Origin of the sequence: Flammeovirga agarivorans (assembly GCF_012641475.1) — a bacterium.
In the GTDB taxonomy this organism is placed as follows: domain Bacteria; phylum Bacteroidota; class Bacteroidia; order Cytophagales; family Flammeovirgaceae; genus Flammeovirga; species Flammeovirga agarivorans.
Genome location: NZ_JABAIL010000005.1, coordinates 115,344 through 173,014 on the forward strand (window position 1 = coordinate 115,344; position 57,671 = coordinate 173,014).

A 57,671-nucleotide genomic window follows, 5' to 3' on the forward strand; every position below is an offset into this window, starting at 1 on the left:
CGTTTTTCTTACGCATGATATTTTGTCAAACATATGATCGCAATAAAGGAATTCATTTCTTTGTAGTGAGATTATCAATCATAAATACTTATTTCTAAATATGAACTTAAAAGACATTGCTGCAATTGCAGGTAAGCCAGGGTTATACAAAGTATTAAAACCGTCTCGTACAGGTGTTATTGTTGAATCTTTAGAGGCAAAGCCAAAGAAGACAATTGTAAACGCAAGCCAAAGAATCTCAATCTTAAAAGAGATTTCTATGTATGTTACAGGTCAAGCTGAGGAGTCAGTGCCATTAGAAGAAGTATTTACTTCTGTAAAAGAAAAATTTGGTTCGACTAAGTTAGATGTTGATACAAAAAGTGAAGAAGCTTTAGAAGACTTCATCTTCCAAGTATTACCAAACTGGGATTCTGATCGTATCTATACTTCAGATATTAAAAAATTAGTGACTTGGTTTAGCAAGTTAGCTGAGTTCTACCCTGAAGCTTTAGAAGATAATAAAGAAGAAGCAGAAGAATCTGCTGAATAATTACTAAGTACTTGATAACAAGTATATAGCAATTAAAAATTTAAAAGGAGATGCAATAGTTTTTTAGGCTATTGCATCTCCTTTTTATATAAAAATGTTTTTTGAAATTCTGAAAGCTAATTTTTATATACTCAGAGTCAAAATAAGTATAACCAACTTAGAATCATACCGTTGTTATCTATGAGTTCAACAATAAAAATATGATTTTATCAATACTTTTAGTTGCAGTAGGCTTTACTGCATTAATCTTTGGGGCTAATTGGCTAGTAGATGGGGCATCATCACTAGCAAAAAAGCATAATATATCTGATTTAGCAATCGGATTAACTGTTGTGGCTTTTGGCACTTCAATGCCTGAATTATTAGTGAATGTCATTTCAGTTGTAAATGGACATTCTGATATCCTTTTGGGTAATATTGTAGGTAGTAATAACTTCAATATTTTTTTTATTCTAGGTGTTGCAGGTATTATTATGCCAATTGCTGTAAAATCAAGTACCGCTTGGAAAGAGATACCTATTTCTTTATTCCTTACTGTATTGCTATTATTACAGGTCAATGATTACTTTGTCAATACAGATTCAACAACTCACTTTTTATCAAGGTTAGATGGTGCCTTACTGTTTATCCTCTTTGTATTATTCCTCTATTACATCTTTACTAGTATGAAAGAGGAAGGTGAAATATCACAAGAACAAGAGGTAAAAGTAGCTAAAAATGTAGTGCTTAAAATTGTAGGAGGTTTAATTCTACTGATTGCAGGAGGGCAATTTGTCGTAAATAATAGTATTGAAATAGCTCAAAAATTGGGCGTAAGTGAAAAAATTATAGGTCTGACTATCGTTGCGATAGGTACATCATTACCAGAATTGACAACATCAGTGATTGCAGCATTAAAGAAAAATAGTGATATAGCTATCGGTAATGTTATTGGTTCGAATATCTTTAATATCCTATTTATACTTTCAGTAAGTAGTATGATTCAGCCGGTAGAATATAATACAAAGTTTAATCTTGATCTCTATGTATTAATTGGAGGCACACTTTTACTTTTCGGGATGATGTTTACTGGAAAGAAGATAAAGGTGGTTGATCGATGGGAAGCAATAATATTATTATTAATATATATCGTTTATACTGGATATCTTGTGATGCTTGAATCCTAAAAAAAGACCATATTCTTCTATAATAGAATATGGTCTTTTTTTAGATTATATATCGCTTATTTCTTTTTTCTGGATGTGAAATAATCTTCTATTTCAGCTAGTGACATAGCATTTAGAGTCATTTCTTTTGTGAGCCCAGCTTTTCTTCCTACGAGTAAGCCATAATGCATATCTGCATATCCTTCTACCGCATGAGCATCTGGGTTTAATGAAAGTTTTACACCTTGATCTAATGCATATTTTGCCCATCTCCAATCTAGGTCTAAGCGCCAAGGGCTTGAATTAATTTCTATTACAACACCATGTTTAGCACATGCATCAATTACTGCTTTATGATCGATAGGGTATCCTTCTCTTCTAAGTAGTAAACGCCCTGTAGGGTGTCCTAAAATAGTTGTAGCAGGATGTTCAATAGCTTTGATTAAACGAGCAGTAGCGACTTCTTTAGTCATAGTAAGAGGAGAATGTATTGAAGCCACTATAAAATCAAATGATGCTAAAACATCTTCGTCATAGTCTAAACTACCATCATTTAAGATATCAGACTCTATCCCTTTAAATATTTTGAATGGAGCTAGCTCTTTGTTTAGTTCATCAATTTCTTTGTGTTGCTGTTCAATCCTTTCAACAGACAAACCGTTTGCATAAAATGCCGTTTTTGAGTGATCCGAAATACCAAGATATTCATACCCTTGATCTTTCAGATAAGTAGCCATTTCTCTCAAAGTATTTTGACCATCTGAATAATCGGAGTGATTATGAAGACTACCTTTTAAATCTTGATCTTCAACTAATGTCGGAATACCTTTTGTAGCAAAACTACCTACATACTCCTCTCCTTCTCTTAATTCTGGAGGAAAGAATGGTAGACCTGCTTTTTGATAAATATCCTCTTCAGAAGTTATTTCCTCTTTATTTAATACTTCTCTAATACTTGGATGATCTGCCCCTTTTAATGATAGATGTTCAGGAGCACAGCTCTTTTGGAAGGCTAGTTTAGTAAATTCTTTCTCAGAGGCGACAAAAACAACGACTTCACTTTTTGTATCAGTAAGATATCCTCTAACCGTTAATGGTGAAGAAGTCTTTGGATCTATTTCAATTGCTGAATACTCTTCAATAATGCCTTTTACAGCAGCAGTACTTTCACATAGAGCAGTGAAGCTTAATGTATCAATCACTTCTCTGTTTAAAGATAACTCTCCAGACATAACAGTTTTAATACCTCTGTCATCCATAATCTTTAAGAAATCTTTAGCATAAACTTCTGCTTTTGAATAGTGCAGACGCTTTTTATTTTCTTTTAAAAACAGTACTTGTTGAAGAATTTTAGCTTCAGTTTTTGCTGCAAAACCTTTTAAAGATTGAACTTTATTTTCTTCACAAGCGGTTTGAAGTTTATCTAATGAATCAATATCAAGTTCTTTCCATAAAGCTGCTATTTTTTTAGGACCAACACCACTTAATCCCATCATATCAATAACACCTGCAGGAGTTTTTTCTTCTAATTCTTCTAAATCTGCTAGTGTACCGGTTTGAAACCATGTCGTTAGTTTTTCAGACATAGTTTTGGAAAGCCCTTTTTCAATCAATCCATCATTATCAAGGTCGATTAATGGAGTTCCGGCGTTTTCCATACTTTGAATCGCTGAAGAATATGCTCTCGTTTTAAATTGATTTGCTCCGTGAAGTTCCATCAAGGAAGTCAATAAACGGAACGTTTTAATTATATCTTTATTTGTCATGATTTGTCGATGTGTCTGAATCCTAAAGTTAGAAGATTAGGATTTTTTTCTTACTAATTTTTCAAAGAAAGATGGAAAGAATCTTTTGATTAAAACTGCAGCTTTTTCTCTTGGTCTTCCGATGACTGCTTCACTTTTTCCAACAGATGTAAAGTGAAGTATATCTTTACTGGCTTGCTCTGTAGAAATCCCTCCTTTTCCATCTTCTAAATGCCCTTGTTGAGAACCATCACCCAATAGTGCATTTTTGGCTAAATCGGTTTTTACGTATCCAGGTAGAATTGAAGTAATCTGTATTTTTTGATTGCCTAGCTCTGCTCTTAAAGAATCAAAGAACCCTAATAAAGCATGTTTTGATGATGCATAAGCAGACCTATTAGGAATACCAAATTTTCCTTGAACACTATTTATGACTACGATAATAGGATCATTTGCTTTTAGTAAGTGTGGTAATATTGATTTAGTAATATGAACGGCTCCCCAAAAATTCACCTTCATAATTTGTTCGAAAGTGGATGTTGCTGTTTCCAGAAAACTTGATCGTTGACTAATGCCTCCAACAAAAAAAACAATATCTATTTGAGAATATATGGCTTCAGCTTGTTTTACTTTACTTGCAAGTGCTTCTTCTTGATCACTTAAGTCTAGAGGTAAAACGCTAGAATCTACTTTTAAAGACCGTGATAAAGTAGTTAGTTTTTGTTCATTTCTTCCTGAAAGAATAAGCTTAGTATTCATCAAGCTCAAATCAGAAGCAAGTTGATAACCAATTCCTGAGGATGCTCCAATAACCCAGCAAACCTTATTTTCGAACCGTGTTTTTTTCATAATGCACCGAAATTACGAACTATTGACAAAACTTTAGTAAAGAACGGGCTGTATTCGGCTTACTATCATTCATTAAGTTATTAACAACCCGTCCAATATTGTATATTTGCGCTACTATAAATAGGGTGAAACAATTAAACATCAGTAGATAAAATGTCAATCCATAAATCAGATATCAAAAAAGTTACGACACATCAGTTAGCAGCGATGAAATCTAGAGGTGAAAAAATCTCTATGCTTACAGCTTATGATTATTCAATGGCTAAAATTTTAGATAGCGCTGGTATTGATGTTTTATTAGTTGGTGATTCGGCATCTAACGTAATGGCAGGTAATGAAACTACTTTACCTATTACATTAGATCATATGATTTACCATGCTACTTCTGTTGTTAGAGCAGTTGATAGAGCTTTAGTTGTTGTTGATATTCCATTTGGTAGCTACCAAGGAAGCTCTTCAGAGGCATTACGTTCAGCTATTCGCATTATGAAAGAAACTGGCGGACATGCTGTAAAAGTTGAAGGTGGAGCTGAGATTAAAGAATCTGTTCAAAAGATTTTATCTGCAGGTGTACCGGTAATGGGACATTTAGGGTTAACACCTCAATCTATTTATAAATTCGGTACATATACTGTTAGAGCAAAAGAAGAAGAAGAAGCTCAAAAGCTTATTGATGATGCTAAGCTTTTAGAAGAACTTGGCTGTTTTGCTCTTGTCTTAGAAAAAATACCTTCTGCTTTGGCTGAGAGAGTTGCTAAGGAGCTTACTATACCTGTAATCGGTATTGGTGCAGGTGCAGGAGTGGACGGACAAGTACTTGTTGTACATGATATGTTAGGAATCACTCAAGACTTTAAACCTCGTTTCTTAAGAAGATATGCAAATATCGGAGGAATGATGAAAGAAGCTGTTCAAGGGTATATCTCTGATGTAAAATCACAAGATTTCCCTAATGAGAAAGAGTGTTACTAATGCTTTTCAATTAATAAATAGTATTTGGTTCTGATGACTGTTTATTAATTATAATTGTGAATAATTGGAACTTTATATTGATCACTTACGTGATGTAAGCGAGGAAAAAAGAATATTATGAATTTAGATCAGTCACAGATCATCTATGAAGACAATCACTTAGTGGTTGTAAATAAGGCACCCGGTATTTTGGTACAAGGTGATAATACTGGAGACGAAACCCTTACGGATATCGTTAAAGAGTATATCAAAGAAAAATACAATAAGCCAGGAGCAGTATTTTTAGCTCCAGTACATAGATTAGACCGTCCTGTAAGTGGTGTAGTTGTTTTTGCAAGAACTTCTAAAGCTGCTGAAAGAATGGCTAAGATCTTTCAAGGTCATAAGATTACGAAAACCTATTTAGCATTGGTTGAAAAACGCCCTCAACAAGAAGAGGATACTTTAATTAACTGGCTAAAGAAGGACGAAAAGAAAAATAGAACACACGTTTATTTATCAGATAGACGAGGTGGGAAATATTGTGAAACGTATTATAAAACATTAGGTCGTGTAGGTGAAAATTACTGCTTACATGTTGAACCTAAAACTGGACGTTCACATCAAATCCGTGCACAATTAGGTAATATTGGATCTCCAATTAAAGGAGACATGAAATATGGTGCAAAACGTAGAGTGATGAATGGTAAATTAATTTTCCTTCATGCAAAAGAACTTGCGTTTGAACACCCCGTGAAGAAAGAACCTATGCGTTTTACGGCTCGTGTTCCTGAACACGATGTATGGAAGAACTTCGCCAAGATGTAATTTAGTTACATCACCAATTCAAGTTATATTAATAGAATCCCTGGTCTCTTTTGAGATTGGGGATTTTTTGATTGTGAATAACTTTTGTTGATAAACTATCTTCTAACAAAGATTTAAATTCTATATCAACATTATTTTACTCACAGTGATATCTAGTTAAAAATCATAGAATTAGGTAGTTATCAACATGGTTTTTCTAAGATTGAATAACCTTTTTTGCGCATACACTTATCAACAAAAATGTGAATAAGTAATCAAATCACTGAAATTAACTATAAAAACAAAGAAAATTATTCACATTAGTACTGTTCACAGTATATAAATTATGTGGATAACTATTGTACATTACTCATAGTAATAATTTTATTCACATTCGTTGCTAAATGATTGAAATTAAGTACATAACGATAATTATCTGTTGATAAATAAAAAGATCTCAACATAAAATGCAGAGATCTAACAGGTAACAAATAAGGTATTTTGGTTGATCAGATAAAAAAATTATGTCAGCTGATTGGTGATTTTTTTAGGAATGTTATCCACATTGACTAGGATTAGCCCATCGATACAGTGGTTAAATTTTGGATCGATGTTGAAACCAATCAACCTGCCATTTAATTTTATATATTGACGTATAAGAACTGGAACTCTATATTTTTTGGGTTCAATATCCATGATGAGTTTATCCAATTCATCTATAGTTATTTTCTCCCCGCTAATTAAATTATCAATGTATTTCTTCATATGATCCTTGATTTTATAGCGCTTTCTAGCTTTTACAAATTGAGCCACTTCTTCGTCGAATAAATATTTATAAGAATAATAGATGATAGCATCTTTAGCAGCGTCAGAATAGTCGTTACTGATACTGACAGGACCAAACATATATTTATACTGTTGATTTCTTTTTAATAATAAGTTGATTCCCTTCCAGAGTATAAATAGAGGAAATGCATCTTTTTGCTTTTCTTTTATGATAAAAGAGCGACCAAGTTCAATACCATTAGCCAATACATGTGTAAACTCATCTTTAAACTTAAATAGGGTATGGGTATAAAAGCCTTTTTTACCTAGATGTTTGATGATCTCATCTCCCATTCCTATGCGGTATGCTCCAATAATTTTTTGAGTATACTTTTCCCATATAAATAAATGATGGTAGTATTCATCAAACTTATCTAAATCAATTTCTCTATTGGTCCCCTCTCCTACATCTCGGTATGTGATTTCTCTTAGTCTACCAATTTCTAACAGTGTATAAGGTATTTTATCAGCAGGAGCAATACGTACTTCATAATGACCATGTTCACAAAGAACTGATGACGATGGAAGTTGGTCAATTTCATCTTGAATGATACTGTTTGGTATTTGAGGTATTATAGGTTCGACGTTATCCTTAATACTCTTATTCGGCTTAAGAAATCTTTGCTGTTTCATTCCTTCTCCTAACAAATAGGTCTTATTTCTTAGGTATTGTCGTAAATCATTTATCTGATCAAATTGCTGTAATTTTGAAACAGGTATTTCTTGACCAATTCTTACTTTGATTGTTTGATTTCTTTTCTTTAAAAATTCATTAGGTAGTTGAAATGTCCGTAACAAAGGATGGATCTTACCTAATAAATGGAATGACCAGCTGTTAGCACCATGAAAGTAAATGGGTATTACAGGAACATTTGCCGATTGAATAAGCTTAATTGAAGATTTACTCCAAGGTTTGTCTGTGATGGTTTTGTGGGTATTATGATAGGTCGAAACTTCTGCAGCGGGAAAAAGACCAATACAATGCCCTTCTTCCAATCTTGATAATACTTTTTGAAAACCATTTAAACTTTTCTTTTTAAAAGGATCAACAGAAATAAATAATTTTCTGAAAGGCTCCATTTTCTCTAAAAGAACATTTGCTGTTACTTGAAAATCAGGTCTTATTTTCTGAAGTACTTTGATTAAAATAATCCCATCAAGTAATCCATATGGATGATTTGACACAGTAATAAATGGGCCATTTTTAGGTATATTTTTTAGTTCATTTTCGTTGATATCAACCTCAATATTTAGTAGTTTTAGGGTCTCTTCTATTAACTCAATTCCTTCATAATCAGAAAGAACTGTATATATATCATTGAAAACAGATAAGCCGGTAGCCTTCATCATTAACTGAGCAGTCCACTGACTTAAATTGAGTTCATTCATTATTTCTCTTGTAGGAATAATTTCAGTTTTCATATTGCTTTGTTGTATTTATACAAAGCTACAACTCACACATTATCTGATTTTTATGTATATGAAAATCCTATATTGTTTTATAATGAATTCAATGTTACCTGTTCACATTAGATTAAAAGTAGTTTACATGCTTATTAGTTTAATGTCAAATTAAATTAGTTGATTATTTAGGTATTACATAAAGGCATTTACTCTTCATTATCAATGATTTAATTAAAGTTGTTGATGTTTATTTATAGTTTTTCTTTAAAAAGTATATTTTATCTCTTGTTCTTACATTAGTAAATAATAAATATTTGTATAAACGTGTATATAAATATGAAATAAATATGCGATCGTAACTTTATTAACTATGGGTAGTCGATAAATTGAATAATTTTAGATCTTCATTCATTTAATATAATCTGAATTGATTATGTAAATCGTTATCAAGGGATAGTATCTTGATTTTAATATCATATAGATCAAATATTGAATATGCTTTAGTACGAATACATATATATTTGTTTTTTAAACTATGTATTAATTTAACTCATAATTCCTCTCTTTTCTGTTACTTAAAAAAGTTAATTTTATAGATAATAATTACATGATTGTTATTCAATAGCTATTTCTTTACATTTAGCAGAGAATTATTACCGATAAACACATATGAAAACATACACACCATCAGAATTATCAACAGCACAAATGCATAACTATCTTCTAAGTGCTGTAGCACCTAGGCCTATTGCCTTTGTAAGTACTGTTGATGGAAATGGAAATGTGAATTTAAGTCCATACAGTTGTTTCAATTTTTTTGGTGCAAAACCACCAATTCTTGTTTTCTCTCCCACAAGAAGAGTAAGGGACAATACGATAAAACACACACTTGAAAATATACTTGAGACAAAAGAATGTGTAGTTAACATTGTTCCTTTTACTATTGTGGAACAAATGTCACTATCAAGTACAGAATATGATAAGGGAGTAAATGAGTTTACAAAAGCAGGGTTAACAGAGGTTCCTTCTAAAGAAGTAAAAGCCCCTAGAGTGATGGAGTCACCTGTTCAATTCGAATGTAAACTGCAACAGGTCATCGAAATGGGGCAAGAAGGAGGAGCAGGAAATCTAGTAATATGTGAGGTGGTAAGAATACACCTTGATGAAGATATTCTAGATACAAAAGGAATGATAGATAATACAGCAATGGATCTTATGGGAAGAATGGGTGGTCATTATTATGTGAGAGCTTCAGGAGATGCTTTAATGACGATTCAGAAACCTATTCGACAAAAAGGTATTGGTATTGATAAATTACCATTACATATTGTAGAAAGTGATGTTTTAACAGGAAATCAGTTGGCTAAATTGGCCAATGTTGAAGCAATTCCATCTGAAGAAGTACTTAATTCTATAGAAGTACCACAGATGAGTTCAAGAGAGAACAATCATATGTTAGCATCCAAGTTATTAAATAAAGGAAGGATCATAGAAGCATGGAAGGTCTTGCTGTCATAAAAACATCGTAAAGAAAAAAGCGTCTCCTTTCTTAAAAAAGTGACGCTTTTTATTTTATATCATTGATATGATACTATTTCCAACCTTCGTTTAAGAAATCATGGAAAGTATCACCTCTTAAACCTAAACGAATAGTTTCTAAAGGAATAACTTCTTTAGGTGCAATGTTTCCTAAGTTTACGTTAGTACCGATCAATTTGATGAACCATACTTGTTGAGCTTTTTGTGGCGCCTCCCAGATGATATCTTCGTAAGGAATTTGAGTAAGAATTTCTTCTACTAAACCTGATCTTACTTCACCAGAAGAACGGAAAAGACCAACGTTTCCACCTTCACGAGCTTCACCAATAACTTTCCAAGCACCAGCATCTAATTCGTTTCTCATCAATTCGATCCATTTGTATGGAGGAATGATTTTTTCAGCATCCTTAGATCCTACTTCAGAAAGTACAGTTGCTCTTTGTGATAATTTGTTGATATACTCACACTTTACATCATGAGCCATGTCCATAGAACCATCTGATACCTCAGCGAACTCTAAACCAAATTTATCTAAAACTCTTAAGTAATCCTCGAATTGGTTTCTGATAACAAATGCTTCGAACAATGTACCACCAAGGTAAACATTGATACCAGCCTCATGATAAAGATTAATTTTCTCTTGTAATTTAGGATATACGTATGAAGTAGCCCATCCTAATTTCACAATATCAATGTAATCTCCTGAAGTTTCTAGAACGTCTTCTACTTCGCGTAGTGATAAACCTTTATCCATAGCCATAGTAAGGCCTTTGTTTCTAGGTTTTACTGATCTTTCAGGTAGATTATTTAATACGTAATTCATCATCTGACGATTTGAAATAAAAAAAATCGACCTACAAGTTTTTTGGGAGTCGATACATTTTTTAACCTTAAATTTCTGAATTTGACAGAAATATAAGCTGCAGCGCAATTTCGTAAATGCTCTGCTCTTTAAGGTTATAATTCTGTTAAAAAATCAAAATATTTAATCAAATTATGATTTAATGTCATTTAAACTTAGAGATAGCTACCTTAAGAATTTTCTTGATTGTCTCATTTGGTACATAATCTATCATTTCTTGATGTGCATCATAATTAAGTTTCAATGCAACTTCAATGGTTTTGTATGCTTCCTGTAGTTTTCCCCCAATTAATTGATAAGCTGCCAATCTGTAATGTAAAGAGTGATTTTCAGGTAGGTGATTGATTGCTTTTTTTAAAACTTCACAAGCTTCATTCAACTCTCCAGATTTGTTATATACCTCCGACCAGTCAATCCATATTCCTTCATTATTAGGATTAATACTGCTGGCTTGCTCAAAAGCTTCTAAACCTGAAACAAGATTACCTAGTTCACATTCTGCTTTTGCTAGAGAATACCAATATTCATCATAAAACTTATTCAGTTTAACTGCTTTATTCAGGTAATGTGTTGCTTCTAAAAAGTTGCCTAGTTTTCTGTGGTTTTCACCAACACCAAACCAACCTTCATCAAAACTTTCATCTAGCTCAATCGCTTTTTTAAAATAACGGATTCCTACATTATAATCTTCCATCATTTCTGCAGAAGCTCCTAAGTGACAGTATAATTCTGATGTAGGCTCACTTGTATTTTGTAAAGCATTTAGGTATTGACGAAAAGCTTCTGGGTACATTTTCTTATTAAGAAAACAATGTCCCATATGCATATATGCTAGATCAAACTTTTCATTTACAAGTGTAGCATATTCGAATGCTGCAAGAGCCTGATCATATTGTTGAGACTGACTATAAAATATCCCCATATTGTACCAAGCATCTGCACTATAAGGATCTTTATCAATAAAACCTTGAAGAAAATCATGGACACTCTTCAAGCGTTTTGTTTGTGTTCCACAGTCAATTAATTCATATACACTATCTTCATGAGTAATATCTTCTTTTAATGCTTTTTTGTAAGCAATTAAAGCTTGATCAAATTCATTAATGGATTGAAGTGTGACTCCTATATTATAAAACACATCTGCAGGTTGTTCTGCATAAGGAAGTGCCTGTTCAAAACTTTCAATAGCTTTATCAGTATCCCCTAAAATAGAATGTAATGTTCCTTTGTAAAAAAGAACTTGATAATCATTTGGGGCAATTTTTTCAGCCTCATAAATTACATCAAATGCTTCTTTATAATTACCTAAATAGGCTAATATTCTAGATTTTAAGACTTTAACTGAAGTAGAAAACGGGTAAATATCTTCTGCTGTATTACATACTGATAATGCTTTTTTGATACTAAAATTAATGAAGTAATGCTCTATGATATCTTCGAAGGTCGATAAGTCGAAAAACTCAATACGCCCCTCCTTTTCCATCTTCTCATATTGTTGAATTACTTTTTGTATATCGTTTTGACCTTCTGACATATTATGAAGTAGCTGTTTATTAATACCGTTTCTAACAATATCGTAATAAATAAATTACCATGCTGTTAATAATTGGTAGATATTAATAAAACTAAGATTTTAAGAAATTGGTTTATTTATGGTCTTCTTTCACCCAATTCATGGTTTCTTCTAAAGATTTGAATTGAATATTCATACTGTCTATAACTTTGTTGTTTTCATAGACAAAAGGAGAAAATAACGTATTGATTAAGTTTTTAGAAAGCTTTCTTGAACGAGAAGAGATTAATGAAATAAATTTCTCAAGGTAATAAACAAACATCACATACGATTTAGATACTTGCTTTGTGGGTGGAGTAACATCCAGTCCATTACTAATAATAGTGAGAGCATCTTTATAAGGTATACTTCCGGCGTTTAATATGAACCTTTCACCAGAAATATTCTCATTAAAAGATTGTAGAGTTGCTGTTACAACATCTCTGATATCTACAGAACTGAAAACGCCAGTGGGATAGTATTTAACTCCACTTTTTAGCAGTTTAAAAATAGTCAGACTACTTCTATTCCAATCTCCTACCCCTAAAATAACTGAAGGGTTGAGAATAACGACATCTAAACCTTCTCTATATCCTCTCCAAACTTCTTGTTCTGCATTATATTTCGAAATGGCATAGGCTGACATTCCTTTATCACCACTCCATTTAGAATTTTCATTAATATTTACTCCATATTCAGGATTGCCTAAAGCAGCAATGGAACTGATATGAATAAATTTTTTCACATTGGCTTGAAGTGATATGTTGACCAAATTAGCGGTACCGTTGATGTTGATAGCTCTTAATTCGTCAAGTGTATTATTAAAAGATACAATAGATGCTGTATGCACCACATATTCAATATCTTTCAATACTTCAATTAGACCATTTGGATCTAATAAGTCAACATCAAGCCAAGTAATATTATTACTGATGTCACCCAAGAAAGATTTATCGTTTTGTTTGCCATTAAGAGCGTAAATGTTTGCTTTCTGTTCATATAAAGCTTTAGTGATATAACCACCAACAAAGCCTGTTGCTCCTGTAATAAATATGTTTTTTCCTTCGAGTGACAAGGTGTAATTATTTTTGTGGAATTTCTGATATTGTATTATTACGCAAAGATAAGCCTAGTGATTTATTATAATAGGAGAGATTCCTCACTTTTTCTAACCAATTCAAGTGTTTTGCTTTGTGAGTATCCGTTCCAATGAAATCTACGGCTTGGTCATTAATAAGGCGCTCAGCATATTTCTTTGCCGTAGAAGAATAGTATCCCGCTAAAGAAAGAGCATTTATTTGAAGTAAAGCTCCCAATTCTTTCCATCTTAGAATCTCATCATATTTCCCATAAGCATAGGTATATCTTTCAGGGTGAGCAATGATGGGTTGGTACCCTTTAGAAATTGCAAGGAAAATCGCTTCATCAATAAATACACAAGGGTTGATGAAAGATGTTTCTATTAATAAATACTTTGCATCGCCAAAAGTTAGAAGTGGCTCATCATTTCTAAGCTTTCTCATAAAAGCATCGTCAAGGTAGTATTCAGCAGCGGCATCAATTTTAATATTAATACCTTGCTTTTCTACTTCTGTTCTAACTTCTTCTAGTTTTCCTAAAATAATTTCAGGAGTATTTTTAAAGAAATCACTCATAACATGTGGCGTTGCTACCAGATGAGTATAGCCAAATCCATGTAGAGTTTTTATTATATCTATAGACTCATCCATATTCTGAGCCCCATCATCTATACCTGGTAAAAAATGAGCATGCATGTCAGTAGTAAGTTGTGGTCCCATAGGACTTGTAATTACTTCTTCCTTCTTCTCTTTTTTCTTACCGAATAAGTTTGAAAAAAATCCCATTATCGTAAGCAATTTAATCTACTATAATTAGTACAAATTGTGTACTAAATTTACCCTCCTTATGATTTTCTAAATATTTTCTTCCAGAAAGGTTTTTTCACCTCATCAAAATATTCCATGTCCTCTTCAGACAAATCGCTGTCATATCCATAGGTGTATCCATATCCGTAACCGTAGGCACTATAAGACATGGAACCATAGCCATAACCATAGCCTCCGTAACTTCTTCTATCAGGAACAGAATTAAGAATGATGGATATATTCTTGAATTTGCCAGATTTATAAAGGTTGTTGGCGTTGTCAATAAACGATTGTTTTGAGTAATCAGCTCTAACAACATATATCGGATTATCGACATGTCGCATAACAATCATACCATCCGTAACTAACCCAATTGGAGGTGAATCAAGCATAATTACATCAAATTCGTCTTTCAATTGTTGTAAAAATCTGCTGAAGTTTGATGATAATATTAGTTCTGATGGATTTGGAGGAATAGGTCCTGCACTTATATATTTTAATGTAGGTACCTCAGTTTCTTGAAGACATTCTTCAATAGTATTTTGTCCGACTAAAATAGATGAAGCACCAATTGTATTGCTACCACCCATTGCAAGGTGAACTTTTGGTTTTCTTAAGTCTAAGTCTACCATTACTACCTTTTTATCAGACATAGCGATAATTCCTGCTAAGTTTGATGCAACAAAGGTTTTACCTTCACCACTAATTGTCGATGTAACAGAAATTACTTTTGTTTCTTTATTTTTAACTTCTCCGTTTTCATTTTCCGTAACCATAAAATCTAGGTTTGTACGGATAGAACGGAAAGCCTCGGACATTGTTGATTTCGGATCTGAAGAAACAACAAGTTTTGATACCTGCATTTCCTCTTTTATATATTTAGGAATCAGCCCCAAAATTGGCATAGTAGTTCGACGTTCTAAGTGTTTTAAACTACTAATTTTATCCATCATCAGGTAATTAATAAGAATGAGAATAATAGATAAGAAAATACCAATAGCAATACTGATTGCTGTAGAAACAAATTTCTTTGGTAGAATTGGTATTTTGCTAGCATATGGAGCATTGATAACCGTAGAACTCTCAATCGTACTCGCCTGAGCCATACTAACCTCAATCATTTTATTGGTTAATAGATCAGAGATATTAGTATAAATGGCAACTCTTTTTTCTATCTTCTTAAGGTCTGGATCACCACCAATATTTTGAAAAAATACACTTCTAAGTTTTGTGATTTCTTTTTGAAGATCATTGATATTCTCATTAAGAAATTGTTCGGCAAATTTGATAGATTCTGCCACTTCAAATCTTAGTTTCTTGTAGAGTTCAAGCTTTGAATTACTAGCTATAGTATTAGTCGTATATGATTCTTTAATACGAAGAGCTTCTGTTTCTAATTTAGCGAGTTCATCCAAACTAGAAGTAATGCTTCCATCAGTAAGTATAGTCGCATAAGCCTGTATATACACAATACTACTATCTGCTTCTAGAAACCCTCTTAATTTCTGGTACTTTTTCTTTTCGTTCTTGAGTTCGTTAAGCGATTTTTCTAATTGTTGAATATTATCTACAATGGGCCCCGCTTCCATGTAAGCACTTAGATCTTTACTATAACTTAACGCTCGCATCTGATTTTCTAATTTATTAAGCGAGTCTTTTGTAATATCTACCTGACTATATAAGTAGTCTAATGCCCTTTCATAAACGAGAGCTTTCCCTTCTCTAGAAAGTTGACTATAAGCTTTATTGATGGCTTCAAGTATAGCAACGGCCTTCTGTTGATTGCCTGCGGTAAATGAAATTTGAATCGTTTTTGCTCTTGGATCAAAAATCATTACTGATAGATTTTTTCTTAAAAACGAAATAATTTCACTTCTAGAATTAAACTTGAAGCTGTATTGATTATTATCTAAAGTGACACTTTTACTTGATATAATTAATGGTGTACCTCCGAGTATAATTTGTTTTCCAGATGCTCCATAAACAGTAAATTCATCTTCGCCAATTTTATACTTTATCGTATAATTTTTCCCTTGATCTGTGAATTGGATAAAAAATCTCTGATTCGTTAGTCCTGGTTGTTTCCCAGAAGGGTAGCTTAATTCAAAAGGTACTGAGTTACCGAATAGTTCTGAATCACGAACATCACCTACTGAGTGATAATCAACAGATAGATCAATCAGTGAGTCAATAATACGATTATAAGTTACTCCTGAAGTAATTAGTGCCATTTCACTCTCTAGTTTTCCTTCTTCCAAAGAACTAGAAGTGATGCCAAATTTTTCAGCAAACTCTTGCGATGAAGATGTAAGTTTTACTTGGTTGAGAGTTTTTGCCTCAAATATTCTAGGAGTCCATCGAATATAAAGAAAAGCACCTATACCGCTTAAAATGAGTATTAAAGCGATATAAATTAGATTTTTCTTTACAACGAATTCTAATTTATCTAAGTCTAAATTATTGGTAGAACTATCATCATTATTGTCAAAGTCCTCCCATTCTTTATCAAAATCATTCATATTTAACAGGAATGAATATAATTCTAGTTGTTAGGTGTTGAGATCTGCTGAATCAATAAATAAAGTGAAACAACACTTGAAACAACACTTACTAATAACGTCAGATCTTGTAAGTTTCTGGTATCTGACTTTCTGCGAGGTTCTATGTAAATAACATCATTAGGCATCACGTTAAGGTTTGCTTTTGCCATTCCTTGTATGGTGCTTAAGTCAATAAGTTGAACTGCAGGTTTGTTGAAGCCAAGTACCGGATCAGGCCTAACCATTCTTATATTGGTAGCCATAATATCGTTTTGAACTGGAATACCATAGTTGGCAGCATTAGTGGCACTTTGTTGAGAAGCCAAAGCAATGATTTCTAATAAAGTCATATGCTCACTTCTAAGTGGAACAATTTCAGCTCCTGTCGCACCTAATACGATCACCCTTTTGTTGGTATATTGAGTAACAACATAAGGTTCTTGATAATATTTACTATATAGCTCTTCAAGTTTTCTATTGGCTTGCTCAAGGGTTAAGCCTTTTAAAGAAACATTTCCAACTAAAGGAAGATTTACTGTTCCATCACTTTTCACAAGGTATTTCGTGGGATCGTCACCATTTTCTCTAAGAGGTGAATTCATAACACTGTTTGGGTTTTCCAACATCGTATTATTTCCCATATTTCCATTAGTATTCCCTTGTTTTAATAACTGATTAGGTTGTATAAAATCTCCATTAGGATCTACCATTTTCTCACCTTTATTGGTGAAAACGGACATTGCGATATAATCGTCAACCTCAATAGTATAATTATTTAAAGCGGCGTTTTCAGCAGAAATAAACGCTTCTTGATTGATACTTTCATCAGTTTTGAAAAGAATACTTTTTCTAATTGAACACGATGACAATTGCATTGTCATGGTTAATAATATCAGGTAGAAAACAGTATCTTTTTGTATAAAATTGCCTTTCATGTAGAATTTCTGTTCGAGGCTTATTCGTTTAGCGATTTAACTGTGTAGAATAAACGTTGAAAAAATATCAGAAGTATACTGATTTAGGTAAAAATAATAAAAAAGGTCCACTCCATAAATTAAATATGAAGTGGACCTAAAGTATTTTGATGATAAAATGAAATTATTCGAATTATCGTCTTATTTCTTATACATTTTAATTCCGTTATCTAAGAATTGAATGAAATTCTCTACATCTAAATCGTATGCTTGTGCTGGTTTCATCCAATTTCCATCTGAATCTAATAAGCAATAGAATGGCTGTGCATTACTATTGAATTTTGTGATCTGGAAATCAAAGTTTTTAGCACCAATTGTTTTTTTGACGTTACCATCAAAAGTAGAGGTAATCCATTCTGCTTCTGGAAGTTTTGTAGGGTCATCAACATAAAGAGCTAATACGATATAATCTTCTTTTAATCGTTTCAATACTCTTGGGTCAGACCATACATTATCCTCCATTTTACGACAGTTGGCACACCCATGTCCTGTAAAATCTAAGAAAATAGGTTTATTAAATTTCTTTGATGCTTCTAGTGCTTGTTCATAATCGAAATATCCTTTTAAACCGTGTGGTAAGTGGAAAATCTCTCCATATTTAATAGGATATAACATATTTTGAGCGTCTCCATTTCCAGAAATTTGTGCATTTTCAACCTCTCTACGAATGATATCTTTGATATCAAAGGTATGATGAGTTTGTGGCGGTAGAATACCTGATAATAATTTTAGAGGAGCACCAAATAAACCAGGAATTAGGTAAATCATGAAGGTGAAAACCACTGTTGCTAAAATCATTCTTGGAGGACTAATCGTGTCCATTGGAGAATCGTGTGGCAATCTGATTTTACCGATAAGGTATAAACCAAGCATCATTGTGATAGCAATCCAAATTGCTACCATAATATCTTTATCTAGTACTCCCCAGTGATATACTAAATCTACTGTTGATAAGAATTTAAATGCTAATGCAAGTTCAACAAAACCTAAAACAACTTTTACAGAGTTTAACCAGCCACCAGATTTAGGTAAACCTTTCATTAACCCTGGGAACAATGCGAACATTGTAAAAGGTAATGCAAAAGCTGTAGCAAAAGCTATCATACCAAATATTGGTTTAATGTAAGCTCCACCAACAGATTCGATCAGAATAGTACCTACAATAGGACCAGTACATGAGAATGATACAAGTACCAATGTGAAGGCCATAAAGAATACAGCTCCCCAACCTCCTTTGTCAGATTGTTTATCCATCTTGTTTACCAAAGAACTAGGTAAAGTGATTTCAAACATTCCGAAGAATGACATCGCAAATACAATAAAGATGGTAAAGAATAAGATATTCGGAAGCCAGTGTGTGGAAATTGCATTTGCAACACTTGGATCACCTGCTAATGGGGCTAATACTGCACCGAAGAAACCATAAATACCAACGATTGAAAATCCGTATAAGAATGCTTTTACTTTACCTCCACTTTGATTCGTAAAGAAAGAAACAGTTAAAGGAATCATTGGGAAAACACATGGTGTAAAAATAGCTGTTAACCCAAATAAGAAGGCAGATAACATAAAACCAAAAAGGCTTTCTTCATCATCTTGTCCACTTGAAGATACTGCTTTTATAGTACCTTTATCTTCACTTTTTATAGTTTTTTTTTCAGTATTGTCAGCAGCAGGAGTGTTGCTGATTTTAGCATCACCAAAGGTGAAAGACTTTTCTAATGGGATACATTGCCCTGTTTCATCAGAACAGCTTTGTCCAGAAACACTAACTTCAATCTTAAAGTCCTTATTTAAGATTTTAATCTTCTGAGTAAATGTTCCTTCTTTTTTAAAGTAAGTGACATCACCTTCCCACAAGTCATCATATTTTTTCTTAGGATGAATAGCTTTTAGAGCATCAACAACTTCATAGGTATTATTTTCAGAATATTTTACTGTAGTAAGCATTGGCCCTAAATCAGGATCAAAGTCGTTGGAATATAAATACCATCCATCTTTGATTTTGGCTTTGAAAGTTACTTCAATAGTTTCTCCAACTTTCGGTTCATTGTTAGATAAACTTGCTGACCAAGTTACAGGATTGATAAGTTGTGCATTTGCTCCACTCATAAAAGTGATAAAGAGCAAAAACGTAAGGTTAAGTAATTTGAAAAAGTTTTTCATGCTAGGATAATATGATTAAATGCTTTCTTCTCTGAGAACGGTACGGAATTGACTTACTTTTTCTCCAAATTTATTTTTTAGAGCAGTATGTAATTCCATTTCATGTTGTCGCATAAACTTGTCCACTTGAACAAGGTTATCCACATCAAGCATAAGAGCGAAGTTAGTTCCTGCTTGTTCTGCTTTCTCAGATAATAATTTCATTAATTTATATTGAGTGAAACACTCACTTTTCATTACAGCTGGTATAAAAAAAGAATTCATCCACTGTTTCCATGAAGGTAAGACTTCATCTTCTACATGGAAGGAAAGGTTATATATAATCATGATGCTTTAGTATTTGCGAAATATTGAGTGTAAAAATAATTATATAAGATAGTTTAGAAAACTTTTACTCCTCATACTTCATACATCCTTCAAAAATAAGGTTTTATACTAAAGCACCATTAAAGTTGACTTATATTTTTCTTATCGGTAAAAGAGATCAACTATTTTACTTTCAATGCATTGATGATATCGCTAGGTTCAGCTCTTTTTCTGTAGTCAATATCAATAAACGCATAAATAATTTCTCCTTGTTGATTAATTACATAGGTAGCTGCTAAAGGAAGTTCATTGTCTTGATTTCCATTATACTCACTTAGTCCAAACTTCTCTTCGTAGATTTTAGCTACTTCAGGTGTTAGTTTGAAGACTATTCCATATTCTTTCCCTACCTGATTGTCGATATCGCTGAGTACTTCAAAATCAAGTTGGTGTTTTTCAGATGTTGATAATGATTTATCTGGAACTTCAGGAGTTAGTGCCAAAAGATTAGCTCCTGCAGCTTTGAAATTAGGTAATTCTTGTTGTAATCGGTGCAATGTTAAATTACAATATGGGCACCATCCACCTCTATACCAAGTAAGGATAACAGCTCCTTTTTCTAAATATGATGATAAAGAAACGTTTTCTCCTACAGCATTTTTTAATGTGAAATTGGGGGCAATATCACCTATATTTTTTGCAGAAGAAGTAATGCCACTTTCTTCAATAGCATCAAGTCCTTCTTGATAAACTTTTTTTGTCTGATCATCTGCTTTTGCATTGAAATTATCTTTCTGATGATCTAAAGTACTTTGTAGTGATTCGGTTTCTTGAGTGTTCATTGAATTTGATGATATTGGTGATAAGGCACTTTTACATCCAAAAAAGGAGATTAAAAGTGAATAAATTAGGATTTGATATTTCATAGTTAAGCTTGTTTTTATTATCAATTCAAATATCGATGCTAATCAATTGATATCCATTGGTTATTTTTCCTTGGAGGTTGTTGTTTTTTCCTTTTTATAGTAGATGGCATTTAATTACGTTCTTTGTGTAATTGATTGAGTATTATTATTAACATTATATACACCTTGCTGATATTGTTTGTCTATTTTTATTAATAGTTTGATTTAAAGAAGAGTATAAAACGTAGATAATTATGTTCTTTATTTGTGTAGCTATAATTTTTCGTATTTCAACAACATGTACGATATAGTCCAAAAGGAAAAAGAAAGATAGTTATTGAATGTACTTCTTAAGACTTCATTTATGAAAGGGAAAGAAAATCAGTGATATAAGAAAAGTTCCATAAGGTAATAAAGTATAGTAAATAGAGTTAGGAATGAATAAATTATAGAAAAGGAAGAATTTCAATATGTACTGAAGTAAACGAAGACCTATTTTCTTTGGTTTTTGTATTGATGGATACTTTATTTTTTAAAACATACAGTAGTATACCTTTACTTAAGCAAAATGTTTGGTTAAAATTTAAGACCTTTGCAAGAGAGGATCAATTGAAATTATTAATTGAAACCTTTGGAAATGATGTTCATGATTTAGTGGATGCTACAAGGCAGGGTATTGCGCAGAATAGCAAGATGAAGGTAAAGCGATCGTTACATACATTAAAAGGTATGGCAGCAACTGTAGGTGCTTCAAGATTACAGTTTATCGCTCAAAAAGCAGAAAGTTTAGATCCCCAACTAATTCGTAAAAATCATTTGATTGAAGAAATTGAAAAATGTGGAAATGCCTCCGTCAAGGAGATGAATAACTCATAGTGAATAAAGAAATACAGAAACATAAAAATGCCGCACTCATTAAAGCTGAAGCAAAAAGACTTGGCTTTAGTGAGTGCGGTATTGCTAAAGCAGGTTTTCTTGAGGAAGAAGCAGACCATTTAGAAAATTGGCTGAAACAAGGTATGCATGGAGAGATGGGATATATGGCCAACCATTTTGATAAGAGATTAGATCCGACAAAACTAGTTGAAGGAGCTAAATCTGTGGTTGTCCTATCTTATAATTATTTTCCAGAAAAAGACTTTAGTAAACAGGATACTTATAAAGTAGCCAAATATGCTTATGGAGAAGACTACCATTATGTAATAAAACGAAAGTTGAAAGATTTGGTGAAGTTTATCCAATCAGAAATAGGAGATGTTAATGGTAGAGTATTTGTCGATTCTGCTCCCGTAATGGAACGACAATGGGCTCAAAAAGCAGGTGTTGGTTGGATTGGAAAACATAGCTTACTATTAAATAGACAAATGGGGAGTTTCTTTTTCCTTTCTGAGCTAATTATTGACCTCGAATTAGAAGCAGATCCTCCAGTAAAAGATTTTTGCGGAACCTGTACCAGGTGCATTGATGCCTGCCCTACAGATGCAATTCCTCAGAAAGGTGTTGTAGATGGAAGTCGATGTATTTCTTATCTAACGATTGAACTCAAAGATCAAATTCCTACTGAATTTCGAGGTAAAATGAACGACTGGATTTTTGGTTGTGATATTTGCCAAGATGTATGTCCATGGAATAGATTCTCAAAACAGCATCAGACTCCAGAATTTAACCCTCACGAAAACCTTGAAGGAATGACCAAGAATGATTGGATTGAGCTAACAGAAGATGTTTTCAAAGAGTTGTTCAAGAAGTCTGCAGTAAAGAGAACGAAGTTCGAAGGTCTACAAAGAAATATTTCTTTTGCACAAAAAAAGTGATCAACTACCTCAAAGCTGATCACTTATCCTTTATATTATTATTCTTATGTTTAATTTTAATTAGCCTACTAGTGAGTAGGTACTGATATGTTTATTACATTCATTTTGAATCACAAAAGCGTAGTTAGGAAAATTAGATTTACCCCATGTTCTTAAGGATAAAACTTCGTTAATTGATAAAATTCCCAATGATTTTCTTAGTTCTTTCAAAAAAAGATGGCGATCAAAGGCCACTTTCTTTAAAATTATCTTAGAATATTCAAGCATGATCGGGTTGTGTTACTTGGTTATTTTAGAAAAATCGGAATATAAAAATAAGTCATTTTTTACTTCCATTATCAATAACGTTAAAAATAGTGTATTTGTTACGTTTTATTGAAGAAATATTTATTTTTTAGTTTTTTTTTACATTTTTTCTTGAAGCTAATCTACATCTTTACAATATGAAAAGAAATAAGTTAGTAGCATACAGCAAATTATCGATTTCATCATTTACAATACTGCTATTTAGTTTACTTTTAGTCAGTTTTCAAGGGATGTCTCAAACCGTTTCTGTTGTTTTAGGTAAAACAGATATAGGTCAGAATGAGAACTTCGAAATCACATTAACGGTTAAAAATGGCCGTTTAACTAAGTATTCGTCTTTCCCAGATATCCCTGGTTTTAGAAAAGGTAGACCATCTTCTTCTAGTCAGACATCAATTGTAAATGGACAAGTTTCTACTCAACAGAGTATTACTCAACTTTATCAGCCTACAAAACAAGGTACTTTTAAGTTGAACGCTTTTACGATGACTGTAAATGGAAAATCTGTATCTAACCCGGGTACTACCATTAAAGTGGGAGTCCCAGTTCAGAGACAAGTATATGATCCATTTGCTGATTTTTGGGGAGGAGGAAGTTCTTTCGGAAAGCAACAGCAAGAACAAGACTTTATTGATGTGAAAGCTGATGCCTTCTATTCTGTAAGCACAGATAAATCTTCTGTTTATAGAGGTGAAGGGTTTAGAATGGATGTTTCTTTTTATGTATCTGTTACTAATAGAGCCGAGTTAGAGTTTTATAAAATCGATGAACAGGTTACCAAAATCTTAAAGCAAGTAAAACCAAGAAACTGTTGGGAAGAAAATTTTAATATTGAGTCGATTCATCCTGAATATGTAACAATAAATGGAAAATCGTATCGTCAGTATAAGATTTATGAGGCAATGTTTTATCCATTAAACTCAGAAGATATTGTTATCCCTCCTACAGAACTTGAAATGATTAAGTACCAGGTGGCACAACGTCAATCATTTTTTGGGAGAAATAGAAAAGAAGATCATCAAATCTTTAAATCTCGAGGAAAGACGATAAAAGTAAAACCGCTTCCAGATAATCCTTTAAAGAGCGTAGCTAGTGTTGGTAACTATCGATTAAGAGAAGAGATCAGTACAGCAAAACTTAAAACAGGAGAAAGTGTAACACTTGAATTTAGAGTTGAAGGAGAAGGAAATATTTCTTCAATCAGAGAACCTAGTTTAAAGGAAACAGAAGATCTGTTATTTTATCCACCAAGTGTGTCTCAGAATATTAATAGAGCAAATGGTAGAGTCGTTGGTGCTAAAACTTACCAATATTATATCGAGCCACAGGAACCAGGAGAATATAATTTAGGAGAATATATTGAGTTGCCAATTTTTAATCCTCGTACAAAAAAATATGAAATGCTTCATCCTGAAGTGACAATTGTTGTGGAAGGAAAAAGCCTAAGAGATGCTCAGATATCTAAAACAGATTTAGGATCTTTCTACGATGCAATGCGAAATGCAGACAATTCGATTGTATCTATGGATAATACCAATTGGATTCAAATTATTTTAAACATCTTTGTGGTTATATCAATTGGTCTGACTATCTTCTTTTTAGTAAAGAAGTTCTAGAATTTTGAATTATGATGAGAAAACATTTCTCTAAAAAATATATAAACGCTGTTTTACCATTATTCTTGGGGTTATTCTTCTCTTGTGAGAAATTTGTAGATACTACAGCTCCAGAAATTAGAGAGTACACAGTGAACGGTGAAGATGGTACTGGAGAAGTTATGGTAGATACATTAAGTACTGACTTAATTGTAACGGCATATTTTGTAGATGATTATAATCTTCTCTCTTATAAGTTGGGTTTTGAATACAAAGGAACAGATGACTCTCCTGGTTTAAGGTTTCCAGCTTATTTAGTCTATGAAGATACGTTTGCTATTGCAGGTGCTCAGACAGAAATTTATCAAACATTTACGGTTGCTTCAGGACAAACAACAGGTTCTTTATTTGCTGGTACAGGAGAATATGAAATTTATATCCAAGCAAAAGATAGAGCATTAAATGAAAGTCAGGTCTCTAGGATTCCAATTGAATTCAAGAATTTTGCTCCTTACTTTAAGTTTCCTGAATACGAAATAGATACAATTACTCATCAGCAAGCTAATAGTATTACAATTAATGCTTACATGGATGATTTGGATAATAATATGAACCAATGTGAGATGTTGATGTATTGGAGAATGCCTGATGAAATTGAGGAAAGTGGATATTATGACTCACTAATCCATGATTTTGCTCTTGTTGATCCAGTGCCGGGTGCAGGTCAATTTGATATTTCGGAAATGTATAGTTTCCCTGATACAGGTTTATATGATTTGAGAGTATCAGGTTTTGATCAAAGGAGAAATAATACATTAGCACAGATTACTTTTAAAGTAGAGTAATTGCTCGTTCTATTGTAAAAAGAAAACCCTCTTCTATATTAACAGTAATAGAAGAGGGTTTTTATTTTTAGTCATTTTTATAACCAAACATTTTAAGACTCTTATCGTTCTTACGCCAATCTGCATCTACTTTTACATGCGTTTCCAAGAAAACTTTCTTCTGAATAAATTTCTCGATTTCCTTTCTAGAGTCGGCTCCAACATGCTTCAGTTTAACACCGCCTTTTCCGATAATAATACCTTTTTGGCTATCTCTTTCTACCATAATTGTAGCTCTGATCTTTACAAGGTCAGGAGTTTCTTTATAGCTTTCTACAACCACTTCGCAAGAGTAAGGTACTTCTTCTTTATAATGAAGGAATATTTTTTCTCGAATAATTTCAGCAACAAAGAAGCGCATAGGCTTGTCGGTTAGTTCTTCCTTGTCATAAAAAGCTTCATGTTCTGGAATAAGGTTTAGGATCTCATCCAAAATCACATTTACATTAAAGCCATGAAGGGCTGAAACAGGCATAATTACTTTAGGGTTCAGCTTTTCTTGCCAATACTGCACTTTTGTTAGTACATCGTCTTGTTTAGCAAGATCGATTTTATTGATAATCACAATGATTGGAGCTTTTGCCTTTTCTAACTTAATAAGGGCATCTTTCTCCTTAAATTGTTCAAAAATATCTGTAACAAAAAGAATAACGTCTGCATCATTCAATGAGTTATCTACAAAGTTCATCATAGACTCATGTAACTCATACTTTGGGTTAATAATACCTGGAGTATCAGAATAGACAATCTGATAATCATCAGTACTTAAAATCCCCATAATTCTATGACGAGTAGTTTGAGCTTTTGATGTAATGATTGATAACCTTTCCCCTACAAGTTCATTCATAAGTGTAGACTTACCAACGTTTGGCTTACCTACAATACTTACAAAACCGGCCTTATGTTTCTTTCCCTCATCCATGATGTATTTCTATATTATTCTTTAATTTTTTTGATCAATAATTCTGTCAGATTAATCTATGATTTGATGGTTGCTTGTAGCATACGTTTTGTATGAGCTAACCCAAAATAAATGCTGATATATGGTAGTTCTCCGTTAAAGTAATCAAAAATAGCCTTAACTCCTGTATTAGGTCCAAGATTTCGTACTGCATCAGCTACTGCTTCCAATTGTTCTCCTGTGATGTATTGGAAGATGTCTATAGTATAACCCATCTCATAGAGGTTGGCCAGATGATTATAAATACTTTGATCTTGAAGCTTACGTTGTTGAGCAATTTCATGAATACTTAAGCCCTTTTTATAGAGCTCATAAGTCAATAATGAGGTACTTCCTTTTATTTTGAAGCCAGCTTTAGATTTTCTAACAATAAAACTGACAATCGCTCCGATAAATTGGTTGCCATACTTCTTCAATTTTGTTTCACCAACACCAGATATTTCCATCATATCCATAACTGATACAGGCATTTTTTCTGCCATATCTTTTAATGTAGCATCGTTAAATACTACATATGGAGGTATATTTTCTTTATCAGCAATATTTTTACGAAGTACTCTAAGCTCTTCGAACAAGTCGGTAGCCAATTGCTCTTTGGCAGAAATCTTTTTAGTTGGTGCTTTAGTAGAAGGTGTACTTTTGAACTGTGATAGTTTTGCAAAATTTACCGGAAACTTACCCATTAGTACTTGTTCTCCAGTTTTGGTCACCCTAAAAGTATTATGATGATCATAGGCAATTTCAATCAACCCGAGATTAAGCATTTGTTGTAAATACAATTGCCAATGATCGTAACTGATATCATTTCCTGCACCATACGTTCGGATACGATCGTAGCCAGCATTAACCAAGTCTATTCTTCTGGATCCTCTTAGAATATCAATCAGCATACCTGCTGAAAGGCTTTTATTCATTTCTCTTTTCACCCGAATTACTGCAGACATTGCTTTTTGTGCGATAACAGTACCATCAAATAGTTCTGGAGGGTTTCTGCATACATCACAGTTTCCACAGTCTTTTTCTAAAGTCTCTCCAAAATAACTTAATAGAATTCGTCTTCGACAAGTTCTTGTTTCAGCATACTGCTGCATTCGTTCAAGCTTAGATAACTGGAGTTGATGTTGTCCTGAGTCACTCACCATCTCTCTTAATTGCATGACGTCTGCAAAAGTGTAGAATAATAATGTGTCAGAAGGAAGTCCATCTCTACCAGCTCTACCGATTTCTTGGTAGTAACCTTCCATATTCTTAGGAAGGTTATAATGTATAACCCATCTCACATTGGGTTTGTCGATACCCATACCAAAGGCAATAGTTGCACAAATAATAGGTGTATCATCTTTTATAAACGCTTCTTGAACTCTTGACCTTTCATGTGTCGGCATACCTGCATGATAATAGGTCGCGTTATACCCCGCGTTTCTTAATTTATTGGCTAGTGATTCTGTATTTTTTCGAGATAAGCAATAAACAATACCTGATTGATTAGGTCTTTCTCTTAAAAACTGAATAATCTTCTCAATTCTTTTTTGCCCTGCTTCTACTCTTAAACTAAGATTTGGTCTATCGAAAGATGAAATAAACATCTTAGGATCATTCATGCTTAGTTGACTGGCGATATCATTTCTAGTAGCCTTATCTGCAGTGGCGGTAAGAGCTACAAAAGAAATATGTGGTAACCTTTGTCTTAATGAGGTAAGTTGTGTGTACTCAGGTCTAAAATCATGCCCCCATTGAGAAATACAGTGTGCCTCATCAATTGCGATAAAGCTAATGTTCATACGGCACATGAAATCTAAAAATGCCGGAGCTAGTAACTTTTCAGGAGATACATATAAAAGCTTGAGTCGTTCTGTTCTAAACTCCTCTTCTATTTCCCTTTGCTCTACATAAGATTGTGTACTGTTTAAATATGCTGCATTAACACCATTTGCTTTAAGGCTTTCAACCTGATCTTTCATTAACGCAATAAGAGGAGAAATCACGATGGCTGTGCCTTGTGAAATAATCGCAGGTATTTGGTAGCAGATAGATTTACCACCACCAGTAGGCATTAAAACCACGGTATCTTTTTTTGCAAGAACATTCATAATGATATCCTCTTGCATAGGTCTGAATCGGTCGTACCCAAAAAAATGCTTTAGGGCTTGTTGAGCAGTGGAAATATTCATTGATTTAATTTATACAGAATTTCGAAGCAAGTTACAATCCTGAAATGACGATCTCAAATAGATAATAAGAGATTCGTAATATTTTGTAAAAATTATTTTGAACGATAATTCACTAAAATTCAATTACTCTAGTAAGTCTATAGTGTTTAATAGTGGTGTGCATAGTGTTTTGATTATAAATAAGATATAATTTGATTTTTTTAATGCTAAATCTTAAAATTTTATATTGTTTTCTTGTGAAAAAGTCAATATTATAATATGTTTACAAATAAGAAATCAAACAAAAGGCATTTTTTTTACGAAAAATGCAAAAATGTTATGGTTTCTCACTTTTGATGTAAAACATCAAAAATGAAAGATTTCGATGGAAGTTTAAATAATTGAATTGGTTAGAAAGGAGGTGAGTTTTACTCACCTTTTTTTATATCTTTATTTTTATAATCAGGAAACATAAAAGATTTTATAAATTTGTCTTCTATTCAAATTACAAGAGAAAAAGACGTCTCTGCTTAATATTTGAAAAATCTACTTATGAGTAATTATAAAAACGTATTTGTGATCGATGACGATCCAACAAATAATATGATCTGTCGTAAAATGATAGAGAAAACAAATTTTGGTGAAAATGTGGTCACTTTTTTAGATGTGGATACTGCTGCTCAATCTTGGGATGATGTACAGCCGGAATTAGTGTTTTTGGATATCAATATGCCTCCTAGTACTGGGTGGGACTTTCTAGATCAATTGGCAGATAAAGGAGTGAATCCTGAAAAAGTATACATGTTATCTGCAGAAGTAACTTTAGATGATAGAAAGAAGGCAGAACAATATAGCCAAGTAGCAGGTATTATCATTAAGCCATTAACACCTGCAAAACTAAACGAGATCAAATAATTCATTATCCTTCAAATAAAGGATAAACTTGACGATATATAATGTAAAGGTGAAAGTAGAGAAAATATATAGATGCTGGATTGTAGGGATTGGGATATGTGTTTTCATGCTTTTACCTTTTTTTTCATCTGCACAAGTAGCTGAGAACGATTCTATTAAGATAAAAGAACATGATGTATCAGAGATACAATACACTTTAGATTCTTTATTATCCTATAATTACCATATTGAAGCACAACAAGTTGCGGATAGCGTAATTCAAATAGCCAAAGATACTTATAGTAATACAGACGAAAGAATTGTATTACTTCATAAACGAATAGCAGAGAAGTTTGCTGACAGAGGATTTTCTAACATTGCATCCCAATATATTCAGCAAGGTCTTTCCATTTTAAGGTCTCAGCCCTCCCCTAATTATGCGTTTATTGGTGATATGTATATTTATCTTGCTCAGATATTTAGACATCACCAATTGTCTAACATTGCAATAAACTATTACGAGCAAGCTGCAGAATCTTATGAGCAATCAGAGGGGACGAATCATTATTATAATTTGATTAATGTCTACATGACGTTAGGTACATTCCATTTTGAGGTTAAAAACTTCGGTACTTCTAGTAGTTACTATACAAAAGCATCGAATATTATAGCAAAAATGGATACAGAGTACCGAGCAGATATGGTAGAAATATTAAATCGCATCGCAGTAGCCCAAACAGCCACAGGTTCATTCAAAAAAGCACAACAAAATTTATTGAGGTCTGAGATGATTGCTAAAAAAGTATTTGGTAAAAATGCTTTGGAACTTGAAAATGTATATGAGCAATTAATAGATCTGTATATCCAAAAATCCGAATTTGATAGTGCTGATATTTATGCTGTAAAAGCTGTCAAAATATTAAAAGGTAATATTGGGACGACAGAACGTAGACAAAAATATGAACGCTTTCTGGCAGATACCTTTTTTGGAAATAGGGAATATTCTCTAGCCTGTAAATGGTATGATGTATTGTATGATGATGCCTATATTACCAATCAAAACTCCTTAGAAGAAATAGCGACAATTACAGATTGGTACATTACTATTGGTGAGAAGATGGAGAGAGTTAAGCAAGATTCTTTAGCCAATAATGTATATGAAAAAGCACTTTCTGTGAACCAAAAATACTTTGGGGAAGAAAACTTGAAAGCTGCGAGTATAATGCATAAAATTTCTAGAACGCAGACCAAGTTAAACTACTTTGAACAAGCAGAAATATATACCAATAAAGCATATGCTATTGAGTGGGATTTAGGTACAGAAAAAGATAGTACTCAGTTTATTGTTCAGCAAATAGATCTGGCAGGATTGCTCTTAATGAAAGGCGATACAACAGACGCTGAAGACTTATATCACAAAGTATTAGAGTTAGAAGATGATAGAGAAAGTAGGTGGAAAGCGATAGCATTTAATAATCTGACAATGATCCATCTAAGTGCTCTAGAATATGATTCTGCAAATTACTTTGCAGAGCAACTTTTGGTGTATTACTCTACGAATTATGGCAGGGATTATATCAAGACTTTAGGGTGTTATCTTTTGCTAGGAAACATTGCTTTTGCTCAAGGTCTGGAACAGGAAGCTGTAGAAAAATATTACAGTAAACCGATACGTTTAGCACCTCAATTATTTTCTAAAAAAAATGAGGTAGCTTTATTGGCAAACCTCAACCTATCTCGTTACTACGCAGAGTTAAATAAAGAAGACCTGTCCCGTCGCTACGATAGTTACGCACGCGAGATACAGGTCTATTTATCTTCAAAGGAAAATTATCCTTAGTTATTTTTAATCTCTGTTAACTTCTCATTCAAAGTATCAAGAATATTACGTAGATGACGCTCTAATTCTGCCCAAGCCATAACAGGGTCAACAGAGTTAACATCTTCTTTGTAGTTCGCTCCCACTTCAGACATAAATTTTTCTAAAGTCTCAAGGTTGAAAGTATGTAGTCTTGTGCTGAATTTGTGTTTAACTGCACTGAATAAGTCAGAATCTCTATCTTCTAAAGCCAATTTAAGTTTTGGAAAGTCTGACTCAAATTCGTCAATCGAGATAGAAAGAAAATCAATGTATCCCTCTTTATCTCCTTCGAATAGTGTATCTGTGAAACTGAAATCCATAGGATATGTTGAAATTGCCATAATTTATATTCATTAAAAGTAATGAAATCTTTCCATATATCTAATTAAAAAATAGTTTTAGTGGATTAAAACATAATGATATAAGCAAGAATTTCTTTCGTCACAAAGATATAGAGGATAATTACTCTATTTGTGATGTCATCCATAATAAACGTAAATCGATAAGTTTCATTTAATGTTTTAGGAGATTTTTTATTTTTAATAAAATGAATGTGATTATCAATGCGTTGACATTCGTTTATTACTTTTTTTGAAATAAATTTTGGAAATATAAAAAGTCGGCTTACCTTTGCATCGCTTTCAACGGAAAGCACCTGATGAAAGGAACTAAATAAGCGAAAATAGCTCAGCTGGTAGAGCGCAACCTTGCCAAGGTTGAGGTCGCGGGTTCGAACCCCGTTTTTCGCTCAAAAATGAAATCCTTTCATCTCCAATCGGATGATTGGGCCGGGATGGCGGAACTGGTAGACGCGCAAGACTTAAAATCTTGTGAGGGCAACCTCGTGTGGGTTCGATTCCCACTCCTGGTACAAAACTTTTGTACCGCAGAAGTGACAATGCGAAAATAGCTCAGCTGGTAGAGCGCAACCTTGCCAAGGTTGAGGTCGCGGGTTCGAACCCCGTTTTTCGCTCGAATTTGAAGAAAACGTCTTCAAAATTTTTAAAATATTTCATTTATCAGTCTGATAGATGAGCCGGGATGGCGGAACTGGTAGACGCGCAAGACTTAAAATCTTGTGAGGGCAACCTCGTGTGGGTTCGATTCCCACTCCTGGTACAAAACTTTTGTACCGCAGAAGTGACAATGCGAAAATAGCTCAGCTGGTAGAGCGCAACCTTGCCAAGGTTGAGGTCGCGGGTTCGAACCCCGTTTTTCGCTCAAAAAAGCCTAGTAGATTTTATCTGCTAGGCTTTTTTTTTTCTTTTTGGTGTTATCTGTACATTTTTTTGTATTAATTTGTGTTGCAATAGTAATACTTGTTACATTTGCATGTTTTTAATTCTGCTTGGTCAACGAACAATTGAAGTTTTTTTGGGTGTTGATTTTTTGTGTAGTGACACTGAACGAGCATTAAGGAACTTAAAAACTATAAAGGATTCATATATAAAGCATTTATAATTTTATCATGGCAATCATTACGAAGATCCGAGAAAAATCTGGCGTTGCTGTCGGATTGATCGCAATAGGTCTGATTCTATTTATGGTCGGTGGCGATTTATTGTCACCTAACTCTACATTACTTGGAAGAAACAAGCAAATTGTAGGAGTTATTGGAGGGGATGAAATCGAATTAAGAGAATTTACAGAGATTGTAGATGCTATTAAGGCAAACTATCCTACGCCTCCTAACGAGCAACAATTACAAGGTGTTCGTCAAATGGCATGGAATGAGTTAATCTACCGTGTTGCTTACGGTCAACAAATGGAAGATTTGGGTGTTACTATTTCTCAAGAGGAATTAGACGATATTATTTCTGGTAACAACATCGACCCACAATTTGGTCAATATTTCAGAGACTCGACAGGACAAGTTTCAAAAGAAAATATTCAACAATACTTAAGTATGTTGAAGCAACAAGGTGCTAATTCACAACAGTACCAACAATTCTTGAACTTCGAGCAACAGCTAAAAACTTCTCGTAGCAGAGTAAAATACGAGAACCTAATGTCAAGAACTTATTACGCTTCTGATTTAGAAGGTAAGAAAGAATATGAAAAGCAAAACGATAAAGTAGAAATTGCTTACTTAAACGTTCCTTTTTACGCAGTTGCTGATTCTTTAGTAAACGTAACTGATGCGGATGCTAAAGCATACTACAGTTCTCATGAAGAGGAGTTCAAGCGTGATGCTAACAGAGGTATCGAATTTGTTAGTTTTAAAGTTGAGCCATCAGAAGTGGATAAGAAAAACTTAGAAGCTGAGATGAAAAACCTAAAGCGTACGTTTGCTACAACTTCTAACGATACTGCATTTGTAGATTCTCACTCTGAAGGAGCTACAAACTTGATGACTGTAAACATGACAGGTGTTCCAACTTACATGTTGAGCGAAGATCTTCAAGTAGGTGAAATCTATGGACCTTACTTTGCGGCTGGAGCTTCTAGAATCTACAAAATTACAGGTACATCAGAAGATACTATTTATTCAGCAAGAGCATCTCATATCTTATTCAAAAACGATCAAGACGATGCTGCTGCTAAGAAAGAAGCTTATGCTACTTTAAGAAAGATCCAAGGTGGTGAAAACTTCGAAGAGTTAGCAAAGAAAACAGGTGATGCTGCTCCTACTACTAAAGCTAACGGAGGTGACTTAAACTGGTTCACTGAAGGTAGAATGGTAAAAGAGTTTGATAAAGCAGTATTCTCTGCAAGAAGAACAGGTTTAATCTCAAGAGTTATTAAAACTCAATTTGGTTACCATATCATTAAAGTAACTGAAACTAAAACGAAAAAGATGTATGACTTGGCAATTGTAGAGAAGAAGTTAACTCCTTCAGATGCTACAATTAACGAAGCATACAGAAAAGCTTCGGTGTTTGCTGCTAAAACAAAAGGTGGAAGAAGTGATTTCGAAAAAATTGCTGAAGAAGAGAAAATCTTTATTGAGCAAGCTTTAACAATTGCTCCAACTGCTACTTACATCAACAGCTTAAGAGGTAACTCAGTAAGACAAGTAATCCGTTGGGCATACAATGAAGGTAGCGTAAATGAAGTGTCTGAAGTATTTGACTTAGACGATCGTTTCGTAGTTGCTACTATTCTTTCTGCTCGTGAGGAAGGTGTTGCTAACTTTGATGCTGTAAAAAGCGAAGCTAAAGTTCAAGCGACTAAGCAAGCAAAAGCTGAGTATATCAAAAACAAGTTAGCTGGTGCTAAAGGTGATTTAGCTGCTATGGCTAAATCTTATGGTAACGGTGCTAAAACAGATATCGTTAGCGATTTATCGTTGAATGATGTTTCTATCCAAGGAATCGGAATTGCACCTAAGGCAATCGGTACTGCTTTTGGATTGAAAGAAGGTGAGCAATCTGCTCCAATCGTTGATGAGAACAGCGTAATCATCGTAAAAGTTAGAAAAGCAAACAAAGCTTTAGAAACTGCTGATTACACTATCTACCAACGTCAAGTTGAAGGTAGATACTCTAGATCTGCAAACTATAAAATCTTAGAAGCAGTTAAGGATTTATCAGACGTTCAAGATGATCGTTATAAGTTCTTCTAAGAATTTTATTAATAAAATATATAAAAGGCCACCTCACAAGGGTGGTCTTTTTGCTTTTTAGACTTCCTGTTTAATTTTGTACTATGGGCAATATTAAGATTATAGAAACCAACGATGGATCCAGTTCATTGTTTAATGAAGTACTGAACGAGACATATCACTCTTCACATGGAGCATTGACAGAATCTAGATATGTTTTTATCAAATCAGGTTTTGAAGCTATTTATGAAGGGAAAGAAGAAGTAAATATCTTGGAAGTAGGAATGGGTACAGGATTAAATGCTATTCTTATGATAGAACAGGCACTGCTTCATCCCCATGTAAAGATCAATTATACTACCCTAGAACCTTTTCCTTTGTCTTCAGATTTGATTGATGGTTTAAATTATAAATCACTCTTATCTGAAGAGCTTACACCGTATTTCGAGGAACTTCACTCTTGTGAGTGGGAAAAGGAAGTATCGATCTTACCTAATTTTACCATCATTAAAAAGGAATCTACTCTGGAAGATCTTTCAGCTGATAAAGATTATTTTCATGTGATCTTTTTTGATGCTTTTGCTCCAAATAAACAACCTGAGGTTTGGTCTGTAGATAACTTGAAGAAAACTTACAACTACACGGCTCAAGAAGGCATATTTGTTACATATTGTGCAAAAGGACAGCTTAGGAGAGATTTGGTAGAGGTAGGATATGAGGTAGAAAGATATCCAGGCCCTCCTGGTAAAAGAGAAATGCTAAGAGGTTGGAAAAAATAGGATCATGAGAAAAACAGGTTTATTCTTTGGGTCATTTAACCCTATTCATGTTGGTCATTTAATTTTGGCAAATGCGATGGTTCAAAGTGGAGAGGTAGATGAAGTTTGGTTTGTCGTTTCTCCTCAAAATCCATTCAAAAAGAGAAGTTCTTTATTGCATGAATTTGATCGTTTGGATATGGTAAATGCTGCAATCCAAAACAATTTTAACTTTAAGGCATCAGATATCGAATTTAGAATGCCTAAACCTAGCTATACTGTAGATACTCTAGTGTATTTATCAGAAAAGAATCCTATGCATAATTTTAAATTGATAGTTGGGGAGGATAATTTAGCGGGGTTCAAGAAATGGAAGAATCATGAAGTGATATTAAATGATTATGGTTTATTAGTGTATCCAAGGCCTAAGTCAAAGCCTTCAGATCTAAAAGATCATCCTCATGTAAAACTCATAGAGGCACCTATGGTAGATATTTCAGCGACATATATTAGAAATGCTATTAAAGAGAATAAAGATATAAGATACCTTGTTCCTGAAGGGGTAAGAGAATTGATAACTAGTAAACATTTCTACCAAGACTAAAACAAAAAAAGGATTCCATATCTGAATATTGATATGGAATCCTTTTTTTATTTGAAAAGAATAGGATTACAATTAATACCCTTGTTCGGACAACATCTGTTTTACATCGTCATTTTTCTCCGCATTAATAGCTTCTGTTACTCTATTCTTAATAGCTTCATTATCTAATAAAGGACTTACAGCTTGGTAAGCTGCAATTTTGGTGTTAGTACTAGAACCTTTATTCGTTGCATATTTTAAAATAATATCGGCTGCTTTTTCTTTATCCTCGTCAGTTTTTAATGTCAATATATATCCTGTCATAGATCTGAACATATATTGTCTAAACTGATCATTCATTTCTGTCAGTTTCTTATCGAACCAATCTAGTTTGCCTTCTACAGCAAGGTCTGTATAGATTAACGAAAGTACAAAAACGATATTAGGGTTTTTAGCATCTTCAAATTGTTCTGCTTTTGGTAGAATACTAGGTCCTTCTATTGAAGATGAAGCATACAATGCTGTAGCTACAACAGCATAAGAGCTATCATTCATTGCGATTTTTGCTGTTTCGATAAATTGTTCATCAATACTGCTCAATACACTAAGTGCAGTTGCTCTCACAGATGCGTTATCATCCTTTAGTACCATCGTACGCATTTTCTTTACTACCTCAGAAATATCTCCTGTACCTTGGTACTGATCAAATACGGCTACTGTTGTTTCTCTAATACCCCAGAACTTATCATCCATAAAAGTCAATAAAGTTGGAATAACAGAAGTATCAGCAACAATAGACTCTCCTAACTTTTCAATTGCTTCTACTCTATGCATTACATTTTCAGCATATTTAGCTTGAAGTGTATAAGCTTGTGGTGATTTAGAGTGGTCAAAAACTCCAGGAATGATATGATCGGGATCAAAGATGACTAGATCAGGTTGTTGATCAAACATAAATTGGAATGTTTCTGATGCTTTTGTGATCGTCATTTTTCTTTCTTCCGATTTACCATCATTCCACCAGAATTTCACTTTAGTCGGTATTCTGTAGATTGGAGTATATTCTGGATCTTGTTGTTGTTGAACTAATAGTTTTACTTTTCCATCAACATAAGAATCTTTGATGTAAAAATCAGGATGGCCTGCACTCATAAACCACTGATTAAAGAACCAGTTTAAATCTTGTCCTGTAACTTCTTCAAAGGCAAGTCTAAGGTTGGCAATTTCTGCAGCTTTAAATTCATTGGATTTTAAATAAATAGAAGCCCCTTTAAAGAAGGCATCATCCCCGATTGTATTTCTAAATAAATTTAAGATATACCCACCCTTAGCATAAGAATGACTATCGAACATATCTTCTCTATTGATGTAATGATACCTGATCAGAGGTTCTTGCTTAGTTTCAGATTCATATAGATAACTTTCTAGTTCAGACTGTAACGCAAAATCTGCTTCATCTTTTCCATTCTTGTATTCTCTCCATAGATATTCACTATAGTTCGCCCAAGATTCATTTAACGGAAGATTTGCCCAAGATTCAGTGGTTACTAAGTCTCCAAACCAATGGTGGAATAACTCGTGAGCAACGATAAAATCCCAATCCTGATCTAGCTTTTCTCTATCATCGACTTGTACAGACTCCATAAATGTTGAGGCTGTTGTATTTTCCATAGCACCAGACACAAAATCACGGATGATAATTTGTGAATATTTAGCCCAAGGGAAAGGATAGTCAAAACGGTTGGAGAAGTATTCCATCATTTCAGGAGTACTACCAAAGATTGTTCTGGCGTACTTTTCATAAGCTGGTTCTACATAATAACTAACCTCTTTTCCTCTCCATTCATCTTTCACAACAGCAAAGTCACCAACAGCCATCATTGCTAAGTATACAGAGTGTGGTAGTTCTTGTTTCCAATGATCTGTTCTAGTACCATCACTGTTTTTTTGTTGTGATACTAATTTACCATTCGATAAAGTGACATATTTATCCTGTACAGTCATAAAGATATCTTGCTTCATCTTTACATTAGGGTGATCGAATGTAGGGAACCAGCATGAGTTGGCTTGGGTTTCACCTTGTGTCCAAATCTGTTGTGGTTTTCCTATTTCATCACCTAATGGATTGATAAAATATAAACCTTTATCATCAGTGATAGCTTCACTACCATGAGACTGTCTTTCGTTAGGTTTTGCAGTGTAAACAATATGTAGGTGACAAGTTTCATCACTACTATATTCTTTATCTAAAGCTATATTTAGTTGTAAACTATCGTAGGTGTACTCAAGAGCCGTAATTGACTTATTCTGTTTATCTACAAGCTCGATTTTATGTATATCGAAGTGTTTGGCATCAAGGATAATATCACTTTGTGGATAAAAATACGGTTGTAATGTAATAACAGCATCTCCATTCATATGCTGTTTCTCCCAGTTAAAGCTCACTTTTAATTGTGTATGAAGGATCTTAAATGCTTGATCATATGCAGCATGATAAGGTCCTTTCTTTGCTACCCATTCCGGGGTTTGGTCAACATTTTCTTGTGTAGTAGTATCTTCAATAAGTATAGTTTCATCTATTTGGGCTTGGCCGATATCACTTTGACCATTTGCAGCAGGCTGTGTAGTTTTACAGGCTTGCATTGTAGACCCTAATAGTATAGCACTTATTACGGCATGTTTGTAATTAAAGATCATATGTAATTATTTGATGATATAAAGTTCACTAGAACTTTTTCGAGTTTTTTCTTTAAATCGTATTGAAAATACTTCAGAAAATCGAGAGTATTAAAGATATTGATAGAGAATATGACAAAATAGGTACAAATCATTTAATTAATATTCGATTTTCCTTTTTCAACCTTATAAAACTGACAATTTGTCGATGATCAAACACATGGGTCGCTTATTGGTGATCAGATAAACAAAAACATAAAAACTATGGAAAAGAAATTTAGATCAACTACCGTCCTTGCTATTAAAAAGGATGGACAGGTAGCATTAGGAGCAGACGGACAAGCTACTTTTGGAAATACAGTAGCAAAAAGCAATGTAAAAAAAGTCAGAACTTTAATGGGTGGTAAAATTCTTTGTGGATTTGCTGGATCAACTGCTGACGCATTTACTTTAATGGAACGTTTCCAAGAGAAATTAAACGCTTTTGGAGAGTCAAATATGAAGAGAGCTGCTATCGAATTAGCAAAGGATTGGAGAACTGACCGTTATTTAAGAAAATTAGAAGCAATGATGATCGTTGCAGATAAAAATGATGTTTTAATCATTTCTGGTACTGGTGATGTTATTGAACCAGACCATGATATTGCAGCTATTGGATCGGGTAGTATGTACGCTCAGTCGGCAGCATTAGCATTAAAGAAGCATGCTCCAGACTTAACAGCAGAGGAAATGGTAAGAGAAGGCCTTAGTATTGCCGCTGATATCTGTATCTATACGAACCACAATTTTGTGATTGATACTGTAAAGCAATAAATATTAGACATGGAAAGTTTACCTAAGGAAAACACTCCCATGCAAGAAATAAAGGACCCTGTTCTCATCGAGAATGGGGTTCGTCTTTTTGTAAAGCGTGACGATTTAACCCATCCGGAAGTATCGGGAAATAAATGGAGAAAACTGAAGTATAATCTTTTAAAAGCTAAAGAAGACGGATATGATACAATTTTGACATTTGGAGGTGCTTATTCTAATCATATTCATGCTTTTGCCGCAGCAGGTAAGTTATATGGTTTAAAGACGATTGGTGTAATTAGAGGAGAAGAACACCTTCCTTTAAATCCAACTTTAGCTTTTGCAAAATCACAAGGAATGCAGTTAACTTATTTAGACCGTACTTCATTCCGTGACTATCGTTCTGCTATACCTCAATTAAAAAATACTTTTGGAGACTTTTATATGGCTCCCATGGGAGGTTCAAATGATTTAGCGTTAGCTGGCGTTGCAGAGTTAGGAGAAGAATTAAATCAATTTGATCACAACATTGATTACTTATGCGCAGCTTGTGGTACCGGAGGTACTTTGGCAGGTTTGATCACTTCAATATCAAGCGAAACAAAAGTAATAGGTTTTCCTGCTCTAAAAGGTGGTGATTTTCTTTATGAAGATATCAATGAATTTATTTCATCAGTGAAAGGCAGAAACAGCTTTCCAGAATGGACATTAAACTTGGAGTATCATTTTGGTGGATATGCCAAAAAGAAACCTGAATTAATGGAGTTTATGGCACTTTTTAATCAAAAATATAACATCGAGCTCGAGCGTATTTATACAGGAAAAATGATGTTTGGAGTATTTGATATGATTAAAAAAGGATTATTTCCAAAAGGATCAAATATAGTAGCATTACATTCTGGAGGTTTACAGATTAATAGGTCGTAGAATATTGGTTTTGATAGTGTTAAAAGCTGTTTTTCTACCTTTAAAACTTGTTTTTTTGATAAAATTAACATATTTTAAACTTATTGGAAAAACAAAGTAAATATTACATACAAGGGTCAAATAAAAAGTATCTGACACTGCTAAAAAACGTATAAGGCTATAGAAGTCACAACCAAAAAACACACTATCATGAAAACTACATTCTTATTCACTACACTATTATTGGCATCTTCTTTATTATTCGCTCAGAATAAGGAACTAGAAAAAATCAACGCTCAAGAGTATTCGCATGAGGAATATTCAGTATTAGAATCTTTAGGTCCACATTATGTTCAAAACTTAGAGCATACATTAGATGAATTGGATTGGGGGATTACTAATTACAATGAAAACGAAGCTTTGAAAGATGAAATCACAAAAGTATCTGAAGTATACGTATATAGTTCAGAGGATTTTAGGTTAGTTCATTACCATAATGGAGATGTGCATGATGTTGATTTAGACCAAATTGCACAAAAAGCAGATTTGATCATGTCTTCCGAAGGAACATATTATTATGTTTTAAGAGATTAGATAACTAATTACACACCACATTTTATGTGTTTTAAGGCAATCTGTAGTAGGATTGCCTTATTATTTTCTAAAAACTTTAAAGGAAGTGGTAAACTATAAATGAATCTTCTAAATTTGCAGTCGAAGAATGTTTAAGTTCAGAGGCATTACTTCTGTCCTTAAGTATTGGAATTCATTAGATAGTGTACCACAAATAATATACTGATGTCTTCAGTTAAAATCTTTTCAGCTTCGGGAACGGAGTATCTCGCGAGCAAAATCGCACACTCTTATGGTAAATCCTTAGGAGATGTTGTTCTACAACGCTTTAGTGATGGCGAAATCTCAACTCACTTTAATGAATCAGTAAGAGGTTGCGATGTATTTATCATCCAATCTACTTGTCCTCCAGCTGACAACCTACTAGAACTACTTTTACTAATTGATGCTGCAAAAAGAGCATCAGCTTCTACTGTTACTGTATTGCTTCCATACTTTGGATATGCTCGTCAGGACAGAAAAGACAAGCCAAGAGTAGGTATCGGTGCTAAATTGATAGCAAATCTTTTAACAGCATCTGGTGCGACGAGAGTAGTTACTTGCGAATTGCATGCTGACCAAATCCAAGGTTTCTTCGATATTCCTGTAGTTCACCTACAATCATCACCTATTTTTGTTCCTTACATTGAAAGCTTAGGTCTTGATAATCTTACTTTTGCTTCTCCAGACGTAGGAGGTGCTAAAAGAGCAAGATCATATGCTAAGCACTTCAAGTCTGATATCGTTATGTGTGATAAGCACAGAGAGAGAGCAAACGAAGTAGCTTCAATGCAAGTGATTGGTGATGTTAAAGATAAGAACGTTATTCTAATCGATGATTTAGTAGATACAGCAGGTACTTTATGTAATGCTGCAGAAATCATTATGGAGAAAGGAGCTAAATCTGTAAGAGCAATCTGTACACATGGTGTATTATCAGGTCCTGCTTACGATAGAGTAGCTGCTTCTAAATTAGAAGAATTAGTAGTTACAGATACTTTACCTGTAGAAAACAGAGAAAAAGTACACGTACTTTCTGTTGCTGAACTATTTGCAAAAGCAATCAGAAAGATTCAAGATCATGAATCAATCAGTTCTTTGTTTATCTAAACAAAATAGCTGAAACAATATTCTTAAGGCTATATTCTGACATAACTTGTTGGGGTATAGCCTTTTTTGTGTTAATAAGATACTAATAATCTTTTCTTTTATAATAAAAATAGTTTACCTTTGCACGCTGATTTTCCATAATAGGAGAATCTAAGTTAACATGTTTTGGGATGGGATCTACCTTCGAGAAAGGGAGGATCAAGTACCAAGGCGTTTATACATGTTTTACTTTTATAATTAAAATTTACGATGAAAACAGTAGAAATCATTGGTTACAAGCGTGAGACTTTAGGTAAAAAATCTGCTAAAGACTTAAGAGCTGAAGGTTTAGCTCCATGTGTAATCTACGGTGGTGAAGAGCCAATTCACTTTGCAGTACCAATGTACTTATTCAAGGATATTATTTATACTCCTGAAGTATGTTTCGTAAACATCAACATCGAAGGTGTTGAGAAAACAGCAATTATCCAAGACTACCAATTACACCCAATCTCTGAGGTGTTATTGCATGCAGATTTCTTAGAATTAAATGAGAACAAGCCAATCAAAATGGAAGTTCCAGTAAAATTCGTTGGTTCATCTCCAGGTATGCAAATGGGTGGTAAGTTAGTTGCTAAACTTAGAAAAATTAAAGTTAAAGCACTTCCTGCTAACATGCCAGAGAACGTAGAGGTATCTATCGAAGGTTTAGAGTTAGGTAAATCAGTTCGTGTTGGTGCAATCGAAGCTAAAGATTACGAAATCTTATACAACGATTCAGTAACGGTAGGTTCAATTGCTATTCCAAGAGCATTACGTTCAGCTATGGACGCTGCAGCAGAGTAGTGATAAACTTTATCATACAGAGAAGAGGTATTACTCCGGTAATACCTCTTTTTTTGTCTGAAAATTTTTCTTATTTGCTGATTTCCAATCTTTTTTGTAAAATAACAAGTGAATACTCACTCACTAAATACTATATGCTAACCTCAGAATCATCCACTTATTTTATAGAAGTAGAAAACGGTAATATTGAATGTCTCCAATTAGGAAATGGACCTAAGCTATTAATTTGCCTTCATGGGTTTGGAGATAATGTGAACTTATTTAGAGAAATAGCCCCTGCTTGGACAGATGATTACACTTTAGTTTCCTTTTCATTGCCGTATCATGGTAATACTGAATGGAAGCCTTCTCATTTTTCTTCTAGGAATATTCGAGAGATAATAGATTCTATTTTAAAGAAGTATGATCAAGAAAGGTTCTCTATTCTAGGATATAGTATGGGTGGAAAGATTACAATGTATTGTGTGCAGAAGTATTATTCTGATCAGATAGACCGAATGATTCTTTGTGCATCGGATGGTTTAAAGACACATACCCTTTATGATGTATCAAAATTGCCCCGTTGGTATTTAGAGTTGATGATGATACTGATGCGTTTTCCAAAATTAATGTTCAAAGTAGTAGGTTTTATTTATAATAGAGGACTACTGTCGAAGTTTCTTTATGACTTCTTTATGAATCACTTTGAAACAGAAAAACAGAGGAGGAGATTTTTCGGAACAGCTACTTCGTCTCGGTTTATGAAGCCAGACTTAAATAAAATAGCAGACATAGTAAATCAGAATAAAATACCTGTTGATATGTATTTTGGTGAAAGGGATGAAGTGATATTAATAGATGGAGCTGTAAAATTTTCTAAGAAAATAAATAATGTAAGATTTTTTCAACTACAAAAAGGTCACCTTTTGATCGATGAGGATTTATGTAAGCTGATGTCTGAAAATTAAATACTATTTTCTGAAACGGTAAGTTGCTTTCAGAATAAATACATCATTAACAGCTGTATCAAAAATATTATTGACAATTTCTGAAAATGAGAATTCTCTGAAGGGTTCAACAACATCTCCTCTACTCTGAGACCATACAGCAAAGAAGGTACATCCAGGCTTGTATTCCCACCTTAAGACAAAGTTTGAGTTGAAATCAGTAACATCGAAGTCGGGTTTTTCAAAAGAGTAATTCCCCTTTTCATCAATAACTGTATATTCCTCTGAAGCATCGTTATATTCGATCTCATCAGTAGAGAATTGATGAAACCTGTCATGATAATTCTTTGCTTTTGGGGTATTTGACACTCTTTTGAAATCATAATAATCACCTCTTGATGCAAAAGGTTGAGCATAGTATTGTAACGATAGGTTAGGTCTAAGAATTAAGTTACCTCTTAAAGTAAAACCAGTAGTATGTTGTTCAATTCTACCAAGAATATAATTATCACCTCTACCATTTTGTTCTGTAGTAACGTATTGTACATCGTCACTATTATAGGCGAAGAAAGGAGAAATACTAATTTCCAATGCATTGATGGGTCTGTAAGTTAGACCGACCCATGCATCAATTTGCTTTCCACTATTCTGATGTGCAATTCTGTTTCTATTACCAAAGTTAAAGTAAAGCTTCTTTCTTGAATCACTTTCTATATTCCAACGGAATCCTTCTCTATCAGGATCTAGAAATGCGGGACCACCTCTTAGTTTAAAGTTACTGAGTCGGTGAATTTGGAAGGCGCCACCACCACTTAAAGTCCAAAAGTTCTGAAATTGTAAATCAAATCCACCGTGAATACCAAAGTAAGTCACTCGACCTCCATAATCGTAGTATAGGTATTCACGTAAATCAGCATTGATACTTCTAAAAACGCCTACTGGTTGAAGGGTACGGTAGTCAATTCGAGACCATTGGGCTATGATATCTGCCGAATTCATAAAGCCAACATCATTGATCTCAAATTTAGGCGACCTCCAAGTACCTCCCACTTCATAACGTATTGGAGATCCTCCACTTCTACCAAATTTAAGATAACCACCTGTTCCTAATAATGAAGTAGCGGTAGTGTCTACAGAAACATAATTAGCATCAGGTCTCTGAAAAAAGTGGCGACCTGATTCTTGGGTTTCTGTAATGGCAGTAGGGTCACCTTCTACATAACTAGCCATAAAATTACCTTGAAGGTAATAAGTTCTATCTTTCCATTGATGTAATATATCTACACCTCCACTATATGCATTAGTATGTAAAAAGTTTAATGATTCCGATTCGATATTCCGGTTTGTTGATGTAAAAGCCATTCCAATAACCGAATTACCTTGGTTAATATCTTGGGTTGCCCTTGCTACAAGATAGCTTGTAAAAGGCTCAACAGTTTCTTTAGAAGTTTCTCCTTTAGTGCTGATTTCTGCCTCAGTTTTAGCAGTAAAGTTCTGCATGATACCAAAAGCAAATCCATTCTTATTTTTCCCTGTTAATTTATAAGCACCTAAAATAGGGACAACTTTAGGTTCATCGATGTATTGTCCTTCATCAATAGAAGGAGAATAACTTGGTTTTTTACCAATACGCCTAGTGTATATAAGGTTATCTCTCGAAAAGCTTCCTCCCGATCTTGATTTCGTAGCATCAAACGAAAGCGTATTTCTTCCTTCTATAAAGAAAGGTCTTCTTTCTTGAAGATAAATTTCAAATGTAGATAAATTCAGCTGAGATGGATCTGCTTCTACTTGTCCAAAATCTGGATTAATAGTGAAGTCAAAAGTAATATCACTAGTGATACCTATTTTACCATCTACACCTGCATTAATAGAATATTCAGAACCTGTTTGGTATGGATTACCTTCCTCTTTAGGCCCTCTGTCATTTCTGCCTAACACATAAGGAGCAACCTCAAGTTGTTTTTGTGGTTTGATTCCATTTAGTCCAACCAATTCTCCAAAATGATGTACCCAGCCTGAAGCATCTTTTGGAATATATTGCCAATATGACCTTTCATTTTTTCTAAATAAACGACGAGTAACTTGTAATCCCCAAGTCAAGTGTTCTTTGTTGGCAAACCTCAATTGAGATAGTGGAATTTGTATTTCTGCATTCCAACCTTCGGCATCAACAGATGTTTTTGTCCACCAAATAGCGTCCCAATTGCTATCCCAATCATTACCGTCTTGACTGATTGCTTCATCCCCTATAACACCAGAAGCACTTACAGTAAAAGAAAAAGCATTGGTAAGGTCATGGTATGAATCGATATTCACTTCTACAAAATCACCTTCAAAACCATCTCTTCTAGACATTCTTTTAACAATGCTATCTGGAGAAGAGTCATATGCTTTGATTGCTATGTAGAGGTATTTTTCATCATACATTAACTTAAAAGCGGTTTGCTGAGAAGGTGGTGCACCATCAATAGGGTCTCTTTGAGTAAAGTTGGTACCCCACTCTACATTGTTCCATGCGTCATCATCAAAAGAACCATCGATAGTGATTTTTCCTTTTTCGAGTGAATGAGTGGTATAACTTCTTCTAGCAATATTATCCTGAGCAAAAGAAGAAACATAACTACACAATAGTAGAAGAACAAAGTATGTTAGATAGGATTTCAATGGAAGGTGTAAGTAAGTAGAATGGATTGTATGATATTGAATGAGAGGGCTTAAATGCCTTAGGGATAAAAGTAAAGAATCTTAAGGGAAAATAGAAAGTCTTGCTTACCTTTTTAAAAGAAAAGATAAGCAAGAAAAATCGCAGCTATTACTCCTGCAATATCGGCGACTAAACCACAGGTAATTGCATACCTTGTTTTCTTTATATTTACTGAGCCAAAATATACAGCAATGATATAAAATGTTGTATCTGTAGCTCCTTGCATCATTGATGATAGCTTACCAGCAAAAGAGTCTGCTCCTTGAGCATTCATAATATCAAGCATTACACCTCTTGCTCCACTGCCACTTAATGGTTTCATAAATGCCACAGGTAAGGCATCAACAAAAGCTGCATCAATACCGACACCGTCTTGTACTACCCATTTCACCCCATCAATAATAAAATCCAATGCTCCAGAAGCCCTGAACATACCTATTGCTACAAGTATTGCTACTAGATATGGAATAATAGTTACAGCTGTTTTAAAACCTTCTTTTGCACCTTCAATAAATGCGTCATATGCATTTACTTTTTTGTATGCTGCTAAACCAACAAAAGAGGTAATGATAAATAGTAAAATAAAATTACCTGCTACTGAAGAAACAGCGTTTGCTTGTTCAGGAGAAAGGTTATAGAACAAAGTAATTGTACCTGCAATAATGGCTACTAATCCTCCTAAATATGCTAATATGACTTTGTCTAGAAGGTTGATTTTTTGATAAATAGATACAATTAGTAACCCTGCTAAAGAAGATATACTAGTAGCTAATAAAATAGGTATGAATACATCTGTTGGAGAAGCAGCCCCCAGTTCAGATCGGTACATCATAACTGTAATAGGAATTAGTGTTAACCCTGATGTGTTAAGTACCAAAAACATGATCATTGGGTTTGATGCAGTGTCTTTTTTCTTATTTAATTCTTGTAACTCTTTCATTGCTTTTAACCCGAGAGGTGTCGCTGCATTGTCCAAGCCCAACATATTTGCAGAAAAGTTCATCATCATTGATGAGATGGCAGGGTGATTTTTAGGTACATCTGGAAAGATTCGAGAAAAGAATGGCCCAACTAACTTTGACATTACTTGTACTGCACCTCCTTTTTCTCCTACACTCATGAGGCCCATCCAAAGAGCAAGTGTGCCAGTAAGCCCAATAGAGATATCAAATGCTGTCTTTGACATACTAAATGTACTTTCAATTATAGCTTGAAAAGTGGATGCATCCCCTAAGAAGATCCAATTGATGAGTGCGACAACAAATGCTCCAATGATAAAAAATATCCAAATATAATTGAGGGCCATATATTCGTATGATTATTGTAAATATCAAAAAATGTATAACGAATATATAATAAAAAAGTCACTATGAATGTCTCATAGTGACTTAAAATTTCGTCTTAAACGTTTTTATTTTAATTCTTGACGTTTGGTCAGCATTGAACCTATTACAATTCCTAGGATGGGTAATACTACACCGATAAGTGCATAGTATTGTAGTGCCCAAACAGAGATTTCGATTGTCTCAGGATTAGTAGCTAATCCAAAGAGAGGGCTTCCGTAATAGACAATAGCACTGCCAAGTCCTAGGGCTCCTAATCCGAAACCTAGAACCAGCGAAACTTTTACAAGTTTCGCTAATGCATTAATCACTCTTTCTATTAAAGTTAGACGATTACTGTTTTGAAAAAGTGATAGCAGAGATGGGACAATAACTCCCGCAACTGCTAATAATGTTAGTGTTCTCATATACTCTATTCTTATGTATAATGTGTTGATAGTTGAGATTATATAATTAATTTTATAATTAAATAATCATGTTAATACTCACTTGTTAACGATTGTTTCTTAAATTAACTTCATTAATGTTACAATATAGTAATTTCTATAAATATTTTACATTGTAATCTTCGGATAGTACAATGAAATTAAATAAATTTCTTCAAATTTTTCAATTTAATTGTATTTTAAACACCAATTAAAAAGAGGTTGGATTAAACTAATTATACTCTATCTAGTAAATTCATGATATTAAAACGTCTTATTACCTTTTTTGTTTACTATGTTCTGTTAATAAGTGGTGTCGCTGCACAGACTGAAATAGAGTCAAAAGGTATAGCTCAAATTTTTAATGGAGAAATCGAAGAATCCATTAATACATTTCGAGCATCATTAAAGGAAAATCCCAATTCAACGCTCTCACAATTCGCTTTAGCCAACCAACTGTTTGAGAAGGTAGTAGATAAAAAAGCGAAAGAAATGCACATCATACGATTCAAAAATATGGATGAGTATTTTGCCGACCTTCGCGAAGCCTATAAATGGTCTGTACTAGCATCAGAAAGTTATGTAGATCTTGATGAATCAGATAAATTAATGATCAGACAATCATTATCTGTAGCAGGTGATGAAGTAACGGGTTATTTGTCGTCAAGAATTCAACAAGAAGCCTATGCTTATCTTCAACAAGCTCCTTATCGTCGTCCAACCTATCAATTGTATAGAACAGAGGTATACAATAGAATTATGGAAGGTGATACATTAATTGCTTTGCGAGAGATACTAATCCGTCAATGTGGAGACTATATTAGTGACTACCCTGATTCTAAATATATTCCAAAAGTAAATGAAATTAGAAAAGGTGTATTAAAAGAGTATTTAGACAATACATCGCTGCGTCAATATGGTAACAGAAGCGGTCATATGTATGAACGTTATTGCAAGGATATCATAGAGTTATACTCAAAAGATGAATTAAAAAAGATTGTTCCTCTTTTTTATGGTAAAGAATATGGGTTCTCTCCATCGAATATGTATAAGTCGGGTGGTTATAAAAAACTCAAGGCATTTGCTGATGCAGAAGGTACTAGTATTATCGAAATATTATGTCAATTAAATATCCATGATAGAGGATGTGATACTGCAAATACAGAATTATACGATCGTTTTGTAAAACAGATGGCTCCAATGGACATTGCTCTGATTGCAGTAAAGAAGATGACAGAGGATGCTTTTAGAAAAGGAGATTACGAATATGTAAAGAATATATACGCTACGTATAAATCATATTTTCCAGATCAAGAAAATTATTTTGATAGAATCATAACAACGCTTGGTGATACAAGTAATCCTAGAGAACTGAAAAATATAGGGAATAAGATTAATACAGTTGCTAGAGAATATCAGCCTGTAATTACCTTAGATGAGGAATATTTATTTTTTGCTAGAAAGACTGCAAAATCTGGAGAAGACGTCTATGTTTCTAAAAAAGACTTTTATGGAAATTGGTCTTTAGCTCAAGAAATAGTTGAAGTGAATACAGAATCACACGAAGTACCTATGGGTATCAGTGGTGATGGACAGACGTTATTGCTTTATGGTAACTATAGTAAGCTCAGAAAATTCTCATATGTAAGAGGTACAGAGTCCAGATTAGGAAAAGGAGACTTTTACTATTCAAAAAAACAAAGAGATGGTACTTGGAGTGCAGTTAATGTTTTTCAGTATCCAATAAATACACCTTATTATGAATCAGGTTTAAGCCTTAGTTTAGATGGAGATGTAGCTTTTTTTACTTCAGATAGGCCAGGAGCAGTTGGAGAATATAATCCTAATTACCCAGAAGATGGTCTTTACTTCCATGGAGCAGGAGAATTTAATACTGATATATATGTTAGTGTTAAGAATGATGATGGTAGTTGGGGAGAGCCTGTTAATTTAGGTGAGGTGATCAATACACCATTTGCAGAAAAGAACCCTTATTTACATCCTGACAAAGAAACCTTATACTTTTGTTCAGATGGCCATCCGGGCTTTGGTGGTTATGATATTTTTATGTCAAAACGACTAAATCCTAACTCATGGACAGAATGGAGTGAACCGGTTAACATGGGAATTGCGGTTAATGGTGTAGATGATGATGCTTTTTATCTTACTTCAGCTGGTAATAAGGCATTGGTAGTTTCCTCTAAAGGAGATGTGAACTATGGTCGTGATGATATTTATGAATTAGAAATTCCTGAACACCTACGCCCTTTACCTATGTTGTTTGCTCACGGTAAAGTAGTAGATAAAAATGGAGAAGGAATCTCAAAAGTGAAAATTAAGATCAATACAGCTGACGGTATTGAAGTACATGAAAAGTATACAGGTGATAATGGAGAGTTTCAATTAGCATTACCTCCAGATACGGACTATGTAGTTTATGTTGACGATGATGACCTCATTGGTAGTAGTATTGAGATCAAAGAAGATAGTGACCCTGATAAGAACTTTAGTTTATCAGCCATGGAAACGGTAAACTTAACAGATGAAGAAGATGCTACTTTCGTCATGAATTCTTTAAACTTCGATACTAACTCTTTTAATATCCGTAAAGAATCCTTTTTTGATCTTGATCGATTGGTTGCGATGATGAATCGAAATGATTTATGGATTTTAATCATTGAAGGCCATACGGATAATGTAGATTCAAAAGAATATAACATAGAGCTGTCGAAAAATAGAGCAAATGCTGTAAAAGAGTATCTGATATCTAAAGGAGTACACCCAACGAGAATAGATGCATATGGTTACGGAGAAGAAAGACCAGTGGGTAGTAATGCAACTTCTTCGGGTCGACAGGAAAATCGCAGAGTTGTATTTACTATATTAAAATAAAAAAGGCACTTTATAAAGTGCCTTGTAAGGGTGTAAATAGTAGCAATGTTTTTGTCAACTAAATGTGTTTAAGTAGAAAGTAGCAATGAGAAAATAGCGTTTCCAATAGGGTGAACAAACAACAACGTAGACCTTTGTCTACAAATATTTTTATAGTAGAAAGTAGCTAGAACCAACAGTTATTTTCTTTATTTGATAACTCAAATTTACATTCATTTACTTAACAAAACAAAATAAAAAACATCATTTGTAAACAAATGTTTACAAATGATTGGTAAATAATTGATAGCTAGATAAATAAAATCAAGTGCTTTTTTGGTTTAAGTACTCAATGTTAGGTGAAGTTGTGAGTTCGATTGATATTTCAAAAAAATAAAAAGAAAAATAGATTTTGGTATTTTTTGAAGTAAAGTGAATAATTTAGTACACATTTTGTTATTTGTTCAGTATCTTATGAGATAAATCGAATTTTTATTCGTTCTCTTATTAGAAAGCTCGTTCGAGAAAACATAAAAGTGAAAAAGTTATTTTGGTAGTCTTTGCACTACCTGAACACCAAAATAGTTATGCAGACTGTTATTAATACTCTTACTATTATTCCGATATTATTCATCAGCCTTTTCACTGTTGATTACAACACTACTTCTATTGCTGCTCAAGGAGGTAGACCTACTTTTACTGTAATTAAACAAGATGTTCCTAAAGCTTGTCCATTAGGAGGTTTACATTTAATTGAAGGGATCGTTCGTTCTGCCAATCCAGACGAATACGTAGATATCTATATTTATCTACAAAATTACAACGGATCGTGGACGAAACAAGTATTCAAAAGAAAAGGAGGCGGAGTTGTCAAGTTAGACTTGTCTTCATGTGATTACACAGGTAATTATTATGCTTTGGCTGATTATGCTTACAATTCTGGTAAGAAAATGCCAAGTGTTGAGCAAGTAAAGGCGAAGCATGAAGAAAAAGGAAAGAATCCGAAATTCAGAGTAACTGAAAAATATCCTTTCAAAGAATGTGAAGGAGATGCTATCGGTACTTATTTCAAACAAGGAGAAGTTTTTACACCTAAAGGTCAAAAGGTCGAAGTGACAATGTACCTACAGAAAGCTGATGGTTCTTGGAGAAAGAAGCATTATAAGAAAGTAGGTTCAGGTTTTATTCCATTAGAAATCAAAGGATGTGATTTAAATGGAGTATATAAATCTCGTATTGTTTATGCTAATTAATCTTAGTAGAAACAAAAAAATAGGCTTTTTAGAAACTTTTTGATGTATTATATAGTAGATACATAGGAACTTGAATCTACTATATAAAATTTTTAATTGTCTCTTTGACTATTGAATAATTCAAAAAAACTAGTATTTTCGCAGAAAATCAAAAATGAGATATAAATTAAATTTTATGTCTCATTGACCAATTTGTATTAACAAAAAACTATTATAAATATGTACTGGACATTAGAATTAGCTTCTTATTTAGAAGATGCACCATGGCCTGCAACAAAAGATGAGTTAATTGACTACTCTGACCGTACAGGTGCACCAGTAGAAGTAATCGAAAATCTTCAAGAATTAGAGGACGATGGCGAACCATACGAAAGTATTGAAGAAATCTGGCCTGATTACCCTACAAAAGATGACTTCTTCTTTAACGAAGACGAATATTAATCCCAAAAAGGTATAATATAAAACTGCGGCTGTGTCATTAATATTAAGACACAGCCGCAGTTTTTTTATATTCTATTTTTTTAAGAGGCTAGTTCAATAAAGCTTCTCCTAACTTTAAATCTTCTGGTGTAGTTATTTTGATATTTTCGTAGTTTCCTTCGAAAAGATGAACGGAGTGACCTGAAAACTCAGCAACGCTAGCATCATCAGTAAATATATCTCTATAATCATTCTCAAAGGCAGGGAAGATAACATCTGAACGGAATGTTTGTGGTGTTTGTACCATTCTATATTCACTTCTATCTTCAGTACGATTTTCATTCTCTCCTACCCAACGTATAGATTCTTTTAAGGCAACTGTTGGAATAGCTGTACCAAAACTTGCAGCTTCAGTAAAGCTTTTTTGTATTACCGAAGTATCTACTAAAGGTCTAACACCATCATGAATTGCGATAAGACAATCTTGGTTAGGGATATATTGTAAAGCATTATCTACAGACTGAAAACGTGTATTTCCACCAGTAACTACTTGATGAGGTGTTGAGAAACTATATTCCTCAACTAATGATTTCCAAGTAGGTATTTGATCCTTAGGAAGTGTAATAATAATTTGAATATTGTCTTCAGCTTGATGAAATTTATTGATAGTATGCATTAAAATCGGAAGGCCTTTCATCAGAAGAAACTGCTTAGGGACTTCACTGCCCATCCTTGTTCCTCTTCCTCCGGCTACGATTATGCTATATTTTTTCATTTTGTTTATTATGTTTCTATGATTGATGTGATACTACAAAAAAAGTTGTATTTACTCTTGAATAAAAGGAATCCAACAAAGAATACATATATATAACATTGTGTTATAAAAGTATATTCTCACTGATTTACTATATTAAAGTTACACCTTATTTGATAGAACTTGTAACCCATATTGCAACTTTCGAAATATTCATTAGAAAAATCCAAGCGATAGTTAAAAGCAGAATCTACAAACCTAAAAGCCATGAATTCAACACACCTGATTTACTTTATAGAAGACAATACAACAGAAAATATGTTGATGAAATTAGCATTACAAAAGCTACCGAATATTGAGGCAAAATTCTTTTCTAATGGTTTTAAATTATTAGAAGCATTTGAGAAAGAACCAGCAAAAATTATTGTTACTGATTTAATGATGCCAGAAATTTCGGGTCAACAGATTATCCATACGCTTCGTAAACAATCAAAAGAAACACTAGTGATTGTTATTTCTGCACAAGAAGAAGTAAATCAAATTGCAGACTTACAGGCTTTGGGAATCTTTAACTATGTAGTAAAAGGAGATCATTGCTTAAGCTATCTCAAAAAAACAATAGAAGTAGCTTGTTACCTCTTGGATGAAGGATATCAATTTTAATTTTTAAGCTTCAATGTATTCATCATATGTATCATGTCTTCTTTAACATAATCGATGAGTGGAGCCAGTGAATCATTCTGAGTAGACGTAGGGAAGTATAATGCAGCTCTGAAAAAGTGTTTTGTGGAGTCTGTAACAAAAAACTGGAACTGACTTGGTACATCACCTTCTATTTCATACATCACTGCAGCATATCCATTATTTGTTTGGGTACTATACTCGTCAATGGCTGTAGCTCGAACATTGTGTTTAAAAGTAAGTACATTAGATGTGTTTGTATATCCTACAAGAGAGTCGAAATTAGCTAACTTTTTATATGAGATATCTACAGTAGCATCAAACTGAGGATACTTTACTTCTACCCAATAAGGTTCTGACATAAATGAAGAGTCAGGTACAAGAATAGCATTACTTGCTAATTCAAACTGGTATGGATACCCTTTTAATTCTTTGTTTTTAAAGACTTGATCAGAGTATGCATGATTAGGCATTTCGATTCTATGAAAGCCTCTAGGTTTTGGTAAGTAAGCTTGATCAGTACTGCTTCCGCAGCTGAATAATATTACTGGTATGAAAAGTAAGCTTAAAAAATTATTTATTTTCATGAAGTTTGTTTTTCGTCTTCTTCGAATTCAGCTTGTAAACGTTTGATATGTTGTTCATCATTGAATTTAACATGAACTGTTTTAATACGTTTTTTATCTACAGCTTTAATCGTAAAAGTTATATCTCTATAGTCTATTTTCTTTCCTGTTGAAGGCATTTCTTGTAAAAGTTCAAGGATCAATCCTCCCAAGGAGTCGCTTTCACCTTTTACTTTATCGAAATAATCAGGAGATAGTAATGCTAATCTTTCAAAGTCTACTAATGATGTTTTACCATCTAGGTTAAAGCTAGCATCTTGGCTGACATAATCTTGTACAAGGTCACCGTCAAACTCATCGTTAATATCACCTACAATTTCTTCGATAATATCTTCTAGAGTTACTAATCCTGTGGTACCACCGTATTCATCGACAATAATTGCCATATGTACCCTACGTTCTTGGAAATCTCTTAAGAGTTCATCAATTTTTTTTGACTCTGGAACGTAGTAAATATCTTTTCTGATAATCCTTTTCCATTCGAAATGTTCATTCTTATCCAAGTATGGAAGTAGATCTTTGATATATAGGATACCCACCAAAGAATCTATTGTATCTTCATACACAGGAAGTCTTGAAAAGGAATTTTTATTGATATGATCCATCAACTCATGGAAGTCGATTTCTTTGTCTAAAGCATTCATATCAGTTCTAGAAACCATAATTTGTTTCACAGTTTTTGAACCAAAATGAACAATGCCTTTCAACATTTCACTTGCTTTATCGTCAACTTTATCTGTTGCTAAACTTACAGCCTGATCTACTTCGTTGACGGATACTTCAAGGTTATAATTTCTTTTAGCCAAAGCTTTTTCCATGGTATTACCCATTGAAGTAAGCAACAAGGCCAATGGTTTACAGACTTTTATAGAAACAATCCAGAAGGTAATCATTCTTCTGGCAAAATTTAGGCTATTCTTTGTGGCATATATTTTTGGCACAATTTCGCCGATAAATACCACCAATGCGGTTACAACAAAGGTTAGTGTGATAAAAATTTCTGCACCATCTCTTGCAATACCTATATCATCTGCTACTTGCCAAGCGATGAAAGTAGATATCATAACTATTGCAACATTGACAAAGTTATTACAGATCAATATTGTTGCTAATAGTAGTTGTGGGGTCTGTAGTAGACTAAATACTTTTTTACCAACCTCATCATCTCCTTCCCTACATTCTTTTATTTGTTCGGGTGTTAGAGAGAAGAAAGCTACTTCGGAACCAGAAATTAATCCCGATAAAATGAGTAAAAGCACCACTACTAATGCGGCACCCCAAGGTACATTTTGGAGTGAAAACATTAATAGTGGCATTACTGGGTGTGACAAATCACCTTCCATGAATTTCGTTTAAGTTCAAAAAACATTTAGAAAGGCAGATCGTCGTTGCTGCCTTCTGCGGCACTCAAGTCTGGTGTAGCTGCTGCTGCCGCAGGTGCAGGAGAAGCCGCTTGAGCCTGGCTAGGAGCATCTGCTGCAGTTGGTGGAGCATAAGCATTATTACCAACTTGTCCTTCAGGTCTATTATCAAGCATCACCATATCTCTAGCTACTACTTCGGTAGCATAGCGAGTGATTCCGTCTTTTTCATAACTACGAGTAGTCAATTTACCCTCAAGATAAATTTTACTACCTTTCTTTAAATATCTTTCAGCAATAGTTGCTAAACCTCTCCACATAACGATGTTATGCCATTCAGTTTGTGTTTGTCTATTGCCGTCTCTGTCAGTATAGCTTTCAGATGTAGCAAGAGAGAATGTGGCAACACTTGCACCACCTTCTAGATGTCTCACTTCTGGGTCTCTACCCAAGTTTCCTACTAAGATGACTTTGTTAACTCCAGCCATTTTTTTGTTTTGGTTCTGTTAATTATTAAAATATGAATCATTAAGTTGTTTGAAATGATCAGAAAAGATTTTCTTCTCTGATTCCAAAATACTTAATAAATATATTTTGTCAAATAATTCTCTAAAATGATCGGCTTCCCAACCGATTTAATTTCCTCAATATCCATCCACTGATAATCAGTATGTTTATCTGGTATAGAAATTTGAGTCTGCAATTTTACATGAAAAAACTCAATAAATAACTTTCTGTGTGATAACAAATGCTTAAACGTTTCACTCTTATGAAAGATAGTGTTTTCATGTATTTCTAATCCTGTATTTTCAAGAATAATGCCTGTTGAAAACTCGGTAGGTTTATCTGCCGTTTCTGACAATGGAAAGTCATATAAACCTGTCCAAATGTCACCTTCGGCTCTTTTCTTTAAGATAAAACGGTCATTATGTTCGATCACAAAATACTGAAGATAACGGTTGCTTACTTTTACCTTTTTTAGCTTAACAGGTCTGATACTGATGATATCCTTAATTCTAGCTTCACATTCTTGTACAAAAGGACA

48 protein-coding genes and 5 tRNA genes (1 of these 53 only partly in view) are annotated in these 57,671 nt (G+C 33.6%); 29 read left to right on the forward strand and 24 right to left on the reverse strand.

Translation table 11 applies throughout. The annotated features are described in order from the left end of the window. Positions 1-100 precede the first annotated feature (100 nt). Complete coding sequence (locus HGP29_RS16545) at positions 101-532, forward strand: DUF5606 family protein (RefSeq protein ID WP_168883546.1); 432 nt, start codon at positions 101-103, stop codon at positions 530-532. A 200-nt stretch (positions 533-732) separates the two neighbouring features. Further along, positions 733-1,698 carry a calcium/sodium antiporter gene (locus HGP29_RS16550; RefSeq protein ID WP_168883547.1) on the forward strand — a complete coding sequence of 322 codons (966 nt, stop codon included), beginning with the start codon at positions 733-735 and terminating at the stop codon, positions 1,696-1,698. Between the two features lie 56 nt (positions 1,699-1,754). Here the strand turns inward: HGP29_RS16550 and HGP29_RS16555 are convergent, their stop codons facing one another. Both HGP29_RS16555 and HGP29_RS16560 read right to left on the reverse strand, forming a co-directional pair. Then, complete coding sequence (locus tag HGP29_RS16555) at positions 1,755-3,443, reverse strand: DNA polymerase/3'-5' exonuclease PolX (protein WP_168883548.1); 1,689 nt, start codon at positions 3,441-3,443, stop codon at positions 1,755-1,757. Between the two features lie 36 nt (positions 3,444-3,479). Further along, positions 3,480-4,271, reverse strand: a complete 792-nt coding sequence (locus tag HGP29_RS16560) for an SDR family NAD(P)-dependent oxidoreductase (protein ID WP_168883549.1) — start codon at positions 4,269-4,271, stop codon at positions 3,480-3,482. Between the two features lie 153 nt (positions 4,272-4,424). On the opposite strand from HGP29_RS16560, the gene panB reads away from it, so the two are divergent. Together panB and HGP29_RS16570 are read left to right on the forward strand one after the other, a co-directional pair. Next, complete coding sequence (panB, locus tag HGP29_RS16565; protein ID WP_168883550.1) at positions 4,425-5,243, forward strand: 3-methyl-2-oxobutanoate hydroxymethyltransferase; 819 nt, start codon at positions 4,425-4,427, stop codon at positions 5,241-5,243. A 117-nt stretch (positions 5,244-5,360) separates the two neighbouring features. Beyond that, a complete protein-coding gene (locus HGP29_RS16570; protein WP_168883551.1) occupies positions 5,361-6,050 on the forward strand; it encodes an RluA family pseudouridine synthase in 690 nt (229 codons plus the stop codon). A gap of 501 nt (positions 6,051-6,551) precedes the next feature. Here HGP29_RS16570 and HGP29_RS16575 read toward each other — a convergent pair. After that, entirely contained in the window at positions 6,552-8,276 is a 1,725-nt protein-coding gene (locus HGP29_RS16575) for a lysophospholipid acyltransferase family protein (protein ID WP_168883552.1), read from the reverse strand. Positions 8,277-8,927: 651 nt separating this feature from the next. Between HGP29_RS16575 and HGP29_RS16580 the strand changes: the two genes are divergently transcribed. After that, positions 8,928-9,776 (forward strand): flavin reductase family protein, encoded by an 849-nt coding sequence (locus HGP29_RS16580; RefSeq protein ID WP_168883553.1) that lies wholly within the window; start codon positions 8,928-8,930, stop codon positions 9,774-9,776. Between the two features lie 73 nt (positions 9,777-9,849). Here HGP29_RS16580 and HGP29_RS16585 read toward each other — a convergent pair whose 3' ends face one another. The 9 genes from HGP29_RS16585 to HGP29_RS16625 all read right to left on the reverse strand — a co-directional run bounded on the left by HGP29_RS16585 (position 9,850) and on the right by HGP29_RS16625 (position 20,925). Next, on the reverse strand, positions 9,850-10,620 hold the full coding sequence (locus HGP29_RS16585) for a phosphosulfolactate synthase (RefSeq protein WP_168883554.1): 771 nt from the start codon (positions 10,618-10,620) through the stop codon (positions 9,850-9,852). A gap of 184 nt (positions 10,621-10,804) precedes the next feature. Continuing rightward, positions 10,805-12,193 carry a tetratricopeptide repeat protein gene (locus HGP29_RS16590; protein ID WP_168883555.1) on the reverse strand — a complete coding sequence of 463 codons (1,389 nt, stop codon included), beginning with the start codon at positions 12,191-12,193 and terminating at the stop codon, positions 10,805-10,807. Between the two features lie 112 nt (positions 12,194-12,305). After that, on the reverse strand, positions 12,306-13,286 hold the full coding sequence (locus tag HGP29_RS16595) for an NAD-dependent epimerase/dehydratase family protein (protein ID WP_168883556.1): 981 nt from the start codon (positions 13,284-13,286) through the stop codon (positions 12,306-12,308). 7 nt (positions 13,287-13,293) lie between these two features. Beyond that, entirely contained in the window at positions 13,294-14,076 is a 783-nt protein-coding gene (locus HGP29_RS16600) for a tyrosine-protein phosphatase (protein WP_168883557.1), read from the reverse strand. A gap of 59 nt (positions 14,077-14,135) precedes the next feature. Then, complete coding sequence (locus tag HGP29_RS16605; RefSeq protein WP_168883558.1) at positions 14,136-16,616, reverse strand: tyrosine-protein kinase; 2,481 nt, start codon at positions 16,614-16,616, stop codon at positions 14,136-14,138. Positions 16,617-16,639: 23 nt separating this feature from the next. Further along, positions 16,640-17,572, reverse strand: coding sequence for a polysaccharide biosynthesis/export family protein (locus tag HGP29_RS16610; RefSeq protein ID WP_168883559.1), 933 nt, complete (start codon positions 17,570-17,572; stop codon positions 16,640-16,642). 180 nt (positions 17,573-17,752) lie between these two features. Next, a complete protein-coding gene (locus HGP29_RS16615; protein ID WP_168883560.1) occupies positions 17,753-19,777 on the reverse strand; it encodes a protein-disulfide reductase DsbD family protein in 2,025 nt (674 codons plus the stop codon). A 15-nt stretch (positions 19,778-19,792) separates the two neighbouring features. Further along, the gene (locus tag HGP29_RS16620; protein WP_168883561.1) at positions 19,793-20,104 is read right to left on the reverse strand and encodes a DUF4286 family protein; all 312 of its coding nucleotides are present in this window, start codon (positions 20,102-20,104) and stop codon (positions 19,793-19,795) included. A gap of 161 nt (positions 20,105-20,265) precedes the next feature. Beyond that, positions 20,266-20,925 carry a peroxiredoxin-like family protein gene (locus HGP29_RS16625; protein WP_168883562.1) on the reverse strand — a complete coding sequence of 220 codons (660 nt, stop codon included), beginning with the start codon at positions 20,923-20,925 and terminating at the stop codon, positions 20,266-20,268. Between the two features lie 579 nt (positions 20,926-21,504). Here HGP29_RS16625 and HGP29_RS16630 point away from each other — a divergent pair. The 4 genes from HGP29_RS16630 to HGP29_RS16645 all read left to right on the forward strand — a co-directional run bounded on the left by HGP29_RS16630 (position 21,505) and on the right by HGP29_RS16645 (position 25,548). Further along, the gene (locus HGP29_RS16630) at positions 21,505-21,864 is read left to right on the forward strand and encodes an Hpt domain-containing protein (RefSeq protein WP_168883563.1); all 360 of its coding nucleotides are present in this window, start codon (positions 21,505-21,507) and stop codon (positions 21,862-21,864) included. Further along, positions 21,864-22,802: a tRNA epoxyqueuosine(34) reductase QueG gene (gene queG, locus HGP29_RS16635; RefSeq protein WP_168883564.1), complete on the forward strand. Its 939-nt coding sequence runs from the start codon at positions 21,864-21,866 to the stop codon at positions 22,800-22,802. The genes HGP29_RS16630 and queG overlap by 1 nt, the downstream gene beginning before the upstream one ends. A gap of 443 nt (positions 22,803-23,245) precedes the next feature. Then, positions 23,246-24,724, forward strand: a complete 1,479-nt coding sequence (locus HGP29_RS16640; protein WP_168883565.1) for a BatD family protein — start codon at positions 23,246-23,248, stop codon at positions 24,722-24,724. 11 nt (positions 24,725-24,735) lie between these two features. Beyond that, the gene (locus tag HGP29_RS16645) at positions 24,736-25,548 is read left to right on the forward strand and encodes a hypothetical protein (RefSeq protein WP_168883566.1); all 813 of its coding nucleotides are present in this window, start codon (positions 24,736-24,738) and stop codon (positions 25,546-25,548) included. Positions 25,549-25,615: 67 nt separating this feature from the next. Here the strand turns inward: HGP29_RS16645 and era are convergent, their stop codons facing one another. Both era and recQ read right to left on the reverse strand, forming a co-directional pair. Next, the gene (era, locus tag HGP29_RS16650) at positions 25,616-26,509 is read right to left on the reverse strand and encodes a GTPase Era (RefSeq protein ID WP_168883567.1); all 894 of its coding nucleotides are present in this window, start codon (positions 26,507-26,509) and stop codon (positions 25,616-25,618) included. Between the two features lie 56 nt (positions 26,510-26,565). Continuing rightward, positions 26,566-28,719, reverse strand: coding sequence for a DNA helicase RecQ (recQ, locus tag HGP29_RS16655; protein ID WP_168883568.1), 2,154 nt, complete (start codon positions 28,717-28,719; stop codon positions 26,566-26,568). A gap of 531 nt (positions 28,720-29,250) precedes the next feature. Between recQ and HGP29_RS16660 the strand changes: the two genes are divergently transcribed. Beyond that, on the forward strand, positions 29,251-29,613 hold the full coding sequence (locus HGP29_RS16660; RefSeq protein WP_168883569.1) for a response regulator: 363 nt from the start codon (positions 29,251-29,253) through the stop codon (positions 29,611-29,613). A gap of 106 nt (positions 29,614-29,719) precedes the next feature. Beyond that, on the forward strand, positions 29,720-31,432 hold the full coding sequence (locus HGP29_RS16665) for a tetratricopeptide repeat protein (protein WP_168883570.1): 1,713 nt from the start codon (positions 29,720-29,722) through the stop codon (positions 31,430-31,432). Here the strand turns inward: HGP29_RS16665 and HGP29_RS16670 are convergent. After that, the gene (locus HGP29_RS16670) at positions 31,429-31,794 is read right to left on the reverse strand and encodes a hypothetical protein (RefSeq protein WP_168883571.1); all 366 of its coding nucleotides are present in this window, start codon (positions 31,792-31,794) and stop codon (positions 31,429-31,431) included. The genes HGP29_RS16665 and HGP29_RS16670 overlap by 4 nt on opposite strands. A 335-nt stretch (positions 31,795-32,129) precedes the next feature. Between HGP29_RS16670 and HGP29_RS16675 the strand changes: the two genes are divergently transcribed. The 8 genes from HGP29_RS16675 to nadD all read left to right on the forward strand — a co-directional run bounded on the left by HGP29_RS16675 (position 32,130) and on the right by nadD (position 36,359). Then, positions 32,130-32,202 (forward strand) — tRNA-Gly (locus HGP29_RS16675). A 38-nt stretch (positions 32,203-32,240) separates the two neighbouring features. Then, a tRNA-Leu gene (locus HGP29_RS16680) sits at positions 32,241-32,324 on the forward strand. 29 nt (positions 32,325-32,353) lie between these two features. Continuing rightward, a tRNA-Gly gene (locus tag HGP29_RS16685) sits at positions 32,354-32,426 on the forward strand. 62 nt (positions 32,427-32,488) lie between these two features. Further along, a tRNA-Leu gene (locus HGP29_RS16690) sits at positions 32,489-32,572 on the forward strand. A gap of 29 nt (positions 32,573-32,601) precedes the next feature. Continuing rightward, a tRNA-Gly gene (locus HGP29_RS16695) sits at positions 32,602-32,674 on the forward strand. Positions 32,675-32,921: 247 nt separating this feature from the next. Beyond that, positions 32,922-35,018, forward strand: coding sequence for a peptidylprolyl isomerase (locus tag HGP29_RS16700; protein ID WP_168883572.1), 2,097 nt, complete (start codon positions 32,922-32,924; stop codon positions 35,016-35,018). Between the two features lie 83 nt (positions 35,019-35,101). After that, entirely contained in the window at positions 35,102-35,776 is a 675-nt protein-coding gene (gene mnmD, locus HGP29_RS16705; protein ID WP_168883573.1) for a tRNA (5-methylaminomethyl-2-thiouridine)(34)-methyltransferase MnmD, read from the forward strand. Positions 35,777-35,780: 4 nt separating this feature from the next. Then, entirely contained in the window at positions 35,781-36,359 is a 579-nt protein-coding gene (nadD, locus tag HGP29_RS16710) for a nicotinate (nicotinamide) nucleotide adenylyltransferase (RefSeq protein ID WP_168883574.1), read from the forward strand. A gap of 72 nt (positions 36,360-36,431) precedes the next feature. Here nadD and HGP29_RS16715 read toward each other — a convergent pair whose 3' ends face one another. Then, the gene (locus HGP29_RS16715; protein ID WP_168883575.1) at positions 36,432-39,035 is read right to left on the reverse strand and encodes a M1 family aminopeptidase; all 2,604 of its coding nucleotides are present in this window, start codon (positions 39,033-39,035) and stop codon (positions 36,432-36,434) included. 243 nt (positions 39,036-39,278) lie between these two features. Here HGP29_RS16715 and hslV point away from each other — a divergent pair, with 243 nt between their 5' ends. The 6 genes from hslV (at position 39,279) to HGP29_RS16745 (ending at position 44,206) form a co-directional block, all read left to right on the forward strand. Then, entirely contained in the window at positions 39,279-39,827 is a 549-nt protein-coding gene (hslV, locus tag HGP29_RS16720; RefSeq protein ID WP_168883576.1) for an ATP-dependent protease subunit HslV, read from the forward strand. Between the two features lie 9 nt (positions 39,828-39,836). Beyond that, positions 39,837-40,733 carry a 1-aminocyclopropane-1-carboxylate deaminase/D-cysteine desulfhydrase gene (locus HGP29_RS16725; RefSeq protein ID WP_168883577.1) on the forward strand — a complete coding sequence of 299 codons (897 nt, stop codon included), beginning with the start codon at positions 39,837-39,839 and terminating at the stop codon, positions 40,731-40,733. 189 nt (positions 40,734-40,922) lie between these two features. Next, a complete protein-coding gene (locus HGP29_RS16730; protein ID WP_168883578.1) occupies positions 40,923-41,306 on the forward strand; it encodes a hypothetical protein in 384 nt (127 codons plus the stop codon). Between the two features lie 204 nt (positions 41,307-41,510). Then, complete coding sequence (locus HGP29_RS16735; RefSeq protein ID WP_168883579.1) at positions 41,511-42,434, forward strand: ribose-phosphate pyrophosphokinase; 924 nt, start codon at positions 41,511-41,513, stop codon at positions 42,432-42,434. A gap of 249 nt (positions 42,435-42,683) precedes the next feature. After that, on the forward strand, positions 42,684-43,259 hold the full coding sequence (locus HGP29_RS16740) for a 50S ribosomal protein L25/general stress protein Ctc (RefSeq protein WP_168883580.1): 576 nt from the start codon (positions 42,684-42,686) through the stop codon (positions 43,257-43,259). Between the two features lie 134 nt (positions 43,260-43,393). Further along, positions 43,394-44,206: an alpha/beta fold hydrolase gene (locus tag HGP29_RS16745; protein ID WP_168883581.1), complete on the forward strand. Its 813-nt coding sequence runs from the start codon at positions 43,394-43,396 to the stop codon at positions 44,204-44,206. A gap of 3 nt (positions 44,207-44,209) precedes the next feature. Here HGP29_RS16745 and HGP29_RS16750 read toward each other — a convergent pair whose 3' ends face one another. The 3 genes from HGP29_RS16750 to HGP29_RS16760 all read right to left on the reverse strand — a co-directional run bounded on the left by HGP29_RS16750 (position 44,210) and on the right by HGP29_RS16760 (position 48,642). After that, the gene (locus tag HGP29_RS16750) at positions 44,210-46,852 is read right to left on the reverse strand and encodes a DUF5916 domain-containing protein (RefSeq protein WP_168883582.1); all 2,643 of its coding nucleotides are present in this window, start codon (positions 46,850-46,852) and stop codon (positions 44,210-44,212) included. Positions 46,853-46,965: 113 nt separating this feature from the next. After that, entirely contained in the window at positions 46,966-48,198 is a 1,233-nt protein-coding gene (locus tag HGP29_RS16755) for a nucleoside recognition domain-containing protein (protein ID WP_168883583.1), read from the reverse strand. A gap of 105 nt (positions 48,199-48,303) precedes the next feature. Beyond that, entirely contained in the window at positions 48,304-48,642 is a 339-nt protein-coding gene (locus HGP29_RS16760; RefSeq protein WP_168883584.1) for a hypothetical protein, read from the reverse strand. A 276-nt stretch (positions 48,643-48,918) separates the two neighbouring features. Here HGP29_RS16760 and HGP29_RS16765 point away from each other — a divergent pair, with 276 nt between their 5' ends. From HGP29_RS16765 to HGP29_RS16775, 3 genes are all read left to right on the forward strand, one after another. After that, positions 48,919-51,552 (forward strand): OmpA family protein, encoded by a 2,634-nt coding sequence (locus HGP29_RS16765; RefSeq protein WP_168883585.1) that lies wholly within the window; start codon positions 48,919-48,921, stop codon positions 51,550-51,552. Positions 51,553-52,118: 566 nt separating this feature from the next. Further along, positions 52,119-52,784, forward strand: a complete 666-nt coding sequence (locus HGP29_RS16770; protein WP_168883586.1) for a hypothetical protein — start codon at positions 52,119-52,121, stop codon at positions 52,782-52,784. Positions 52,785-53,003: 219 nt separating this feature from the next. Beyond that, complete coding sequence (locus HGP29_RS16775; protein ID WP_044211605.1) at positions 53,004-53,225, forward strand: DUF2795 domain-containing protein; 222 nt, start codon at positions 53,004-53,006, stop codon at positions 53,223-53,225. An 88-nt stretch (positions 53,226-53,313) separates the two neighbouring features. Here the strand turns inward: HGP29_RS16775 and HGP29_RS16780 are convergent, their stop codons facing one another. Beyond that, entirely contained in the window at positions 53,314-53,979 is a 666-nt protein-coding gene (locus tag HGP29_RS16780) for a 2-C-methyl-D-erythritol 4-phosphate cytidylyltransferase (protein WP_168883587.1), read from the reverse strand. Between the two features lie 246 nt (positions 53,980-54,225). Here HGP29_RS16780 and HGP29_RS16785 point away from each other — a divergent pair, with 246 nt between their 5' ends. After that, a complete protein-coding gene (locus tag HGP29_RS16785) occupies positions 54,226-54,621 on the forward strand; it encodes a response regulator (RefSeq protein WP_168883588.1) in 396 nt (131 codons plus the stop codon). Here the strand turns inward: HGP29_RS16785 and gldD are convergent. From gldD to mutY, 4 genes are all read right to left on the reverse strand, one after another. Continuing rightward, the gene (gene gldD / locus HGP29_RS16790) at positions 54,618-55,226 is read right to left on the reverse strand and encodes a gliding motility lipoprotein GldD (RefSeq protein ID WP_168883589.1); all 609 of its coding nucleotides are present in this window, start codon (positions 55,224-55,226) and stop codon (positions 54,618-54,620) included. The two genes, HGP29_RS16785 and gldD, sit on opposite strands and share 4 nt — an antisense overlap. Next, a complete protein-coding gene (gldE, locus tag HGP29_RS16795; protein WP_168883590.1) occupies positions 55,223-56,608 on the reverse strand; it encodes a gliding motility-associated protein GldE in 1,386 nt (461 codons plus the stop codon). The genes gldD and gldE overlap by 4 nt, the downstream gene beginning before the upstream one ends. Positions 56,609-56,634: 26 nt before the next feature. Then, complete coding sequence (locus HGP29_RS16800; protein WP_168883591.1) at positions 56,635-57,114, reverse strand: single-stranded DNA-binding protein; 480 nt, start codon at positions 57,112-57,114, stop codon at positions 56,635-56,637. Positions 57,115-57,206: 92 nt separating this feature from the next. Then, positions 57,207-57,671 carry the end of an A/G-specific adenine glycosylase gene (mutY, locus tag HGP29_RS16805; protein WP_168883592.1) on the reverse strand. The gene runs 591 nt beyond the window's last position, so only the last 465 of its 1,056 coding nucleotides appear in the window; its start codon lies beyond the right edge, outside the window; the stop codon is at positions 57,207-57,209.

Excerpts from the sequence above, each read along its gene's own strand:
- HGP29_RS16610 (WP_168883559.1), bottom strand. The coding sequence starts at position 17,572 with ATGAAAGGCAATTTTATACAAAAAGATACTGTTTTCTACCTGATATTA.
- panB (WP_168883550.1), top strand. The coding sequence starts at position 4,425 with ATGTCAATCCATAAATCAGATATCAAAAAAGTTACGACACATCAGTTA.
- HGP29_RS16645 (WP_168883566.1), top strand. The coding sequence starts at position 24,736 with ATGATGAGAAAACATTTCTCTAAAAAATATATAAACGCTGTTTTACCA.
- HGP29_RS16715 (WP_168883575.1), bottom strand. The coding sequence starts at position 39,035 with ATGATCTTTAATTACAAACATGCCGTAATAAGTGCTATACTATTAGGG.
- HGP29_RS16725 (WP_168883577.1), top strand. The coding sequence starts at position 39,837 with ATGGAAAGTTTACCTAAGGAAAACACTCCCATGCAAGAAATAAAGGAC.
- HGP29_RS16745 (WP_168883581.1), top strand. The coding sequence starts at position 43,394 with ATGCTAACCTCAGAATCATCCACTTATTTTATAGAAGTAGAAAACGGT.
- recQ (WP_168883568.1), bottom strand. The coding sequence starts at position 28,719 with ATGAATATTTCCACTGCTCAACAAGCCCTAAAGCATTTTTTTGGGTAC.
- HGP29_RS16740 (WP_168883580.1), top strand. The coding sequence starts at position 42,684 with ATGAAAACAGTAGAAATCATTGGTTACAAGCGTGAGACTTTAGGTAAA.
- HGP29_RS16620 (WP_168883561.1), bottom strand. The coding sequence starts at position 20,104 with ATGATTATATATAACCTTTCCTTCCATGTAGAAGATGAAGTCTTACCT.
- HGP29_RS16800 (WP_168883591.1), bottom strand. The coding sequence starts at position 57,114 with ATGGCTGGAGTTAACAAAGTCATCTTAGTAGGAAACTTGGGTAGAGAC.
- HGP29_RS16660 (WP_168883569.1), top strand. The coding sequence starts at position 29,251 with ATGAGTAATTATAAAAACGTATTTGTGATCGATGACGATCCAACAAAT.
- HGP29_RS16625 (WP_168883562.1), bottom strand. The coding sequence starts at position 20,925 with ATGAACACTCAAGAAACCGAATCACTACAAAGTACTTTAGATCATCAG.
- gldD (WP_168883589.1), bottom strand. The coding sequence starts at position 55,226 with ATGAAAATAAATAATTTTTTAAGCTTACTTTTCATACCAGTAATATTA.
- HGP29_RS16570 (WP_168883551.1), top strand. The coding sequence starts at position 5,361 with ATGAATTTAGATCAGTCACAGATCATCTATGAAGACAATCACTTAGTG.
- HGP29_RS16545 (WP_168883546.1), top strand. The coding sequence starts at position 101 with ATGAACTTAAAAGACATTGCTGCAATTGCAGGTAAGCCAGGGTTATAC.
- HGP29_RS16550 (WP_168883547.1), top strand. The coding sequence starts at position 733 with ATGATTTTATCAATACTTTTAGTTGCAGTAGGCTTTACTGCATTAATC.
- HGP29_RS16555 (WP_168883548.1), bottom strand. The coding sequence starts at position 3,443 with ATGACAAATAAAGATATAATTAAAACGTTCCGTTTATTGACTTCCTTG.
- HGP29_RS16670 (WP_168883571.1), bottom strand. The coding sequence starts at position 31,794 with ATGGCAATTTCAACATATCCTATGGATTTCAGTTTCACAGATACACTA.
- HGP29_RS16585 (WP_168883554.1), bottom strand. The coding sequence starts at position 10,620 with ATGAATTACGTATTAAATAATCTACCTGAAAGATCAGTAAAACCTAGA.
- HGP29_RS16760 (WP_168883584.1), bottom strand. The coding sequence starts at position 48,642 with ATGAGAACACTAACATTATTAGCAGTTGCGGGAGTTATTGTCCCATCT.
- HGP29_RS16605 (WP_168883558.1), bottom strand. The coding sequence starts at position 16,616 with ATGAATGATTTTGATAAAGAATGGGAGGACTTTGACAATAATGATGAT.
- era (WP_168883567.1), bottom strand. The coding sequence starts at position 26,509 with ATGGATGAGGGAAAGAAACATAAGGCCGGTTTTGTAAGTATTGTAGGT.
- HGP29_RS16700 (WP_168883572.1), top strand. The coding sequence starts at position 32,922 with ATGGCAATCATTACGAAGATCCGAGAAAAATCTGGCGTTGCTGTCGGA.
- HGP29_RS16575 (WP_168883552.1), bottom strand. The coding sequence starts at position 8,276 with ATGAAAACTGAAATTATTCCTACAAGAGAAATAATGAATGAACTCAAT.
- nadD (WP_168883574.1), top strand. The coding sequence starts at position 35,781 with ATGAGAAAAACAGGTTTATTCTTTGGGTCATTTAACCCTATTCATGTT.
- HGP29_RS16785 (WP_168883588.1), top strand. The coding sequence starts at position 54,226 with ATGAATTCAACACACCTGATTTACTTTATAGAAGACAATACAACAGAA.
- HGP29_RS16590 (WP_168883555.1), bottom strand. The coding sequence starts at position 12,193 with ATGTCAGAAGGTCAAAACGATATACAAAAAGTAATTCAACAATATGAG.
- HGP29_RS16775 (WP_044211605.1), top strand. The coding sequence starts at position 53,004 with ATGTACTGGACATTAGAATTAGCTTCTTATTTAGAAGATGCACCATGG.
- hslV (WP_168883576.1), top strand. The coding sequence starts at position 39,279 with ATGGAAAAGAAATTTAGATCAACTACCGTCCTTGCTATTAAAAAGGAT.
- HGP29_RS16730 (WP_168883578.1), top strand. The coding sequence starts at position 40,923 with ATGAAAACTACATTCTTATTCACTACACTATTATTGGCATCTTCTTTA.
- HGP29_RS16600 (WP_168883557.1), bottom strand. The coding sequence starts at position 14,076 with ATGGGATTTTTTTCAAACTTATTCGGTAAGAAAAAAGAGAAGAAGGAA.
- HGP29_RS16665 (WP_168883570.1), top strand. The coding sequence starts at position 29,720 with ATGCTTTTACCTTTTTTTTCATCTGCACAAGTAGCTGAGAACGATTCT.
- HGP29_RS16580 (WP_168883553.1), top strand. The coding sequence starts at position 8,928 with ATGAAAACATACACACCATCAGAATTATCAACAGCACAAATGCATAAC.
- HGP29_RS16640 (WP_168883565.1), top strand. The coding sequence starts at position 23,246 with ATGAAAAGAAATAAGTTAGTAGCATACAGCAAATTATCGATTTCATCA.
- gldE (WP_168883590.1), bottom strand. The coding sequence starts at position 56,608 with ATGGAAGGTGATTTGTCACACCCAGTAATGCCACTATTAATGTTTTCA.
- HGP29_RS16765 (WP_168883585.1), top strand. The coding sequence starts at position 48,919 with ATGATATTAAAACGTCTTATTACCTTTTTTGTTTACTATGTTCTGTTA.
- HGP29_RS16615 (WP_168883560.1), bottom strand. The coding sequence starts at position 19,777 with ATGAAAAACTTTTTCAAATTACTTAACCTTACGTTTTTGCTCTTTATC.
- HGP29_RS16735 (WP_168883579.1), top strand. The coding sequence starts at position 41,511 with ATGTCTTCAGTTAAAATCTTTTCAGCTTCGGGAACGGAGTATCTCGCG.
- HGP29_RS16630 (WP_168883563.1), top strand. The coding sequence starts at position 21,505 with ATGGATACTTTATTTTTTAAAACATACAGTAGTATACCTTTACTTAAG.
- HGP29_RS16770 (WP_168883586.1), top strand. The coding sequence starts at position 52,119 with ATGCAGACTGTTATTAATACTCTTACTATTATTCCGATATTATTCATC.
- HGP29_RS16755 (WP_168883583.1), bottom strand. The coding sequence starts at position 48,198 with ATGGCCCTCAATTATATTTGGATATTTTTTATCATTGGAGCATTTGTT.
- mnmD (WP_168883573.1), top strand. The coding sequence starts at position 35,102 with ATGGGCAATATTAAGATTATAGAAACCAACGATGGATCCAGTTCATTG.
- HGP29_RS16560 (WP_168883549.1), bottom strand. The coding sequence starts at position 4,271 with ATGAAAAAAACACGGTTCGAAAATAAGGTTTGCTGGGTTATTGGAGCA.
- HGP29_RS16780 (WP_168883587.1), bottom strand. The coding sequence starts at position 53,979 with ATGAAAAAATATAGCATAATCGTAGCCGGAGGAAGAGGAACAAGGATG.